Raw genomic sequence first — 57,671 nt, forward strand, 5'->3', positions numbered from 1 at the left:
GGAACTCGGCATCCTGCCTCGTCTGTTTTTATCGGGCTCCGCCCTCGGCATCGGTGATGCTCGCTGCGCTCGGCGCTACCCTCATCCTTCGGTCGCTTCCATCACCTCTGTCAACCGTCGGCTCCGCATCGCTACCGCTCGCTCCGGTCGGCGCGAAACGACCCGCTCATTCTGCTCAAGCGTCCAACTCTTTTCGACCAGTCTTGAAGCCTGGAACTTGAAACCCGGAACTGTGCTCCCGCTTCCCTGTCGTTTTGCTTCGACTGACATCCTGTCCCCGCCGGGTTTCAATCGACGGGCATCCTACCCGCCGTGCCTAACGGCGTTCTTTTGTGCTTGAAGTTGCGCGGTCCGGCATCGTGCCGAAGACATCGGCGGGCGTCCGCCCCGCCAACAACTGTGAAGCAACGAACCGTCCGTTGCGGCGGAAGCTGACTCGGCTGTGTGGTCGCGTGTATTGCCCGCCGCTTTCACCAGCCGCCGGTTTACTTTGAGGCCGCACGCAAATCCTCGTTTCGGAAATAGACAAAGAGTCTTTGCGAGGCCTGCCCCCCTTGATCCGTTCCTCAAGAAAGACTTGATAACCATGGAATTGCAAACGCTAAGATTGCGGCAATGACGAACCACAGGAAAAGTCGCCCCATCCACCGATCGAAGTTGCTATTCTGCACTGTTACGACCGCGCCGAATTTGACGAGCATCATCCCTGTAAGCCCAAGGAACGCTAATAACGCAACGGCAGCGACAAATGCTGTCACCCAAGTCAACACGACAGGTTTCCTATATGATTGGTGAATTCCAATAATCTTCGCCTTGGTTAGCGTAATACAAAAAGTGTCCACAGCTGAACGCAGTGAAGATATTGCATTTCTCGTTTAAGATTACGTAAAGGCCTGTTTTGTATTTGTAGTTCTTTCCGCAACGGGGAATGCAAAGGAAAGTTTGGCCGAATGGACCAGGATAGCGCGTACATGTCACGACACGAGTGAAACTAATGTCATACGACGGCTCTTCCGGCTCCGGTTCCGAAGGCTTCTTTGGCTTTGGTGGAATTGTTGGATTAATACCACCATGCCCGCCTATGTACTTGCCTGTCGGATCAACAAAAGTGAGCGGCATATTCCCAACATAACGGTATAAATTCACGCCGTCTCGATACCCAATCGGATCTCTGGAGCAGAACCGGCCAGCAATCGAGTCGTACATGCGGGCGCGATAGTGGTAGAGATCAAGGACGTCGTCGTACTCGCGACAGGTGTACGTGCAGCGATTGTCCTCGGCAGTCTTCGTACGTGCAGTTCCGCTACCGTCGAACACCGACAACCCACCATACGCATCATAAGCGTAACGTTCCTTGATCGTTCCACTTGAATCAGTCAGTGCGTTGACACTGTACTGTTGGGTGCGATGGTAGTAGCGCAGTCCGCCGGTGCCGTCGCGGACGACTGGTTCGTCGATGTAGCTGGCGTAGACGTACGTGTAAGTTGGGCTCGTTGCCGCCGTGCCAGAGGTGTAGTCGGCGATCGTCTGCTGACCGTTTTGAACGAAGATGGTGTCGGTCGTGCCGTCGTCGCGCGCGACGCGGCGACCAAGAGCGTCCCACTCGTAAAACACATCGTCAGTGCTGTCGTTGTCGACATCGGCCGATGAAAGCCGGTTGTCGAAGTCCCAGGTGAGATTCAAGGGATCGCTGCCGGGACGGAGAACCGCCGGGATTACCGTCATGTTCCCCTTGACGTCATGATTGACGCTCTGGCTGGCGGCGCTGAGGAGTTCGTGGGCGTCGCCGTGGACGCGCGGCTGAATACTGGAGTACTCGGTGAACTCATCCCAGTCGCCGACGAGCGACAGATCCCAGGATTGATCGAGGTTCGTGTCATCGCGCTCCCAATTGACCAGACGATCTTCATCGTCATAGTCACTGCCGCCGACGTCGAACCCGTAACCGCTCATCGTCCCCGTGATCCCCTCGCTCGTCTTGTTCTTGTTGTCGTCCCAGGCATAGCTGAGGTTGCCGACCGCTAAACCAGTATAACTGATGCTTGAAAGCGTGTTGTCTTGGCAACGTAGCGTCCTCGATAGCCGTCGTTGTCGCCCGAATCAGTATGCGATGGAGAGATCCCTCTCTTGCGTTTGCTAGTTGCGCAAATGCCGTCTCTCCCTGAGGGAGAGAATCTGAGTTGGCTGCCAAATCGCTCGATAATACAATCGACGTCGCAAACCGCGAACGGGAGCGGCGAAAGCCTGGACACCAACACTGATGTCCGGGCACCATTGTAGTGGGCTGATGAATTAGAATTGGAAGTACACGAATGGTGTGAACCCGCGTGGTGCGTACAGCAACAGGCACCAGACCAGCACGGTCGTGGCGATCGGGGTGTACCAGCGGTCGGCACGCAATCGCATCGCGATTCTTAATCGCGTGGTCCAGGCGGCGTGTTCTAAGATCATGATCGTGATCGCGGTCATCGCCAGCGGCGGGTACCAGGCGATTCCCGGAGACTGAAACAACAGTTGCCCGATGACCGTTGTGAACTGATCCAGCGAAGCACTGCGAAACAGCACCCATCCGAATAGCACGACCAACAAAGTTGACAGCCGCCCCAGCCAAACGACTTTGCGCAACTCGATCCGCTTGCGGAGTTCCCGTTCGCAAACCAGTGCCGCGCCGTGCCACAGCCCCCACAGCACGAACGTCCACGCCGCCCCATGCCACAATCCGCCCAATCCCATCGTGGTGATCAGATTGATGTTCGTGCGAAAGGAGCTGCAGCGGCTGCCGCCGAGCGGAATGTACAGGTAGTCGCGCAACCAGCGCGAAAGCGTCATGTGCCAACGGTGCCAAAAATCGGCCACGCTGGTCGCAAGGTAGGGGTGCCGAAAGTTCTTTGGAAAACGATACCCCAACATCTTGGCCACCCCGATCGCGATGTCGGTGTAGCCGGAAAAGTCATAGTAGATCTGCCCGGCGTACCCGATCACGGCCAGCCACATGGTCAGACCGCCATACAATTGCGGGGCGGCGAACACGACGTCGACCACTTCGCCCAATCGGTCCGCCAAGAGTACCTTTTTGACCAGGCCGCACAGCGCGAGTTGAAACCCGCTGTAAAAACGTCGCCCCGACCACTCCGGCCGCTGTGAAAGCTGCGGCAACAACTCCGAGGCGCGAACGATCGGACCGGCGACCAACTGTGGAAAAAACGCGACATACAATGCAAAGTCCAACAGGGAATTCGAAGGCCGGATCTTCCCGCGATAGACGTCGATCGTGTAGCTGAGCGTTTGGAATGTATAGAACGAAATCCCGACCGGCAGAATGATGTTCAGCGTCCCGGGGTGCAACTGCCACGATTCGAACAGGGCCGCGGCGGAGTCGATGAAGAAGTTGAAGTATTTGAAGAACCCCAGGACGCCCAGGTTGACGCACAAGCTGACCAGCAACCAGGCGCGTTTCGCCCTTCGACCCGATGCCCGCACGATCCGCTCGGCCACGAAATAGTCGACCGCCGTCGACAGCAACAGCAAACCGCAGAAACGGTAGTCCCAGTAGGAATAGAAATAGTAGCTGGCGGCGAGCAGAATCAGGTTGCGCGTCACCCGCGTGCGACAACGCCAAACCGCCAACAGGATCAATCCCAAGAACAGCAGAAACTCGATTTGCGTGAACTGCATCGTTGTCAGTCCTTCGCCTCGTCGAGCGACAAACTTCCATCCGATGGGGTGATCCGATCGCGGACGTCTAACAAACGTTCCGCAATGATTCGATTTCCGCTGGCGTTGTAGTGCCCGACACCGAACTGACCGTTGTGGAACCCGCGTGGCCACTCGCCTTCGATCGCGGCGGACTTCATCGCCGGCCGCCCGTCGATCACGTGAAAACCGTGATCGGCACAATGGCGTTGAAATCGTTCAAACAACCGCTGGTCGGGATCGTTCCAGCGAACCTGACCATCGGTGATTGCGGGGATCATCGGCGCGTAGACGAAGATGCAGGGCTGGTCGCAGCCTTGCCGCAGCCGCTGCAGCTGCAACGCGAGCAGCTTGGACTGGGACTCGATGCGGACATTTGATTGATCGACCGGACCGGAGACGTTTCCAGCCCGAACGGCATCCACCGGACCGGGACGGAATCGGAGTCGTCGTCGTGTCGTTCCATCGCCGCGGGTAATGATGTTGCGCACCGTTTGGATGACAAAGGCCGGCAAGGTGGCGCTGATTGTCGAAAACGTCGTCGAAATCGACTCTGGGGACTCATCGATTTCGATGCACCAATCCGACCACTCGACGATCAAGAAGACGTGGGCATCGATCCGACCGCGGGTTTCGGTGTTCTCGGCCAGCGCGGCGATTTGAGGGATCCAGTCGTTGCAGTCGTCGCCGCTTCTCGCAAAGGGATAGATCTGGATCTGATCGGATGAAAGGCGCGACAGCTGGGCAGCGATCTTGTCGTGATCGTCCACGCAAACGCCTTCGGCTTGCGAATCGCCCCACAACGTCAGTCGGATCGCGGATCGATCCTCGGCCGGAAACGATGTTTTCCCTGGCATGCCCATCGGACCGATCCGCGTCGTCGCGTACCCTTCACTTCGCCAGCGATAGTGCGCTCCCGGCTGCAGCACGGCGACTCCGCGCACCGGATCGTTGGTGCGTGGCACGTAGCTGCGAACAAACAACGGGGACGTGACGCCGACGAGCGCCGTGCCGATCAGAACTCCGGTGATCCAACGACGAAACATCAATGCACCGGGAAACGCGGTGCCGAACTGACGGTCCGGGTGAGATCTGTCGACAGGGAAGGCGAGGTTGTGAGCATCGTTGCAGGAATTGACGTGAGCGAGTTGGCCGATGGAACGGTATAGGATAGCCACAGCGGTTGGGTGACGCAGGTCCGGTGCAGGCATCCCATGCCAGCGGGAAGTGTGAGCGAGCGGCACGAGGGGGTTACCCCGCGGCAAGCGCCTGCCACTCGCTGACGCGTCGTGCTGGCATCCCATGCCAGCGGGAAGTGTGAGCGAGCGGCGCGAGGGGTTGACGCCGCGTCCGGCGCCTGCCACTCGCTGACGCGTCGTGCTGGCATCCCATGCCAGCGGGAAGGGTGAGCGAGCGGCGCGAGGGGTTGACGCCGCGTCCGGCGCCTGCCACTCGCTCACGCGTCGTGCTGGCAGTGCCCATGCCAGCGGGAAGTGTGAGCGAGCGGCACGAGGGGGTTACCCCGCGGCAAGCGCCTGCCACTCGCTTACGCGTCGTGCTGGCATTGCAACACCCTCACTGCGGTCCGAAAATCTCTCGGGCGGCGAGTGCATCTTGGTGCTGTAACAAATACGCCGTCCTGGAATCCGGGTCGACACACAATTCGCGGAGCGTCGATTCGCCCAGGCTGGCTAAACCGCGGTAACGATGATGTCGATGCCGGATCTGTTTCTCATCCAGGACGCTGCGGATACGTTGCAGATGATCTTCGCTGTAGGCATGCAGTGTGTCGGCATAACCCTGGGCTCGGATTTCGAACAACGGCGACTTGATCAGCGAGACGCGATGGGCGTCCAACAGTGGTCGCAGGTACGTGTCAAAGAACAACAACATCAACGCGCCGCAGTGAATCCCGTCGGCGTCCGGGTCGAACAGAAACAGGACACGATCGTAACGCATCTCCGCCAGGTCTTCGGCGTGCCATCCGGCGCCCAACGCCTGGATCAGGGCAGCGTACCACTGGTTCTTGCGCACCGCGGCATCGGACGCCTTGGTCGCGTTCATCGGTTTGCCTTGCATCGGCAAGACGGCTTGGAATCGGGCATCGCGAACGCGGGCGACGGACTTGGACGCCGAATCGCCTTCGACGATAAACAGTTCGCGGTACGGCCGGTCGATCCCCAGGGCACCGCTTTGGGCCGGGCGTGGGGTCGGTGAGCAATCGATCAGCTTGGTTTTTTGGGTGATGAATGTCATGTCGCCCTTTATCCCGGTCCCGATCGACACGTTTGGTCCTAGCGGAAAGCGATCAATCGATCAAGCGTTTGCCAAGCCCCTGGTAGGCGTCGATGCGTCGGTCACGCAGGAACGGCCAGTGCGTCCGCACGACATCGATTTCATCCAGGTTACAGTCGACGCAGAGCACCTGTTCGTCCGAATCACCGCCCTGCGCGACCACGTCGCCGCGGGGTGATACCACAAACGAAGATCCCCAGAACTCGACTTGACCTTCTTTGCCGACCCGATTGGGGGCACCCAGCCACAGTCCGTTGGCGATCGCGTGGGCTCGCATCGAGGTCTGCCAGGCATCCAACTGGCCCGCCCCGAACTCTTCCTTTTCACCATCGATCCAGCCGATCGCGGTGGGATAAAACAGGATTTCTGCGCCGGCCAGGGCGAACAATCGTGCCGCCTCGGGGAACCATTGGTCCCAGCAAACGCCCACGCCCAGCTTGGCATAGCGGGTTTGGATGGTGCGAAATCCCAGGTCACCCGGCGTGAAGTAGAACTTTTCGTAATACAGTGGATCGTCCGGGATGTGCATCTTGCGATACGTGCCGGCGATGCTGCCGTCCCAATCGATCACGACCGCGGTGTTGTGATAAACGCCGGCGGCACGCTTTTCAAAAATCGGCGCCACGATCACCATTTCGTGCCGTTTGGCGAGCGCCTGCATCCGCCGAACCGACGGCCCTTCCAGGGTTTCGGCGAAGTCAAAATTGCAGTGGTCCTCTTCCTGGCAGGGGTAGGGGGTTGCAAAAAGCTCTTGAAGGCAGACGATCTGAACGGATTCGGAAGCCGCTTCGTCGATCCGTTTTTCCACTTCGTCCAGCATTTGGTCCAGAGAGCCGGCGTACGACATTTGCAACAGTCCGATTCGTACGCTTCGACGGGGCACGCTTTCGTTCATTTCAGATCGGGGAAGAGGTATTGCTTTGAAGATTGTCTTCGTTTCGGGAACCGGCACGGAAGTCGGAAAGACTTACGTCGCACAGCAACTTGCGGTTGCCAGACGGGACGCCGGGCTTCGCGTAGGAGTTTACAAACCGGTTGCCAGTGGTTGTATCCGGCAAGGGGGCAATTCGGAAGCGAATTCCACCACGGTGGGCGACGAACTGGTTTCCGCGGACGCCATCGCCCTGTGGGAAGCGGCCGGATGCCCGTTGGATCTGGATGCGGTTTGCCCGCAGCGATTCGAGGCGGCGGTGGCACCGGACGAAGCGGCCAGGCGGTCCGGGCAACAGGTGGACGTGTCGCAGCTGGCGCGCGGCGTGGACCGCTGGCGCGGTCACTGTGACACGTTGATCATCGAAGGCGCCGGGGGGCTGTTGAGTCCACTTGCCGAGGACCTGTTGAACATCGATCTATTTCGCATGTTCCCCGATGCAGAACTCTACCTCGTCGCGGCGAATCGACTGGGCGTGATCCATGAAGTCCTGGCGACCTGCCGTGCGGCGGCCTTTTCACAGGTCACCGTCGACCGACTGTACCTTTCCGCGAGCGGCCCAACGGCGGATGATTCCGGCCACAGCAACGCCGCCCAAATCCGTCACTGGTTGCCGGAGTTGGACGTGTGCGAGCTGAGTTGGGGACAGAGGTGGGCAGAGGATAGGGATTAAACGAGGCTAAAAGATTTGGGGGGTAAAAAAATGGTGAATTCCCCGTCCCATCGACGGAGCAAATCTTCCTACCTCCAAAATCTTCCTACCGGTTCAGCCGCCGAGACGCTCAGGAACGGAGGCGCGAGTCAGGAGGGAGATGACAGAATGATGCAGGGCAGAATGATGCAGGGCAGAATGATAGGGTGCGCGACGGCAGCCGCTCGGCGGCTGACCCTGCCCAGCACGCAAAGGGGTCCAGCACGCAACCGAACAACGGGGATGAATCGATCGAGTTAGCGCAGCCGCCCCCCCGAGTCACCAAGACCGTGGTTTCCTAGACATCGGAAACATTGGTCCGCCGGCGCACGACGCGTTTGCGCTGAAAGTGCGGTGGCGGGACGACCGGGTGCGGTGCCGTCGGAGGCACGTCTTCGGTCGGCGCTGGTGTGGGCATCGGTTCCATTTCGACTCTCGAACGAGCCGCGCCGTCCATGTCGCCCAAGTACTCTTCGCGGACCTTGGGGTGTTGCTTGACTTCCTCCGGCGTGCCGTCGATCAACACTTGACCTTGGTAGATGACGTAACAGCGGTCGACCGTTCCCAGAATCTCGCGGGCCGCGTGGTCGGTGATCAACACGCTGATTCCTGAATCACGCAGTTGCGTGATCACGCCTTGGATCGACTGGACCGTCACCGGGTCGATGCCCGCGAACGGTTCGTCCAGCATGACGATCTTGGGATCGGAAACCAGACAACGGGCGATCTCCAATCGCCGCCGCTCCCCCCCACTGAGCCCCGCGGCGCGGCTTTTGCGAATGTGCGTTATATTGAACTCTTCCAGCAATTCGTTGGTTCGCTCTTTGCGCTGCTTTCGATCCATCCCCAACAGTTCCAGCAACGCGGAGATGTTCTGTTCGACGGTCAGCTTCTTGAACACACTGGGTTCCTGAGGCAGGTAGCCCATGTGTCCATCTCGGGCGCGACGAAACATCGGCCAATCGGTGACGTCGCGTCCGTCCAAGTAGACACGCCCGCGATCGGGCTGGATCATGCCACAGATCATCCGAAAACTGGTCGACTTGCCGGCCCCGTTGGGCCCCAACAGTCCGACGATTTCCGCTTTGCCGACGTGCAGATTCACCCCGTCAACGACACGTCGCCGGCCGTAGGTTTTTTGCAGATCGGTCGCTTCCAGAACGGTCGTCGCTTCGTCGTGATCGGAACGCATCGAACTTGAAATCCATTTCGAGAAAGATTGAGAGCCCGTGACCGCTAACGGATGAACCGGAAGCGGTCAAAATTAGGCGTGAAGGGGACCGGGGAGTTCCAGGGGTGTGGCCAGAAGACCATCAGCGCCTTGCCGACCAACAGATCACGCGGGACATACGATGCATCGGCGAACATGTAGGCTTGGTCGCGGAATCGGTCCGGCAGCCGATTCCCCAGCTTGGTCCCGGCCCAGCAGCGCGCGTCCAGACTTTCCGGGCTGTTATCGCCCATCGGAAAGAACTGGTCCTCCGCCAATGGGAAGGTGACTTTGCGGCGGGTTTGCCAGCCCGGAAATTGCTCCCACAGATCTGGCCGTGCCATCACCGCTTGGATGTCGCGGAAACTGACGTTCTGTTGTGCAAGTTGAAACAGCTGGTTCATGTCATAGTCGAAAATACCGAACGAGCTGTTGTCGGTGGCGACGTAGTACTTGTCGCGGTCGATCTTCACACGATCAATCGTTGCCGCTCCGCCGCGCACGGCGATTCCGACCGGGCCGGCGTCGAGCGGATGGACGCCGTTTCGGTAGCGTGGATAGGCGTCTTCCATGCTGCGAAACTGGCGGGCGTCGAACGTCGTCGGGCCGTCAAATTCGACCAGCGAATCGTCGATCCACAGCAGCAACTGGTCGTCACAATTGCTGTACCGCACCGAGAACGAATCGCCGGCGCGGGCGGCGGTTGATCCGGTGACCGTCGCGCTCGTTTTTCCGTCAGGTCCGGAAAACTCCAACGCTTGTTCGCCGTCGACGATCGAAAGCGTCGCGTTGCCGTTTTCCAGGTCGATCCGGCATTGGTACTGGATCCCCGCTTCGACCAATTCCAGCGTCAGTTCCTTACACTCGCTGGCCACGGTCACGTCGGATTCGATGATCAAGTCGCCGACCCAATGCAGTCCGTCGTCAGCCAAGTCGCGTTCGCCGAATCGGGCGTCACCGCGAAACTGAGACAACGGACCGCCGGACTGGTAATCCGGATTGAAGGTCGTCGATCCGGACCACCGTCCGTTGGAAGGCGTCTTTTCATAGACGTCGCGGCTGGGAACGGTGATGTAACAGTCATAGCTGTAGAAATCGGTGATCAGCCGACTGCTGTAGGGATCGACGCTGCCCAACGTGCCTCCGTTGGCGGCGCTGTCCCACTGGGCTTGGGTCGGCCAGCGATGGAAATACCGCAGCCAATGCGTCTTTGATGCGTCACCCGGTTCGACTTTGGCCACCAAGCCTTCGTTGCTGCGTTCGATTGCCCATGAATCGGTCGGCGGTGCCGACGTGTTTTCGCGCCACGGTTGGATCCGGCTGGGGTAGTTTGATTTGATCAGCAAATCCGGTTGCTGGTCGGAGTCGTAAACGTGATGCCGCATCGCCAACAGTTTGTCGGCCGGTTTGCGGAGCATCTGTTCGCCGACCGGTTGCCCGGTTGGGGCGGCGTAGACGTCGCCGTGCATGACGCTGATCGTTTCGTTGGGCAGTCCGACCAGCCGTTTGATGTAGTTTTGTTTCGGGTTCCCCGGGAATTTGAACACGATCACGTCCCAGCGTTCGGGTTCGCTGAGCGTGTAGGCGAACTTGCTGACCAGAATGCGGTCGCCGTTGAAGGTGGTCGCGTTGCTGTCGTCGGCCAGATCCAGGTTGTTTACGAAGCGACAGTTGGGGCAAATGCCGGCGACAACCGTGTCGTCTTGGTAGGGGCCGCGTCGCTCCTTGCTGGCGCCGATTTGAAAGCGATGATCGCACTGCTGACAATCGATATCTTTGTGGGCCCCCATCAGCGTCGGAGCCATTGAACCGGTCGGGATCACAAAGGCTTCGGCGACAAAGGCCCGAAACAGCAATGCCAGCACGAAGGCGACGACGAATGCTTCGACCGTTTCACGGTGCGCGGACGTGCGAATCGAATCGCCGAAGCGTTGTTCGGGGGTTCGATCGTCTGCCTGCGACTCACCTTTCGAGCCGGTCGTTTTGCCGACCTTGCCGGGATCGCTTGTTTTCTTCGAATTTCGCGTCATTCGTCGCTGCGTGTCAGGATTGCTGTGTGTCGGGATGGATAGGAAAACATGAACGAACGGCCTTGGCCGACCCTCCCCTCGCTGCGCTCGACGCTCCCTTCCAGGCAGGGTGCCTCGGGTGTGTTTCTTGCAGTTGCTCGGTAGGGGGCGGTCAACGGGAGGATATTAGCCGGTTTGTCGCCCGCTGGGAACTTCGATTGCACGTGGCGATTCTTGGCCACCGCCGGGGACACCCCGCTGAAAACCTCACCACCTGTCTGATTGAGTCAATTTTCCTACCTCCAAAATCTTCCTGCCATTTCCCCTGACGCGGCGTCTGGCCGCTTGGATGGGAAATCTGGCCACAGATGGCAGAATGGAGGGGTGGCAGAATGATGCGGGGCAGAATGATGGAATGCCCGTCGGCTGGCGGCAAATCGGCCGTCGGCTCATAAAGTAGGTGCCATTGGGCTGACGTTACAACGCTCGCCCCTGTGCGGCATAGATCGGGGACCCACCTTCTGGCGACGGTGGCTACATTCACAACGGTGATTTACGGCGTTTCTTCGACAAAGTGAGGTTGTCCGACCCGACATCCGAGCTGCACTTTTGGGGCGAAACCGATAGAATAGCGACGGTCCAACGATCGTGAGTCTCCTCGCCGGGTTAGTCGAACAGATGCAGTATTTTTCGCGAAACGATTCCCGCCGAGGCCGCTTGTTGGTCGCCGCGTTGATTGTCTTCTGGGTGGCCTGCCTTGGTTCCATCGCGTCTCTCGGGGCTGCCGATGGGGCTGGCGGCGACACGGGGGGCAAGAAATCGACCGACCAGTTGATTCAGGAGTTGATCGAGAAACTTGGCAGCGACAGTTACGCCACCCGGATCCGGGCCCGGAATCAGCTGAAAATGTACGGGTTGGAAGCGTTCGACGCCCTGCGTGAGGCGCAAAACCACGACGACAGCGAGATTCTGTCGGCGGCCCGCTATCTGATCAGCAGCCTGCAAGTCAGCTGGTCGAAGGATTCGGATCCGAAGGAGGTCCAAGAGATCCTGAGCGAATATGGTGCTCAGAACGAAGCCGACCGGCTGGGACGCATCGAATTGCTGGGGCGATTGCGGGATCAGATGGGCGTCGAGCCGCTGGCCCGATTGGCTCGTTTCGATCCCAGCATCCCGCTCAGCCGCCGCGCCGCGATGTTGGTGCTGAAACAACCACTCAGTCGTGAAAAAGCCAACCGACGCCGATTGGCCGAACGCATCGAATCGGTGATCGGTGAAAACGACCGCGATCCGTCCCAGTGGCTGCTGGCCTATGCGGCTGATTTGCGTGCGGGAAGTTACTCGCCCGAGCGTTGGTCGGAACTCGTGCGTCAGCAGCGAATGCAGGTCGATTCGGGAGTCAGCCCGGATGTGACCTCTGCCTCGGTGATGGAAATGATTCGTGTGCTGGCCACGCGGGCGCTGTCCGAAGATGCGCGCGAGTCGGCTTTGGCGCTGGTGATGGAACACATCGACTTGATCGCTCCGGCGACGCGGGACCTGTCCGAACATGCCGGATGGTCCATCCGCCAGGGACTGTTCCCGATCGTGGTGACGCTGTACGAAAGGCATCAGCACACCTTCCGCGAAAACGCCGAACTGCTGTACTCGGCCGCCCAAGCCTATGACGAGATCGGGCAAAGCGAACTCGCCCAGGAACTTGCCTCCGAGGCGTTGCAGATCAATCCGTTGCCGGAGATTGCCGCCAGCGATTCGGCCGAGCCGGGCGACGAGGAGAAGCCGAAAGCGGTCGAAAACGCGATCACCGACCACCAACTGCAGGAAATCGCCTACGCCCACTACCAGGTCGCGCTGCTGTTACGTTCGCGAGGTCGATTCGAATGGGCCGAGCGAGAGAATCGCGAAGTCATCAAGCACTGCGACATCGAATCGATCGTCGGCGTCAGCGCACGTCAGGAACTGGCACGAATGTTCAGCGAACAACTGCGACACGACGATGCCGCCACCGTGTTGTTTCCGATCGCCGATCGGGCCCAAAAAGATCGCCTGTACCAATCGCGGATGGGTCGCTGGCAAATCAGTCTCAGCCGAATTCGAAGCCTGTATGAATACGAGTCCGGACTGGCGTTATTGGAAAAGGGCGGCGAGGATCGGACGACTTTAAACGAGGTCAAAAGCAAGCTTCAACTGGCCTATCGGTTCGACAATGACAACATCGACATCCTGATCCGCATGTATCGTCTGGATGATCCCGGCGACCCGGACTGGAAACAGTCGGTGACCAAACAGATTGTCCAGAACCGTGACGCATTGAAACAACGGATCGCACGGATCGAGTCCCGCAAGAAGATCATCGATCCGAAAGACTACAAGGCAGAATTGGGCGACGCGTACAATCAATACGCCTGGTTGGTCTCCAACACCGAAGGCGACTATCAAAGGGCGTTGAAGTGCAGCCTGGATTCGCTGGAGTTTCTCGATGCGGATGACATCCCCTATCGCGCCGCCCGACTGGATACCTGTGCCCGTTGTTACTTTGCCCTCGGCCGGGTCGAAGAAGCGGTGGCGACACAGCAGCAAGCGATCAAGTTGGATCCGTTTTCACCGCCGATGCTGCGACAATTGGAAGAGTTCCAAGCGGCGCTGTGAGCGTCAGGAATCGAGCGGGATCAATCGAGTCACGCCCCCCGCGCCAAACTGAGCAGTTCGTCGCGTTTCCTCAAACGCGCTTCTTTCTCGGGTTCGATGACCTGATCTTGCGGCGCGACGATTTTTTCCAGCGTTGCGATGGCGTGGTCGTTCCGCTTAAGAATGCGCAACTGAATCTGGGCCAGACGCAGACAGGCGTCGTCGGCCATCGAGCCACGTTTTTCGATCAAGATCGCCAGCGGGCGAATCGCGTCGACCCACCGCTGGCTGGAGCACAACTGAGTGGCATAACGCATCAACGTTGACTCGGCCAACCCCGCTCCGATCTTCAATGCGTCCAGCCGCAAAAAAGCCTGCCCGGCCGCGTGCAGATTGTTCGAATCCAAGCTTTGGCGGAGCACGTAGGCCAATCGGTTGAACTCCGGATGCGTCTGGCATTTCTGGGCCACGCGTTCGGGTGTCACTTCGGTCGACTTGCGTTTCTTGCGCCGCGCTTTCTTTTTCGGCGCGACCGCCGTGGATGAGGTACGCGATGAAGTTTTGACTGGCGTGGTTGCAGGTTTTCGTTTGCGAGAGGCCAGCCCGATCCACTGGCTTTTGGATACATCACCACCGGTCACCTGCAACGCCTTTTCGACCGGGTTCTCGATCTCGTCGTGCTTGTCCTGGTCGCGCCGGCGTTGCTTTTCGCCGTAAAGCAACGGGTACTCCTGAAGCCAATCATTGCGCGAAATCACGTCCCAACCTTCGCAATCGACCTGGTCGGTCCGCAGGTAGTAAATCCCGATCGGCAACCCCATCAACGCTCCGATCACGTGTCCCATCGCGCCCGACATCGCAAACCCGCTGAACACAACAGACAACACGTCCATGCCGATAAAGAAGACGCAGATCGTCATGATGCGGGCTTCGGCATGGCCGACGAACAGAAAGAACCAATAGAAGAAACTGATCTCGTTTTCCGGTGCCCAAACCAGTGCGATCACCATCAGGGTCGAAATCACCCCCGAGGCGCCCGCCGCCGCTTCCTGGCCGCCCATCAAGAACATCGGCACCTGAGCCACCGCGCCGATCAACAAACAGGACACGAGATAGATCGCCAAGAAACGGGCGTTGCCGACCTTGCCTTCGACCACCAACCCGAAGCAGAACAGGAAGAACATGTTGCCCAGCAGGTGGAACGGGTCAAAATGCATGAAGTTGCCCGTTAACCACTGCAGCGGATTGATCTGGTTGAACTGAATCAACAACCAATCGATCTGCTCCGGTTCCAAGTTCCCGATCATCACCTGGAACGTGGTCGCAAAGAAGATCACCACGTTGGTGACGATGATCCCGCCGGTCACCCATGGCAGGTGATACAGAGGCGCGTCAGTGCTGTAGGGAATGATCATGCAAACGACTCAACAAAATCGGTCCGCCCAGACACCCGGATGGTCAACCAGGCCGGGGCAAATCATACACCAAGCTACGGTCGCGAGTTCCCCGTCGAGGAGTGAGATGTTTTGGTCAACCGATTCTTGACGCTCCCTGGGCGACATCGATTTTGTCGCTGCACGATTTCGCAAGCGACATGGTTTCTCTCCCTTTGGGAGAGACGGCGTTTGCCCAGCAAGCAAACGCCCGAGAGGGACCGCGCGGTGCGAAAGTCTTGGCGGCTCTTCCCCTCATGGGTACCGGCGAAACGGCGAAGCTGCGCCGCCGATTCGCATTTTGCGATTGCCAGCACCCTAAATGTACCGGGTTGCTGATGATTCCCCAGCGGGGCCGCAACCCCCTTAATCACCGCTTTAGCGTGATTTCGATTGGCATTGCGGGCAAAGATCAGTATCATTTAGACCGCTCGTGTGACGCATGTGCACACATGAAGCATCGATTATCGGGGCGATCGATCGGCTGGTGAGCCGCGAGAGTGCGGTCCTGTGGGACCGTTTTCGCGAAATCAGCTGGCGAGGGATCGAACTCGCATCCGAGTCGGGGCAGCTCGGATGCGGGGCCCTCTCTCATCGCCTTCTCGATAGCCATCCCGTCGAGCATCAACGGTCGTAGATCGGAGGCTCCCCGACCGGTCGATTGACAATCCCGAAGTGCGCCGATGGTGCTAGCGAAGGGCGATGCTGGGCCGGCGGCTCACTCGATCAACAGGCCCGCGGCTAGCGCCGGCGGCTCATTGAATCGACCGCCCGCAAGCGAGTGGATCAACGCAGCTCCGCGGCCAGTTTTTCGCGAAAGATCTTGCTGTTGTGCCGGATGTCGACCGGCAGCGGTTTGTCCCGGATGATCACTTCTTGGATCGTTCGCGTGTTCGGGTTTCTGGCGGCCAGGTCTAACAGTTGCTCGACCAGACGTTGCGATTGTTGGTTGGTCTTTGGCCAGAATTCTCGCAGCGGTTCGATCAAGATGACGGGCGTTTGGTTGCCCGGCTGGCCGCGACCGACCAGGGCCGATCGATAAACATGTTCGTGGGCGTTGAAGATCGCTTCGCAGGGGACGGTGAACCAGGTTCGATTTCCGTTTCGAACACGGTGTGCCTTTCGACCGCAGAACCAAAAGCGATCTTTCGAGTCCAGGTAGCCGACGTCACCCATGCGATGCCACACGGTGTCTCCGTCAGCGACTTTGTGCATCGCGTTCTGGTCGCTGCGGACGACATACTTTCGCGTCACCATGGGGCCGGTGACCATCAACTCGCCGATCTTTCCATGGGGCAATTCGGTCACCTGATCGATCGTTTCGATCGGGCCGTCATCGATTTCAATGACTTTCCAGCGGACGTCCTGGAATCGGGTGCCGACACAAACGCCCTTACCCTTGATTGCCGCCGGTCCGGTTTCCGCGATCACTTCGCGCGATTCGATCGACGCGATCGGCAGCGCTTCGGTGGCTCCGTAGGGCGTAAAGATCTCTCCGTCCTCGGCGATCAACCCACGCAGCTTTGCCATCGTCGACGCGGGCACGGGAGCGCCGGCGGAAAGCACGCGCCGCAACGTCGGAAACGGTTGCTTGACGTCATTGGATTCGCACCAGCGGACGACGGTGTTCCAAAGCGCGGGCGACCCGAAAGCCTGATCGACTTCCCATTGCCGGGCCGCCTCGATCAATCGTTGCGGATCGACATCGGCGGGCCGCGTGGGATCCATGTCGGGAATGATCGTGGTGACGCCCATCACGGCATCGAACAAACCAAACAGAGGGAAACAGGCCAAGTCACGCGAGCCACGATGGATGTCATAGCGTTCTCGGATCCGGTCGATTTGAGCGTGAAAGGTACCGTGGCTGTATAAGACACCCTTGGGCGGGCCGGTGCTGCCGGTCGTGAAAATGATCGCCGCGGGGTCGGGGCGATTGATCGTCGGCAGCGGCGTGGCCTTTCGCGACGATGTCTTCTCCTCAACCGCCGCCTCGGCACCAAGCTGGATGATTTGGTCCAGGGTTTTCCCGCCCCAGAAATAGCGTCGTCCGAGAGTGACGTTCCAGGTCGCGGTCGGGAAACGATGCCGCAGCAGGGTCCGGATCGCCTGAGCTTTGGGGATTCCGACGAACCCGTCCGGCCGTGCGTCGGAGAGGCATTTGACCAGGTGTTTGCGTCCGATGCCCGGGTCGATCAACACGACGATCACGCCGGCTTTTAGAAGGGCGAACACCAATTCAATGAATTGCGCGCCGAACGGGACGAGCATCGCCAATCGCATGCCGGGTCGGATTCCCCAGGCCACCAACCCGCGCGCGATTCTGTCGGTCCGCTCGTCCAGATTTTGAAACGTCGTCAGGGCGTAGCTGCGGTTTCCGTCTTCGGCGGGCGGCCCGTTGGGCTGGGCGATGGCGATCGCGCCGGGCGCCAACGACGCGATCACGCGAAGCCGCGAAGCGACGTTTCCGTCTCGAACTTCGCTGCTCATGATGTCAACCTCTCGGATTCGGTCTCCAAAGCCTCGATCACAGAATCGGCGATCGAGTGGTCGATCACGTTCTGGGCACCTTTCCAACCCGGAATCGCATTGACCTCCAAAAACAGCGGTGGGCCGTGTTCGTTGTCGATCAGATCGACCGAGGCGAACACCAGTCCGAACCGTTGGGTGATTTGCCGGGCCGTCGCTTCCAGCGTCGCATCGACTTCGAATCGCTGGCACGTCGCTCCGGCAGAAACATTCGACCGGAACGATCGCTCGTTGGATCGTCGCAGGCCGTAAACCCGCCGGCCGACGACCAACACTCGCGTGTCGCGGCCGCCTGGGGAAATGAACGTCTGAAGTTGCAGCACGGCGTCCAATTGTTCGAGCGTGGAAAAACTGTACCAAGCGAGTTGGGCATCGCGGATCCGCATCACGCCGCGTCCTTCCCCGCCGAACAGTGGCTTGACGACGCAGTCGCCGCCAAGTTCTTCGAACGCCTGCATGGCCTCGCGACGTGATTGTACGACACGCGTCGGCGGCGTCGGGTAACCGGCAGCAGCCAACTTTGCCAAACTCGCAAATTTGTCGATCGACCACTCCAGCGCTCGCGGGGGATTGACGATCGCCGTCCGGTGCGGTGTCAGCTGGTCAGAAATCGCATGCAGCATCGCCAAGCGGAACGTGATCTTCTCCATCGAACCGGCCGGCATCGTCCGCGTCAGGATCGCGTCATAGTCGAGCATTCGTCCCGCATCACAGCAAAGCGACAGTGGTGATCCAGGATTCGCCACGCCGGCGGCCATCGATTCATACGATGCGATGTCTAAGTGGTGGCCGCGCCGCCGCGCCGCCGCCCGAATCTGATCGGCATGCCACCCGGTATCCGGCCCCAACATCAACAGTCGGCGTCGGGCGCTGGACGCCGCGGTCATGTGCCGAACGACTCGCGCAAGATGTCCGTGACGATTCGACCGGCGGTGAAGGTGCGTCCCGAGCGGAGGTTGTGCAGCGTCACCACCGCGGGACTGAACAGCGACGGGTCCACGGCATAAAAGTCGTGGTTGTAATCGGCAAAGATTGTTTGAAAGGGGCGACCATGATCGGGCGACGCCGAGCTGGGGATCCTGTCCACGATCGCTTCGATCGCTTCATCGGGACAATCCACCCACAACGACACGTTCGCACCGTACAGCATTGCGTCATTGGTTCGTCCGATCCCGCCGATCGAGTCGCCCGATTTTGCCGGCGGCGGCAAGGGAGCCGCCCCGGTCGCGGAAATCACGCGGCGGACGTCAAATTCTAAGTCGTCCAGTTTGTGCATCGCGGTTTCGACGCTGCGGGCAACAATCTGAATCGATCCGGCGATCGAGGTGCTCGGTGCAACGGCAACGGTCACCGATTTTGCCGGCACCCCGCAGTCGGCCGCAATGGATTCAATCGCCGATGCCGTCGGCAACTTGTCGGATTCCAAGACGCCGCAGGCTGCGTCGGTGCGGCTATCGGAAAGATCCTGTTCGATCAACATCGCTTCTTTCCCACGCAGCAACCGCATCGGACCGCTGCCCATGGCAAAGTAGTCGTCGGATTGGACGGGCCAACCGGCGTACTGGCATCCCAGACAACCCAGTCGCGGGAAATCGGTTTCGACAAACACGGCATTGGCGACGGCGTATCGAGTCGCGTCGCAGGGCACGATCGAAACTCGCCCCAATCCGCCCATGCAAGCACGCGCCAACAACAAACCGGCCCGAATGGATCCCGGAGTAGCCACGCCGAAATCCAAGACGGTCGATTCGGCGATCCTGTGCCCCAGGACTCGCGACTGTGGGTCACCTGGCAGGCTGGACCAGAGTTCGGCGGCGGCTCGGTTCGGCGAGTGATCCATGGGCAGAGACAGTGATCGATGAGGAGGGATCGATGAGGGGTGCAGGAGTGACGCAATCCGGTACAACGCAACGTTGTTGTGCACGAAACTGTCGAGCGTGCTGACCCAATGTAGCTACCTTCGCCAGAAGGTGGATCCCCGTCACTTTCCACGCTCTGGCGAGCGTCGAACCGTCATCGTGCCAATGCGACGTCAAAGTGCCGCTGTCCGGCTGGTTTGCAGCGTCGTCCGGTACAGGATCCTTGTCGACCGAATGGAACCTGTCGAGAGGGGGGGACGGCGAAATCCGGATCCGGCGAAAGACCGCTCGCAGAGAATCCGTCCCAGATGGCGCGCATTGTGGTGCTAGCCGGAATGACAAATCAGGTCCGATCGGTCATCCTGTAGGGCGAGGAAGTTGCCCGTCTGTCCGATCCATCTCATTGCGTTGTTTGCGGCTTGTCATGTCTTTGGAACTCATTTACTACCCCCACCCCACGCTTCGCTACGTCAGCAAGCCGATCAAACGCGTCGACGCCGAACTTCGGAAAATCGCCGACGAAATGCTGGAACTGATGTACCAGGCCAAGGGCGTCGGGCTGGCCGCCAATCAGGTCGATCTGCCGCTGCGGATGTTCGTCGCCAATCCCAGCGGCGAAAAAGGCAGCGGCGAAGAATTCGTGATTTTGAACCCCGAAGTCAGCCGCCCCAAGGGCAATGAAGTCGGCGAGGAAGGCTGCCTCAGTTTGCCGGGGTTGACCGGAGACGTCGTGCGTCCCAAATCGATCCGCATCAGCGCGTTCGATATCAAGGGGAACCCAATCGAAACGACGCTGGAAGGATTCTTGGCGCGAATTTTTCTGCATGAAATCGACCACCTGGACGGGACGTTGTTTTTTGACCGGATGGGCGAGCACGCGGCCCAAGATCTGGAAGCCGGAATTGACGAACTGGAAACCGACTTTCGATCCAAACAGGCGACCGGGTCGGTGCCGCCGGATCAAGAATTGATCGCACGATTGGCCGAGTGGACGAAGAAGTATTGCTGAGACCGAGTCGCCGAAGGCCACCAGTTTATTTCAAGAGAGCATCACCTTGCGTATCATCACCATGGGGACCGGTCCGTTTGCCGTTCCCTCGTTCGAAGCCATCCGGCAATCCGATCACACGCTGGTGTCGGTCGTCACCAAACCCGAACCGCCGGTCAGAAGCCGCAAAGGCCCGCCGCCGGCGCCGGTGCGTACCTGGGCCGCCGAGCACGATCTGCCGATTCTGGATCCTGCCAATATCAACGACGGCGACGCGATCGAACAGCTTCGGTCACTCCGTCCAGACCTGCTGGTCGTTTGCGACTACGGCCAGATTCTGAAACCCGACGCGTTGGCCGCCGCCAAACTGGGCGGAATCAACTTGCACGGGTCACTGCTGCCGGCCTATCGCGGCGCCGCACCGGTCCAACGAGCCCTCCTGAGCGGTGACGCCGAAACCGGGGTCAGCGTGATTCACATGACGCCCAAACTGGACGGCGGCCCCATCCTGGCAACCAGCCGCACCGCGATCTCCGACGACGAAACCGCCGGGCAACTCGAACAACGACTCTCGCTGCTGGGCGTCGATCTGGTGCTCGGCTGCATCGACGACCTGTCACGCTGGGACGGCGAGTCGACGATGGGCGAAATCCAGGACCCGGCGCTGGCCACCAAGGCGCCTCGGTTGAGCAAACAGGAAGCTCAAATCGATTGGCGACGCGGTCGACGCGAGATCGATTGTCACGTCCGCGGCATGCAACCCTGGCCCGTCGCCTTCAGCACCATCCAGGTCCGCGAGAACAAACCCCCGCTGCGTTTGACCGTCCTGTCGGTGACCGCGGTCGACGAGGACATCGATGGGCTGCAGCCCGGGCAAATCAGCGGCGGCAAACAGCTGGTCGTGGCGACCGGCGGCGGTGCCTTGCGGATCGATTCGCTGTGCCCGGCCGGCAAACGCGAAATGAGCGGTGAAGAATTCCAGCGTGGCTACCAACTGCAACGCGGAGCCCAATTTCAGTCGCCCCAAGCATGACGCCACGGCACGGCCTGTTGATTGAATCAGCCGTAGGGTGCGAGCCCAATCGCGCCTGCTTTATGAGCCGACGGCTCCGTTTGTGATCGGAAGTTACGCCAAGATTTCTTCGACCACCCGCGCCGGTTTGACACCGGTCAACTTTTGGTCCAACCCTTGAAACGGGAACACCATCTTGCGGTGATCGATGCCCAACAAATGTTGCAGCGTCGCGTGGAAGTCACGCAAATGCACCGGTGACTCGGCGATCTGGTATCCCAGTTCGTCGGTCGCTCCGTAGGTCATTCCCGGCTGAATGCCACCGCCGGCCATCCACAGGGTGAAGGCGTTGGGATTGTGGTCGCGTCCATGAAATCGAGTTTTCTGGCCACCGCGATTTTCCGCCATCGACGTCCGACCGAATTCACCGCTCCAGATGACCAAGGTGTCTTCCAACATGCCACGGCGTTCCAGATCTCTCAACAGCGCCGTCATCGGCCGGTCGACTTGTTCGCACTTTCGGCTCAACCCTTTGCCCAGCGATTCGCCTTCGTTGGTTCCGTGCGAATCCCAGCCCCAATCAAACAATTGGATGAATCGCACGCCGCGCTCGGCCAGCCGGCGGGCCAGCAAACAATTGTTGGCGAATGATTCTTTGCCCGGTTCGGTACCGTATTCCTCGTGCGTCTGCTTGGTTTCCTGGCTGATGTCCATCGCGTCGGGCACGGCGGTCTGCATGCGGAACGCCAGCTCGTATTGCTTCATCCGCGTCAACGTTTCGGGATCACCGAACGTTTCGTAGTTCATCTGGTTCAACCGATCCAGCGTGTCGAGTGCCATCCGCCGTTGATCGCGTGAGACACCTTGGGGGTTGGAGACGTTCAGGACGGGATCGCCTTTGGAACGGCATTGCACGCCTTGATAGACCGAGGGCAGAAATCCGCTGCTCCACAGCGCCTTTCCCACACGCGGTTGGCGGCCGCCGGAAAGCAGCACGATGAAACCCGGCAAGTCTTCGTTGTCTGACCCCAGCCCCCAGGTCACCCAGGAACCGATCGACGGGTATCCGACGCGAGCTTGGCCGCAATGGACCATCAGCTGTGCCGGTCCGTGATTGAACTGATCGGTCTGCATCGATTTGACGAAGCAAACCTTGTCGACGACTTTGGAGAAGTGGGGCAGCCGGTCGGACACCCAAGCCCCACAGTCGCCGTGTTGCCCGAACGGGTAACGCGGCCCCAGCATTTTGGGCGTTCCCTGGATGAACGCGAACTGGCTGCCTTCGAGATACTCGGCCGGGCAATCCTTGCCGTCGACCTTCTCCAGGGCCGGTTTGTGGTCAAACAATTCCAACTGGCTGGGCGCACCGATCATGTGCAAAAAGATCACACGTTTGGCCTTGGCGGTAATCGGGGTTCCGCCAATCGACGTCGCCCCGGCGGTCTGACTGGCCAGCCAGGCGGCGCCCAACCCGGTCGCCGATTGCTTTAGGAAATGCCGTCGTGTTTCAAATTCCAGCGTCCGCCGGGCGGCTTCGCTGACCAATCGTTGTTCCATGCCACTCATTTCGTCAGCACCTCATCCAAATTCAGCAAGACACTCGCGACCGTCGTCATCGCGGCGTGAACATCGGGTTTCTCTCCATCCTCCAGTTTTAGCACCGAATGATACAGTTCACTGATCGCGTCGGCTTCCGCGTCCTCGGGGACACGACAGGTCGCCAGTCGGAACCCGTATCGCAACTGTGCCTGGATATCATCACCAGCCGCGATCATCCGATCGGCAAACGCTTCGGCCGCTTCGACGAACGTCGCATCGTTCAGGGTCATCAGCGCCTGGATTGGCGTGTTGGACGGCAGGCGTCGCACCGAGCAGAATTCCCGCGAGGGCGCATCGAAGGACGCCATCATCGGATACGGGATGGTCCGTTTGGTGTACGTGTAAATCGTACGCCGATAGCGATCCGGATGATCCTTACCCACGGTCGCCCATTTGTCGCCGCCTTGGAAGGGTTTCCAAACGCCTTCGGGCAGCGGTGGATGCACCGGCGGACCGAACCGTTTTTCACTCAACAACCCGGCGATGAACAACGCCTGGTCCCGAATCGTCTCGGCGGGCAATCGATCGCGCGGCCCGCGACTGAGCCATTGCCCCGACGGATCGGCCTGCAGACGCTGGGGATCGGCCTGGCCGCTCTGGCGGTAGGTCGCGCTGAGCACCAGTTCGCGCAACAGCGTTTTGACGCTCCAACCCATCTCGGTTCGAAAACGCACCGCCAGATCATCGAGCAACTCGGGGTGCGTCGGCGGGGCTCCCGCGATCCCGAAATCCTCTTGTGTTTCGACGATCCCGGTCCCGAACAACTGTGCCCAGAACCGGTTGACGGCGACCCGCGCGGTGAGCGGATTTTCGGGGCTGACCAGCCAGCGGGCCATGTCCAGCCGGGTGAGCGAGGATTCGGATTCAGCCGCGGACGCTTCCCCAGAGGACGGTGCCAGAAACTTCGGGATCGCCGGGTCCACGGGATCGGTTTTCGTCATCTGATTGCCGCGATCAAACACGCGTGATGGACGAGCAAAATCCGGATAGCGTTCAAGAAGAATCGGCGTGCTGATCGATCGAATCTTGGACCGTTGCCCGCGCAGTTCAGCGATCTGGTCACGTGCCGCGACGCGCGCCGGGTCGGTCAACCAATCGGTGAATCCGGCCGAATTGCTGAGCGAGATTCGACCGCGGTGGGCAATCAATGGGAACGCGCCAAGTTCGACATCATTGAAAACGATCTCCACGTCCAGGCGGTCACCTGGTTGAACAGCAACCGGGGGATCGGCCAGAAACGCGGCGGTTCGCGGGTGATGGATTCGCGAATAGGGGCCGAACCCACGGGACGATTTGGCGTTCAAACTTTCGTCGGGGTCCAGCAACGGATCGGGTTCGTCGGAAATCACCTTTTGAAATTCAATCGCCGTTTCCGTTCCATCGGTGGCGACCAATTTGGCGGTCAGGTGCGACACGATGAATCCCCACTCCGAATCGATCAACGCTTGCTGTTGGTCTTTGGGGAACCCGGTGAACCGCAATGCGGAGATTTGATCGATCGAATCGTCGATCCGGGCGTTGATGTGGACCCGGGTTTTGGTCTGAACCGTTCCTGTCGTTTGGTACTCCTCGGTGCCATCGACCGTCTCGGCCACCACGCGGGTGTTGTTGTTGGTCGACAACTGCAAGTCGGAAATCGGTTTCCAATTTTGATCGTCTTTGATCAACTCGCGCGCGAGTTGCCATTCGGCCCGCCACAACGCATCGGCCTGTTGATCCAACTGGAACGCCAGGTCGTATTGATCGGGGTCGGCGGGAACCGCCAAGGTTGGCAGATCGTTGCCCAGATCACTGTCGGCGGTGTTATTGAAGAACGCCAGAAATTCGTAGTACTCCTTGTGTTCAATCGGATCGTAGGGGTGCGAGTGACACTGGACGCATCCGAACGAGAGGCCTTGCCAGGCTTGCCAAGTGGTGTTGACGCGGTCCATCACCGCTTCGGTGCGGAAGGTCTCGTCGTCGGTGCCGCCTTCTTCGTTGGTTTGCGTCGTGCGGTGGCACGCGGTGGCCAGCAGATCATCGAGCGTTCGGTCGGGCAGCAAATCGCCGGCCAACTGCCGCACCGTGAACGCGTCGTAGGGCATGTCATCGTTGAAAGCCCGAATCACCCAATCACGAAATTGCCAAATCGTTCGGCGACCATCGAGCCCTAGGCCGCGCGAATCGGCATAGCGAATCACGTCCAACCAAACGCTGGCCCAGCGTTCGCCGAAGGCAGGCGACGCCAACAGGTCCTCGGTGGCGGCCCGGTAGGCATCTTCACCGTCGCGACGGACCAAGGCCAAGAAACCGTCGACTTGGTCGGGGGTGGGAGGCAATCCGGTCAGATCCAACGAGGCTCTTCGCAGCCATTTTTCCGGTGCCGCTTCGACCTGGGGCGACAATCCGTGCTGGTTCATTTTTTCCAGCACGAAGCGATCGGTTCGCGTCCGCGACCAGTCATCGGTTTCGCTTTCGGGCAGCTCGCCGAGTTCGGGAACGACGTACGCCCAGTGTTTTCCCCACTCGCCACCGCCGTCGATCCAGCGTTTCAGCACATCGATCTCAGCCTCGTTGAGCGCCCGTCCATGCTCGATCGGCGGCATGTGCTCGTCGTCATCGACGGGAAGCAACACCCGTTCAAGCAAATAGGAATCCTCCCAGCTTCCCGGGTCGATCAGATCCAAGACGCTGTCGCTGTAGACGAAACTCAGCCCCCCGGCTTGCTTGACGCCGCCGTGGCAGGCCACACAGTGTTGGTTGAAAATCGGTCGGACGTCGCGGTTGAAATCAACCGGCGGGACCGCGTTATCGCCGGCGTGGGCCTGTAGCCCCAACCCCAGCCAACAGCAAAGCATTATTGATAGAAAACGAATCACGTCGCTCCATTCATGTGAGTAACCAATGAACCCCTAAATGAACCATCGATTCTAACCGATCGCACCAAGATTTCCTGCGCCTTCCTTCCCCAAAAGCGATCTGCTCTTTGGAAGAGGGGCGGGGTGAGGGGCCGTCCACCTAATCAGATCCCAGGGCGCTGGCCCCCATGCCTAGCTGGACAGCGCCACTTTGAATCAGAAACACCAGGATTTGCGGGTTCGAGTTGATCGTACTCGTACTCAGACGTTTCGCCGGTACTCGTACTCCTACTCGATCCGCAAGTTTCCCACGAGCTATCGAGTAGGAGTACGAGTACCACTTTGTTGAGTACGAGGACGACTGGCGTGAAACTCATCCCATCTACCACGGTGTTTCCAGAATTTTTTGAGCAAGTCGCCGCAAAGTGGCGCTGTCCAGCTAGGCCCCCACAAATGTGGTCGTGGGGTTTTTGGATATCACCGTCCTGGAAGGGAGGGTCGAGCGCAGCGAGGGGCGTAGGCACCAAGTTAAGGACTTCACCCTCCCTGCCAGGGAGGGTGAAGTCGTAAACGCCTATTAAATCAGAGGTTAAAAACCGCACGACCTCGGGATGGGAAAGCGTTTTCCGGCCGCCCGCAGCCTATCCCCGACGATAATTCGTTTCGAGCGCTTTGGCTTCAACGCCGTCGGGGGTGACGTTGCAGGCGACGATCGCCAATTCATCAGCGGCGACCTTCTGGAAACGAGTCCCCCCCCATCGTGGCGCATCCTTGGCAACATCATAGTGGCCGAAAACTTCAAACCCGCCCTCGATCGCCTCACCTTGGGAAAACATGAAGGCATCTCCCATGTGAAAACTGTCGATCCAAGCGATTTGAAATGCCTGGGTGACCCCGTTGCGACAGATCAATTCTTCCCCGCGGCGCGGCTTTCCTTGCATCGCTCCCTGATAGGTGTGGCGCAAAAACGCCCCACCCAGGACGGGTTGAAACTCACCGACCACCTTCGATTCGTCTGCCAGCTCATCGGGCTCAAACCAGGTTCGGCAGGTGCCGTTCCAACTACCCGCAAGCCACCGAAACCACTCCGCTTTTTCAATCTCACTCATGGATTCATCCGATCAGTTCGTCGATGATGTTACCGTCGCGATTGACTTGAACGGGACGCCCATCGGCGGTGTTCAGTTCGGTGTCGCCGTCGATTCCGATCATGCGGTAGATCGTCCGGACCAAATCCGCCGGGCTGATCGGCCGCTCGGCCGGGCGTTCGCCGTGTGCATCGCTGCTGCCGATCACTTGCCCGCCGACCGTGCCCCCGCCGGCCAAGGCGACGCTGAATGCTCCCGGCCAGTGATCGCGTCCGCCGCGCGGATTCAATTTTGGGGTCCGTCCGAATTCCCCCATCACGATCACCAGAGTGGAATCCAGCAGTCCGCGATCGGACAGGTCACTCAACAAGGCGGAATAGGCTTGATCGAGTTTCGGGATCTTTCCCGCCGTCCCGCCGGTAAAGCCTTCCTTGAGCCGCAAGTAGATGTCTTCGTGGGTGTCCCAGCCACGGTCGGTCACGGTCACGAACTTCGCCCCGGCTTCGACCAGGCGTCGGGCCATCAGGCAGCCGTGTCCGATCAGATGTCGCCCATAGCGGTTGCGATCCGCCTGGGATTCTTGCTGCAAATCAAACGCCGCCCGCGCCGCAGGGGATTGCACCAAGCGGAACGCCTGATCGAATGCCGAATCGGTTGTCCCCGTTTGGGCCAACTGATCTTCGGTCTGCCGCGTGAGTTCGTCGACCGCATTTCGAAACTGACGCCGCCGAATCAATCGCGAATCGGTCATGCCGTCGGCCAGGTGTAAATCCTTGACCCGAAAATCAGGACGCGAGGGATCCCCTTGAACGATGAAGGGCATGGTCGAATCGGGCAGGTAGCCGCTGCCGATCATGGCGTTCGGTTTGGCGATCGCAACGTTGGTCGGAATCGCCACGCTCTCCGATGACAAGTACTTCTGCACCGATGGCATGCCGGGATACGTCAGCGCCCGAGTCGGTTTGTAACCGGTCAGCAAATAGTGGCTGGCGAAATTATGTTCCCCCAACGGCGATGTCACCGACCGCACCAGCGCGACCTTGTCCATCAGCTGTGCCGTCCGCGGCAATTGCTCGCAGATCTCGATGCCGCCGACGTTGGTGGCGATCGGTGAAAACGGCCCGCGGATCTCCGTCGGCGCATTCGGTTTGAGATCAAACAGGTCCAGATGGCTGGGGCCGCCGTCGAGCCAAATTAAAATGCACGATTGGGCCGTGGCGGACCGGTCGACTCGCTTGGCCGAGTGCGTTTCGGCCACGGCCTGCCGGGCCGACCACCAATCGCTGACACCGATCCCCAGCGCCGATAGACCGCCGACATGCAACCATTGGCGGCGGTCCAGTTCATGCACTCTTCGGCGGTTTAGAAGTTTGTTCATCGGATGAAACTCGAGGCATGGTCGCGCTAGTGGTTGGTCAGAAACGTCTCACTGGTCAACAAGGCCCAGAAGAGATCGGCAAAGAACGCGTGCCGCGTTTCGGCATCACGCCAGCGGCCGTCGGCTTCGGTTACGGATCGCACCTGGTTGGACCAGAACGCGTTTTCTGACTCCGTCGGCGGGCGGGACAACGTGTGCTTGTAAAGTGTTTCAATCAGTTTGAAGTCGTCGCGTTCGCGCTGCAACCATTTTTTCAAGCTGCCCTGATCGGAGTCCAGACGCCGATTGAGCAGGTCGCCGTTGAGAAAATGCAGCACCTGAGCCAGCGATCCCGAACCCAGCGGAGCGGTTTCACAAGCCGCTTCACGATCGCATCGGCCGAGGATGTCCAAGGTTTCCGACGCGATTCGATTGTCGGTCAACCCAATGGCATCAAATTGGCCAGCGGTGCCGTGATGGAGGTCCACCCCAGTCACATCGGCGATTTGATTGGCCACCACTTCGGCTTCCAGTCCGCGGGTGATGAAATGCGAATAGTAGACTGAGTCCGAGGCGTTTTCGGGAAGCGTTCGCGAGGTTCGTCCATAGGCATCACTCTGACAGATCAGACGGATGACCGCGCGGAATCGAAATTGATGCTCGGCAAAATGATGTGCCAGTGCATCCAACAATTCGGAGTGGCTGGCGGGGTTGGTTGCCCGGATGTCGTCGACCGGATCGATCAGTCCGCGGCCCATCAATTGGGCCCAGATGCGATTGACGGCCGCACGGGCAAAGTAGTCGTTGGACGGATCGGTCACCCAGCGGGCAAATTCGATCCGCCCGTCCTGACCGTCGTCAAGGTCACGCGTCCCGGGGATGCGGGGAACGGCGGGCTGTCCGGTCAGCGGATGAGTGACTTCACCACGCTGGGACGTGCGGACAATCCGCCCGCGATCCAGTTTCGCAAAGATGGCGGCCAGCCCGTGATAGTCATCTTGGGTCCACCGGTCCAGCGGATGATCATGGCAATTGGCACAGCGCAGCCGCACGCCCATCATCACCCGAGTCGCCAATTCTGCTAACGCATCCGGGCCGTTGCCGCTGCGCAGAAAATTGACGCTGCCGTCGACATATCCATCGCCGTTGGCGGTCAACATCGCCAACGCCGATTCGTTCCACGGTCGGTCCTGACGAAACGCTTCGATCAACCACTCGTGATAGGCCTTGCTGCCCTCGGCCTGCAACGACTTGCTGTCGATCCCCAACAGGTTGGCCCACTTGAGCGCCCAGTAGGCCGCGTACTGATCCGTTTCCAGCAATCGGTCGATCAGTCGACTGCGTTTGTCGATGGAGCGATCGGACACAAACGCGTCCAGTTGCTCGACCGGGGGAAGCCGACCGGTGATGTCCAACCAAACACGCCGCGCGAATTCTTGATCGTCGGCGCGGGGCGAAGCAGGAAGACGCAACTGTCGCAATTTCTGATCGATGAATCGATCCACCAGAGTCCCCCGGTTCCCGTCGGCCGACTCCGACGGCGTCTCAATCTTCTTGCTCCCCAATTCCTTGGTCCCCAGTGGTACGCCCAAACCGATGGCATGGACCCGGTTCAGGTAGCGGGCGATCACCAGATGCTCGCCGCGTCGATGAACGGTCAATCGATTCGCCTGGCGGTCGATGGACACCGATTCGGAATCGTCACACGAGAGCGACGTCACCGAGGTCACATCTTGCTGTGATCCATCGTCGAACGACGCGACCACCGAGACGCGGACCGAGTCACCGACGTCTTGAAGCAACACATTCGTTGGGGTCACGCGAAGGGCCGTCAGTCGCCGACGCTGCAGACGCTGGCCGCCTTGGGCGATCCACGTCCTGAGCACCGCATAGGCCGATGACGTGTCATCGAAACGCTCTCCACCACCATGTTCGATCGATTCAGTCGCCTTGCGCAGCAAAACGCTTTGCGCCGGAGAGTACAAATTGACGCGGCGCCCCTCCAGTTCCTGGACGATCGCGACGTGGTCATCGGCCGGCCGGGATCCGAACAGCGACAACTTGAACCCGCCGCGCCCGATCGCGGCACCATGGCAGGCACCGGCGTTGCACCCGAACCGCGTCAGGACCGGAACAACCTGCGTGTCGAAATCGATCGTCTGATGATTCGCCGCATCGGCTGTCTTTCCCTCTGACGAAACGGCATCCGCGGCGCGCCCCATCGCCCCCTGGGCGGCAACCGCGATCGCCGACATCAAAATCCACCGCAATCGTCTCATTTCCAACTCCAGAGGTAGTCTCATTTCAGCACACGGCCTCGATGGTATCGGATCTGATTTCCGTGATCTGCTGGGTTGGGGGTCGAGCTCACGCGATCGGTCCAAGGGCAAACGGATTCATGGGTGATGGGGACAGGCCGTACGCCATCGGCATTGGTTTGACCCGACAGATTGTTCACCGAGGGGACATCGGTCGGATCGGCGCGGGGGGCGTTCCGTGCTACTTTGGATCGGTCTGTCGGTCCTAACGATTCTAGCGGGGTTTAGAGCGATGAAGCGATTATTGAGCAAAATGTTGATCGCGTCGGTTTCGATCATGGCCTTGGTCGGATGCAATAGCAGCGCGCCGTCGACATCCGTGGAAACGCGATCGGAGCAGGAAATCCAACAAGAAATGGAGAACTACGAAGCGGAAATGGACGTCCCCGACGCGGGGGAGTGACGATCGAATTCTGGATGACATCGCGGCGCCCTCTCGGTGCTCCCGGCGCTCATTCCCCGCAGGATCGACCGCTAAAACCGCCACATTTTCTTGACCTTATCCGGCATCGCTCTTATCCTGAACATCAGTCTCCCTGCTTTGGGGGGGCCTTTTCTTCTGTTCATTCATGATCGTTTCTCCGAGGTTTTTTATGTCAAAACCACGCATGTATCAGCGAGGTTTTACCCTCGTTGAATTGCTGGTGGTGATCGCAATCATTGGGATTCTTGTGGGGCTCCTCCTTCCCGCCGTCCAGGCTGCTCGTGAAGCCGCACGTCGGATGTCGTGCAGTAACAATTTCAAGCAAATCGGCTTGGCGATTCACAATTATCACAGTGCATTCAAGCAGCTGCCCAACACGATGACGGGAACGTCAAAAACGTGGACGGGGGCCAACACCACGTACAACAGCAATCGGTTGTACCTGAGCTATCTGGTTTCCATTCTGCCGCAGATGGAACAGCAGGGGCTGTGGGACAAGATCTCCCACTCGAGCCGCGAATCGACGTCCAGTGGCGGGGCCATGCCCAGTCAGGTGACCAACGGCCGCTGGGCGCCGATGGGACCTTGTCCCTGGGTGACCCAGTACCCGCCGTGGGCGACAGAGATACCGACCTATCGTTGCCCGAGTGATCCGGCCGAACACGTCAGCCTGGGCAAAGCGAACTACGCCGCATCGCTGGGCGATTCATTTGACTATGCGTGGTGGGGTGGCAAGAACGAAAACGGTTACTTTAACAACGGCAACGGCGCGGGCGATCAGTTCGACGAGACTTGGATGGTGACGCGGGCACAAGCAGCCAACCGAGGTTTTTTCTGGCCGCGGGTGCAAACCCGTTTCCGCGACACGCTGGATGGGCTTTCCAACACAATCGCCGCCGGTGAGATCTGTGTCTCGCGGGGGCTGCGTGAAGTGAAATCGGACTACGTGCGACAGATCACCAGCATGACGCCGACCAATTCGCATTTCGCAACGCCGATCAACTGCAAAGAAGGCGCCCATATCGATCCGGAGCGTCCCACGTCTTATTCCCAAAGCGCCACCATCAGCGGTTCGTTCAATGCCGGTCGCGGCGCTCGTTGGGGCGATGGCCGCCCGGCCTACACCGCTTTCCAAACCATTTTGCCGCCCAACTCCGCCAGTTGTGCGCGAAGCAACTCGGACAACACGTACAGCATCTTCACCGCGGGAAGTCATCACCAAGGTGGGGCGCACATCCTGATGGGTGACGGGGCCGTCATCTTCATGACCGACAGCGTCGATACGGGGGATCTGTCCCAAGACACGGTGGTGCGGGACGGCGGCATGAACCTTGCCGGGTCCTCCAGCCCGTACGGTTTGTGGGGAGCGTTGGGCACGAGGGGGAACTCTGAAACGATCACCGAACAACTCAATCAGTAGCTGTCGTCCGGCATCTCTGATACTCTAAATCAACCTGACCTCGCCTCTTTCAAGGGGTGAGGTTTTTTCTTTGCTTCGGGCGCCCCGCCGCAGGATAATCGTGGACAACAACAAATCGCCTTCGCAACCCATGCCCGCCGGGACCGAACCTTCGCCAACGCGCCCCGCCATCAGCCTCCGGCGAAAGATCGGGCTCAGCCTCTTCGTCGTGGCTCTGTTCTTTTTGGTCGCCGAAGGGATGTTGCGTCTCGCAGGGTATCGTGCCGCGTCGGACGTCCAGCGGATGACGTTCACCTTTCCGATCGACGAGTACAACACGAACTCGCCGCAGCCGTTTTTAAAACGCGACCCGACGTTGTTTTGGCGTCCCCGCCCGGGCGTCCTCGGACACAATTCGGTCGGTTTCTACGGGCCCGAGTTTTCGCCGGAGAAACCGGAGGGCATGTTCCGAATCGTTTGCCTGGGTGACTCCTGCACGCACTTCGGCCCGATCACCTACTGTGACATTCTGCGAAATTACTTGGACAAGGTCGCTCCGGGACGGTTCGAGGTGATCAATGCCGGTGTCATCGGGTACACGTCCTTTCAAGGAAAGCAATTGCTGGAAACCGAAGTGATCGGCTGGAATCCGGATCTGGTCACCGTCTATTTCGGCTGGAATGACCACTGGCTGGCGCGGGGGTATCAGGACAAGGACCAGCAAGCGGCTCAGTCGCCACTGGGAGGTGGCCTGGGCGATGGCCTGACGGACATGCGGCTGTTTCAATTGATTCAAAGTCTGATCCCACGCCCGACCGCCGGAACGGATTCGGCGATGCGCGTCGAACCGGACGACTACCGCGCCAACCTGCGCGCGATCGCAGCGACCTGTGACGCAAACAAGATTCAATGTTGGTATTTGACGGCGCCCCACGCGTTCGATCTGGGCGTGCCACCGTACTTGATCGAGTCGGGCGAAGCGAAGAATTTGGACGACTTGTTGCAGACTCACCGCAACTACAACCAAATCGTCCGCGACGTGGCCGCATCACAGGGCGATCCGCTGGTCGACTTGGAACGGGAGCTCGATTCGATGAGCAAACCGGAATTATTCCTCGAGGACCACATCCATTTGTCCCGGCAAGGCCGGTTGTTGGTCGCCAATCGTTTGGCCGAGGAACTGCGAAACGCGGGGCTTTTGCAGGTCCAGACGGGCGAGTAGGGCACAACAGGTTGGAAGCCTGTCCCACGCACTGTCAATCGCGGGGGACTTCGATGCCTCGGATCATGGCCAATAATTCTTCGTCGACATCTCGGCCTTCGATCTCCGCTTCGGCGCTCAATTGGACGCGGTGACGCAAAGCGGGGATTGCCACTTCGACGACGTCATCGGGGATCGCATAGTCGCGACCGCCGAATCCGGCCAAGGTGCGGGCACATTGCATCAAGGCCAGCCCCGCACGTGGCGAGGCACCGATGTGGAACGCCGGCCAGGTGCGTGTCGCGCGGACGATTTTGTTGATGTAGTCCACCAAGGCGTCTTCGACGTTGACCGTTCCACAAAGCTGGATCAATTGACGCACCGTTTCCGGATCGGTGATCGTTCGCACCTCGTTTTCCAGACGTTCGTTCAGGTTGACCTGTTTGCTGTGCAGTTTCAGGATTTCCGCTTCTTGCAACTCGCTCGGATAATCGACCTTCAATTTAAACATGAACCGGTCCAGCTGGGCTTCGGGCAAATTGTACGTGCCTTCGCTCTCCAACGGGTTCTGGGTCGCCATCACCAAAAACGGTTGCGGCACGGTGTGGCTGGTGCCGTCGATCGTGACGCGGTATTCCTGCATGATCTCCAGCAGGGCGGCGTGTGTCTTGGCGGGCGAGCGGTTGATTTCGTCGGCCAACAACAGCTGTGTGAACACCGGGCCGGGACGGAATCGGAATTCGCTCTTTTGCATGTCAAACACCGGCGCGCCGGTGATGTCCGACGGCATCAGGTCGGCGGTGAATTGGATGCGTCCGAAATCGCAGCCCAGCGCCCGACCGAGGGTGCGGACGAACAGGGTCTTTCCCAGCCCCGGGACGGATTCGATCAGCACATGGCCACCGGAAAATAATGCGGTCAGCGTTCCCAGGACCAATTCGTCCTGTCCGACATAGAGCTTGGCGACTTCATCGGAGACGGCTTGGTAGAGCCGCTGGACGGGTTCGAATCGCGGGCTCTTTCCCGGTGACGCCGTCGTCGACTCGCTCGGCGGGGCAGGTGCCGGTGCGCCGCTGGCCGAAGCTTGAACGCTCGCGCCATCAAGGCGCGTGCCATGGGCGGCCGACGGGGTGGCGGCAGGTGATCCGGGTTGTGGGTTTCCAGCAGTCGGGTCAGTCAACGGTCAGCCTCGCTCAGGTGGTTTGGAATCGTCTTGGGGGCGTTCAGTAGATTCTTGGCGCGAACCCGCCGTGTCAACCGCCGTCGCGCTCTTGGGCAGGGTGTGCCGTTGGCGATTTCCGCGTGTTGATTCTATCTTGCTCGCGGTCGTCCCGGGGCGACGCGGTGCCCCTCGCTTACGCGTTCGGGCTAGCATCATCGATTTGATTCGGCGCATCGGTTGCTTTGACGGGCGGTTTCGGAGTTGGCACGTGCAAGTGGAGCGCCGGATCGGTCGGGTGAACCGGGTCGTCGATCACCCAGGGCCCCGACGTTTCGTCGCGGACGTGCTTCATGTAGTCGCTGATCTTGCGTCGGGCGAACGTTTCGCCGCCGCGACGCCGCATCAGCGTCGCCACGGCGCTCAAATGATCGCCGAAATGTGTCAGCACGCCACGGTCGACGTGACGCGGACGACCAAAGATCGGCAGTAACATCAAACAGATCACGAACCCCAGGATCGCGATGTGAAAGGTGACGAAGCTGAGCGGAAACTCGGTGAAGAACTCCGCACCGGAGGCCCGTGGGATCTCGCCGCTTCGGTCGCTGATCGGTAACGAATAGGGTGCCGATGCAAATCCCACCTGCGGCTGCGGCCCCTCCGCGATCAGCCGGCCGCCAGAATCCACTCGCCGGGACGGAATCATCAGTGCGATCGAGCTGCGGATCAGCCCCCGGGCGAGTGCCTGGTGGTGCGGTTGTGTCAGGGCGTAGTTGGTCAACATCGATCCGCCGGCGACCACCAAGATCTGTGACTCCGGCCAGGCGTCGCTGGTGATCCGGGCCAACACGGTGTCGCCGTCTTCGGACGCCAACAACGATTCAAACTTCGTTTTGGCCGACGTGGTGCTGACGGACTGCCCCTGCGGCCAGTACACGGCACCGGGACCGGCCGGTTCCAAAATCGGGGATCCCTGCTGCGTCTTGTCTTTACGGTCATACCGCTGCAAAACCCACTCGACGCGGCGCGGCGTGTCGCTGTTGACCACCTCGGTCCAGCGATCACTGCCGGCCGGGTCACTGCCGGCTGCTTCGCCCAGCCTGATTCGGGTTCGCTGGACTTTGGGTTGAATCGACAACCAGCCGTTGGACGGCAACGTGGTTCGGGCCAGTTGCCACTGGTGCTCTTGAATCAGTTTTTCGGCGTACTTCCGGCGGTACTCCAGTCGCTGTGGTGGCGAAGCGAGGGGGCGGGCGTCGCGGTAAAACTCCGCTTCGCTGCCGCTATCGGGAACCACATAGATCAGCGTCTTTTGTCGCGACCGCAGCCATTGTTCCATCCAACGCGTCGTCCTGGATTCGATGCCCGTCGGGTGCGAGGGCGTCCAAACGATCACGGACGTCCGCCGCGCCCGATCGGTCAGGCGATGTAAATCACGCGTGGCGAAGCCGGCATCGGAAAAGGCGTTCCGCAGCGATGTGAAACCGTTGATACTTCGCCGGGCTAAGTATCCTTTGCTGGGGCCATAGCTGGTTCCCAGACCGCCATCACAGCCGACAAGCAAGAACAGCAACAGGACCGGGACAATGATGCGTTTCATTTGCCCGCTCCATAGGTCTGGGTGGCCGATTCCAGCATCTCGTTTTGCCGCCACAGTTGCTCGAACACGCCGGCAGGAATCTCGTGACGCCCGAAGTAGGATTGTTCAAACGCATCGGCAGTTGCCCGCAACCACGCCGCAATCGCCTCGTGGTGGCCGCGCGTCTCGCGCACATACCGACCGTTCGTCTTTCCCCGGCTCAGTCGCAACAGTCCGTTACGATCGAGCAACAACAGCTGATGGCCGAGCAACAGAATGATCGCCTGGTCGAAGCGCCCTTCGCTCATCAATCGTTCACACTCGTTGCGCAGGTTCACATCGGTGCGGCGAAGTTCGGGCGGCAGGTGTTTGATTCGCTCGAGTGTGTGTTCGTCGGGCAACGCTTTTGAATCGGACGGACTGGTCGATGACGTGCGATCTTGCATCCGCAATTCGGCCCGCGACACCGCGTACACGGTCAAACCGACCATTCCCATCACGATCACAGCCAGCATCATCCAACCGAACAGATTACTCCAGCTGAACGATGTGCCCAGCAACCCGCCGGTCGTGGCGCCCGGGTTGGCGGCGGTGTTATTCGACGCCGCCGTCTGTTTGATCTTTTTCGGCTTGGGCAACCAGCGGCTTTCTCGATGAATCGAGTCGTCTTGGCGGACCTTCAATTCGATCGGCACCAATTGTTTTGATTCGGCATCATACCAGGGCGTCGTGTCCAACGACTGCGACACACCGGCCGGATCTTCCGACGCATTCGGTCGATCGGGCGATTGCGAAACGCCCCGACTCGCACAGAGGGTCGCAACCATGGCGAGGGCGACCATGTGCAGCCACAAATTCGCCGGACGAGGCCACGCTGAGGTCACGATGCTCGCTGCGTTTGACAGGAGATTCACGATGCTCCTCCGACGGTTGTCGCGGCCGCTTCGCTGGACGGGGGCACCGAAATCGATTTCGAAGGTGTCGGTGTCGCTGATTTCGAAATGCCGGTTTCTTCGCCGAACTGACGCATCGCTTCGGCGCGAACCGCCAACTCGACATCCCAGCCTTCGAGTCGAATGCGGGTATCCAGGTAGGCAATCATGCGGACCACCACGCTCAGCCCCCCGACGGTCCAAAGCGCCAGCGGGTACAGCACCAACAACGTCACCAAGCCGAAATTCCAATAGCCGGTGACGATCCCGCGGACCCACACCAGGCTGTAGAACAGGCCGGCGAAAATGACGGTCAGCGTCAACGCGGCGGCGAACCAGCGGCTGCCGACGTCGCTGCCGGCGGGACGATGCAAGGCACGGGCGCGTCGCGAGAGCGTGATTTCGTTGGCGTTCTTGCTGCGCAGCGGACACATCTCCAACAGAATCATTTCCGGCAAAAACGGTCGACCGGCGCGCACCGCCAACGCGACGACAAACAGGATGATCGGCAAGGTGACGTCAAAGACGTTGTCATAGGGTTGGAACAGACGGAGCGCGACCAGGATCATCGCGGGGATCGCCAGGCGACGAATCCCCAGGCAATAAAACCAACGCCAAAATTGTTGCCGAGCGATTTTCAGCGCGCTCTTCCAACTCGGTTTGTGTTCGAACACGGCCTGCCCCAGATAGATCGTCGTGACCACTCCGGCAGCCGGGGTCTGGAGAAACACCAACAACGCCATCCACGTCGCATAACGACTCAGTTCCCAAATCGCTTCGGAATCATCCAGACCGTATTGAGCCTCGGTCAGCGGGATCCAAGACAGCAACAACGCGTTGGCGACCATCCAGGGCCAAGCGCCCAGCAGAAACCCGACCAACAGCAGCGTCGGGTAGCGATGCAACAGCACCAAGGCCAGATCGCCGATCTCGGCCAGGGTTCGGACGCGGACGGCCACATGGGTTTGATCAAGCTGCATCGTCGTCGACTCCGTCAATCGGGCGGCGGGAATCGACCAGATCCGCATAGCGGGCGGTTCGGACCAAGGACCCGCCGTCGCTTTCGTTGCGGGGGAATCCGAGCACGACGAAGTACAGGGTGATCAGACCGCTGGACAGGATCGACCAGGCCACCTTGATCAGGTACGGGGCACCGCTGGGCGACAAGAAGCCTTCGGTGAAAGCTGCCAGAACAAACATCGCCGCGCTGGCGGCCATCACCGGCACGGCGTCGCGTCCGGCCCGGCGGACCGAGTCCACACGAGACAGACCGCGGGTGTAAAACAGCCCCATGCCCAAACGCAAACCGGCCCCGGCCGACAACGCGATCGCCGTCAATTCAAAGGGGCCGTGCGCGGTCACGAATTCGAAAAAATGGTCCGCTCCCTCCACCCCGTCGCGTGACATGTAACCAAACGTCGCGCCCAAAACGATCGCGTTGTAGGCGAGCGTGACCAAACAGGGGACCAACAGAATCCCATAGGCGAAACACTGCAGCCCGATGCCCGTGTTGTGGCGAATGTAAAACGCCGCCCGCGCCGTGTATTCTTCTGGATTGACGGCCAACGGTTCTTTGAAGGATTCCGAAGTGGCTTCGAGCATTTTGGAACCGCAAATGCGTTCGGCGAAACCGGGAAACTGTTCCTCCGCGGCACCCATCACCATCGCCAAGGCGAACAGGCCAAAGAAAACCAGGCTGGCCACCCGCACACAGCCGTCATTGAAAATCCGTTGCGGTGCTTCCCGGAACAAAATCTGAACCCAACCGCCCGGTGTGGGACTGTGCGTGCGATACAACTGGTTGTGCGCGCGGGCCACCAGACGGTGCAGGTAGGTGACGGTGTTGGGAGGCAACTGGTAGGCGTCGGCGAGTGCCAGATCGGCGCACGCCGCTCGGTACAGCGATGAAAACCGCGCCACACCCGCCGCCCCACGATGTTTGGGGCTGACCGAATCGGTGCTGCCGCGCACTTCCATCGCTTCGCACAGCCGTTCCAGTTCCGTCCAATCGACGCGGCGTTTCTCCAGCAGTTTCGCGACGTTCATTGGTCATCCCCCGGCATCTTGCGCGGCGGTGCGGGGCTTTCGCCCGCCGGCGTCTCGGCACGGGACGGTTCGCCGCCGGGTTGGATCGACGCCCGCTCGGACGCCTGCCGCCAATCCCCCAACGGAGCCTGTGCCGGTTGACGATTTACCGGCTGGGCCGGTTGACGCTGGGCTGGTTGACGCTGGGCCGGCTTGCCGAGCTCCTCCAACACGACGCTTTGCAGTGGTTCGCCCAGCCCCGACGGTTTGCCGGCGTCTTTGGCCAGTGGACTGTAACCGGCCAGCGGCCCCAGATCGGCCGGTTCGGTCGTCGAATCGGCCAAAAAGGTTTTGTAGTAGAGCGCGTACAGCAACAGGTCCGGGTCGATGTCCCTGCGGAATTCAAACCGATCGATCAGCGGATCGGAAAGGTTGCGGGCAACTTCGCGGCGCCGCGGCGGGGTCAAGAAATGTCGACGTTCGACATAGGTTGCCAGCGTTCGGGCCATCTTTCTGGTGATCAGGTAGTCCCCGGGAACGTAAGACGCCAGCGCGGGGACCCGTGCGTCGTCCACCTTGGCGATCGGCAATTGCCATTTGCGTTCATCGACCACCACCATCGTTCCCGCCGCCAAATCCCCCAATCGCTGCATCCGCCGGGTCATCATCATGCTGACCAACCCGATGATCCCCGTCGGGATGAAATAGACCGGCGGGATGTCGGGATCCCACGTGTTGATCGCGGCGACCGGGGCCAAATCCGCGACGCGCAACAAGTTGCGTAGCAAGGCGCTGCGTGGCGAGACGGGACGCCCGTCAACTTCGATCACGCGAATCCCACAAAACCACTTTCCGATCGTGCGGCCGTTGAAATACGCCTCCAAAATCGTCCCGTAAAACCAATTGATCACGAAGATCAAAATCACGATGAAGGCAAACGTCAGCGGCCCGTAGAAGGTCGACAACACGGTCAACATGCCGCCGAGCAACAGCAGCGTGAACCCGACCGTCAAAATCACCCCCCAGCGGACCGCCAGATCGATCAGGTACGCCGGCAGACGACGGAACGGACCGGCCAATTGATATTCAAAGGCGATGTTCTCCGGCGTGACCACGGCGATGGTCGTGTCGAGCGGTTGGACGGCGGCCATGCAAACGAAAAAGAGGCGAAAACGGTCATCCCGGAACAGGTCCAATTATCACCCCGTAGGCCCACACCACGCAACCGGCGGGGGATTTAAGTTTCAGGTTTCAGGTTTCGCGATTGAAGTTTCAGACATTTCTAAAGCCCCCAACCATGTTTTGGCACACATGGATTTTCTCTTGCCTGGCAGTTCATTTTCACCGCCAATTTTTCTGCCCCCCATTTTTCCGTCCCTCCCAACTCCCAACTCCCAACTCCCAACTCCCAACTCCCAACTCCCAACTCCCAACTCCCAACTCCCAACTGACCTGAAACTTTCTCGCCGCAACATGCGTGATTCTGGCTCTGCTACACTCACGCCCCATGAAAGAAAACGAAACCATTTCCCCTCCCACCTCACTGGGGCGGATTCTGCTGGCGGTCGGGCCGGGGCTGATCGTCGCGGGATCGATCGTCGGTAGCGGTGAATTGATCGCCACGACCAAGACGGGGGCCGAAGCCGGATTCAGTCTGTTGTGGCTGATCGTGATCGGCTGCGTCATCAAGGTGTTCGCCCAAATCGAATTCGGACGCTACGCATTGATCAGCGGAAAGACGACGTTGGTGGCGCTCGATGAGGTTCCGGGGCCGCGGATCAAGGGGCGTGGGAATTGGTTGGTGTGGTATTGGTTGGTCATGTGGCTGGCCAGCATTTCCCAACTGGGAGGCATCGTCGGCGGTGTCGGTCAGGCGCTGTCGATCAGTGCGCCGTTGACGCAGCAAGGCGTGGCGTACAACCAGGCGGCCGACGCCGAACAACTGGCGCGTTTCGATGCCTTTCGCCAAGCACATCGCCAAGGCGAGAATGAGTCCGAAGTGACCACGTCGAATACGTGGGGCACCTACGACGCCACGTATCGCTCGGAAGTTCCCGGCGAGCGTTCGCATCCCCATGACACCGCGATCTGGGCCGTCATCATCTCGCTGATCACCAGCGTGATTCTGGTCGTCGGCCGGTACAGCTTGATTCAATCCTTCTCCACCGCGTTGGTGGCATCGTTCACGTTGCTGGTCATCGTGAACGTGTATTGGTTACAAAGCGAGGCCGAGTTTGCGTTCAGTGCCAAAGAATTTCTGTCCGGGTTGATGTTTTCGTTTCCGGACAAGACGGCGGAGATCAGTCCGATTCGAACGGCACTGGCGACCTTTGGCATCATCGGTGTGGGAGCTGCCGAATTGATCACGTACCCGTATTGGTGTTTGGAAAAGGGGTACGGCAAATTCACCGGGGCGAATGACGGTTCGCCGCAGTGGAAACAGCGGGCCGCCGGATGGATGCGGGTGATGCACGTCGATGCATGGGGCGCGATGTTGATCTATACCTTTGCCACCGTCGCGTTCTATCTGTTGGGCGCCTCGGTGCTACACCGCATCGGATTGAATCCCGAAAAGGGCGACATGGTGCGGACGCTGGCGGTGATGTTTCAACCGGTGTTTTCCGAATGGGCCGCGACGGTGTTTTTGTTCGGCGCATTGGCGGTGCTGTATTCGACGTTTTTCGTCGCCAACGCGTCCCACGCGCGGACATTTTCCGACGCCTTGCGGGTGATCGGCGTGATCGCGCACGACCAGCAGACCCGGGACCGTTGGATTCGGATTTTGAGCGGTGTGTTTCCGATCCTGTGTGTGATCATCTTCATCGCCTTCCCCGCTCCGGCACAGCTGGTTTTGATCAGCGGGATCACCCAGGGGATCATGTTACCGATGCTGGCCGCCGCGGCACTGTTCTTCCGCTACAAGCGATCGGTCGAGGGCTTGGAACCGGGCAAGACGTGGGATCTTTTCTTATGGCTGTCCGCCGCGGCGATGCTGGTCACGGGGGCCTGGACGTTCTACGCCCAATTCACCTGACGCGGTCACTGCCGCAGCATGTCGCGCGGTTTTTAACCTCCGATTTAACAGACCGTTGCGACTTAATCCACTCTCTGGGAGTGTCGCGGAGGAATTTACGCTCACTGCGGCTCGCGTTGGCTTGACCGCCCTCGAATCAGCGTCCCGACACGGCTGGCCGTTTAATCATCCAGGAAGACGTAGTCCGGTCGCACCGATTTGTACCATTCCCGCCACTTGCGTTGGGCGTTGCGGATCTCGGCATTGGTCGGCTCGTCCGGCATGCCAAAGCCTTCGAATTTCCGGCTGATAAAACGCAACCCATCGCGGGCGTACGCGCGGACAGCATGATCGGGATCGCTGAGTGCAAAGATCAGGGCCGGCACGACGCGATGTTCGTCGCTCATGCCGAGCATTTTTGCCGACACACGACGCGCCTGCCACGACCTGCTGCCGCGGACGAGACGTTCGAGCCGTTCGAGTTGCGCCGTGCGTTCCACCGGGTCGGTGGGAAGTTCGGCGTTGTCGACCATCGCTTTGCCGTCCAATTCATCGGCGTTGTCACTTTCGAGCAGTTGCAGCATGTTGGCCACCGATTGGGCGGCCACCGGCGAAACCGCTTGGCCGTTCTGCATCTTCGCATCGCTGACGTTTTCGCCGAATCCATAGCCGCCGATCGCCGACGCGCTGGCACCAGCACCGAGTGATTTCTTGGTGCTGCGGATCAGGAACAGAATCGCAAAACAGGTGTTGGCCGGGGCATAAATGTGCTGAGTTTCCCCCCAGCCACCCTCGGGGGTTTGCGACCGTTTCAGTTCCCCGACGATGCGATTGTACCAATCCGGTTCCGACTCGATCGGCACCCCCTGGGCGATGTCCAAGAAACTCTGATAACGCTCGGTCGTATAGCAGGTGTAGTAGTAATAGCGGTGATTGACGTGATCGGGGGTCGGGTTCGCCCGGAGCCAATTTTCCATCCGGCCGATCGCGTTGAAAACGGCGTCTTTCTTAATCCGCGCGTTGGTTTTTCTCCGCTCGGCGTTTTCGTCATCTTTGAACAGCTTGATGGCTTTGGGCAGGCCGATGATTCCCGCGTCTTGGGTCGTCTTGCTGGACCCCCACATCCCGATCGTGTCTCCGGCGATCAACAGCGTCGCACCTCCGGCGAGCGACATGCCCTCGGTGATCCGCTCTTGCTTTGTCAAACCTCCGCCGGACGGAACGACCCCCTGATAGGGCCAAGCCCCACGGATATCCTGGACCCGAAAAAACCAGTCCATCGATTTCTGCAGACGGTTGTAGTCGACCTTGTAGCCGAGCCGATCGAGCGTCCAAAGTGCGAGCACCACATATTGGGTTTGCGACGTGTCCCCCTTCTTTTCCTGGGGATAGGTGTAGGATCCGTCGGCCTCCTGGACCTCGTCGAAGTAGCGCAGAATCGTTGCGAGCTCGTTGCGATACTGCTGCGGGTCGACCTCGGCAAACAGCAGTGCGGACACCGCCGCGTGATAGTTCGACTTGAACTCTTGCTGGCGTGAAAAGACGCTGACAAATTTTTTCGCCTCTGCCAGCCCTCTCTGCACCACCGGATTGGTCGGATCCGGAGCCGCCTTCATCATCGTGTACGCGGCAAGTACCTGTTCGCCTTCGTCGTGGATCTCGGCCGATTCGAGGAATTGGATCCCTCGGGCGACCATTTGTTGCACCATCGGATCCTCGGGCTTGATGGCATGTGCGACCGGGCTGACGGCGAACTGCCAGAGAGAGGCGAAAAAGCCTCCGAGGAGGACCAAATGGATCTGTCGCTGCATCAGAAAAACCATGCGAAAGTCGAAGAAGAGGCTGGCGCTGGACGGGCGAGAGCGTTTCGGATTTCAATTCCCGAAGTATAGCACAAAGGCTGAAAATCAACGAAGGGTTCCGGCCGCCCGCCGAGAATCATCGATCCCCCTTGGGGAAGAGACGGCGTCTTGCGCTTCAATCGAACGCCTCGGAGGGCAATTGCTGCAAAATTCGGTTCTTCCGGGAAATTCGTGGCAAATTGCTCAGGACCGAGTATCCGAAAGCTGCCACCAAGTTCTCGGACGACCCCAAAATTCTTGGCGGCCTGTTGATTGAGTCAGCCGATCGGCGCTAGCCGCGGTTCCGCCGCCAAAAACCGGCACCGGCGGCCGTCGGCTGATCGATAGATTGTTCCTTTCGAAAAAATCAACAGGCCGTTGACGAATTCCGCGCCGATCAGATCCGTCCGTTATCCGCGATGCTGCGGTCATTCAGGGTAGTTCAGCAGCCGCAACCCTGTCTCGAAACGCGCGGTCAACAGCGTGATCTGTTCGGCCGACAATTCGTCCCGGTAGGCCCCGCTGACCCCTCGGCGTACAAACCGTTTTTCCGCCGGCCAAAGCTTGCTGTCCCAGCCGAGTCGACGCTCGCGATCCTGCATTTTTTTGACCTGCGTGGCTTCGGCAATCGACTGGATTTCATCGCCAGAGAGGTCCAATCGCAGAAATGACGCGACCCGCTGCAGTTGCGAGGCGCAGTCCGTTTTCAGATCTTCGTAGCGTACCGTCAGGATTTCCGCCTGATAGGGATTCTCGTGCCATTTCAGCACATGGTCTTGCCAGTCGCCCCACGGCAATTCAATTCGCCCGGCAACCATCTGGTCCAAATCGGCCGGATGGCCGAGTGCCTCGTTGAAGCTGCGGTAGGAACAAAGAACATCGCGACCGTCGCGGACGATGTTCAGCACACGCTTGTATTGGGGTTGCGGTAACGCGTGAGTCTTGAAGCACGTGGTCGGCAGAAAACGCTTGTAAAAGGCCTTGGAGTGAATGTCCGGGACGAGCTCCTGCACCAAGGCGTCGGGGGTGCGACCGGGATCGAAACGGTACAACATGGCCGCGACCATCAGCTGCATCCAGGTGTTTCCCGACTTCGGATAGCCGGCGATAAACACGTCGGATTCCTCGAACCGATTTGTCGCAATGAACGACGCCGCGTGTCGGGCCAACGCGTCTCGTTCCGCCGTCAGCGAATCAATTTCAGCCCGCAGCACTCTTCTTGCGATTCGTTTTAAGATGGTTTCGTCTCCCATTGAAAACAGGGTTGCAAGACTCCCGACCGCTTCGTCCGCTGAGTCTCTTCAAGCTCGCTCTCATGAATCCTGAATTTCACCAATGCGGTTCGGTTGAACAGGTTTTCGACATGCGGAATTCCCGCGTTGATCGTCAGGTAGTACCAACCGGGACTGAGCAGGCGTCCGGGGATCCTGCACGTGCTGCGGTAGCAACCCGGTGACCTGGGGCCGCGATTGTCCGGGGAATCCGAATCGTACGCTTCCACGACGACCGGTCCTTCTCCGGAAACGATCAAGAACCCCACCCGCATCGGTGGCAACGGCTTACCGATGGTGTATTGAATCGTGACCTCAAACGCCGCATCGGGGGAAATCACGTCGGACGGGTCGGTCGCCGCGAACGACGGACGCCCCGGACTGGTGACGCTGACACGTTCGATCGCAAACGCCGCGTTGGTCTGGTCAGTGGACTGCCAGTGGGATCCGGTCTGGGCTCCCGCATTGAGTTCAAAGTAGTCACGAATGGTGTCCGCGATCGGCGCGATGCCGACCACCTGGCCGCGATCCAACAAGACGCCTTGGCGACACAGCGATTGAACGGATCCCATGTTGTGGCTGACGAACAGGACGGTTTTCCCCTGATCCGCCGAAACCTCTCGCATTCGGCCGATGCAGCGGTTTTGAAACTCCGCGTCCCCGACGGCAAGGACTTCATCGACGACCAAAATCTCGCAATCCAGGTGTGCCGCGACGGCAAAGCCCAAGCGGACCGTCATCCCGCTGCTGTAACGTTTGACCGGCGTGTCGATGTACTTCGCACAACCGCTGAAATCGATGATCTGATCAAGTCGCTGTTTGATTTCGTGACGCCGCATGCCCAACAGCGCGCCGTTTAAAAAAATGTTCTCGCGACCGGTCAATTCCGGTTGAAACCCGGTTCCGACCTCCAACAAACTTGCCACGCGGCCCTTCGTTTTGATTCGCCCCGCCGTCGGCGCGGTGATCTTTGACAACAGTTTCAGCAACGTCGACTTGCCGGCTCCGTTTCGTCCCACGATGCCGAGGATCTCGCCCATCGGGACGTCGAAATCGATGTCTTTGAGCGCCCAAACGTAGTCGTCCCGCCGCTTTTTCACCGCACCGCGTTTCCCCGTTGACGCGTCGGCCGAGCGGGCTTGGGAAACTCCCGCGGGCTGCTCGCGATCGTTGATCGTTCCGACGGTTGCAAACGGATCGGGCTTGCCGAGAAGACGTGCCGCCAGACGCTGCAGGTCGTGTGAGAGCGTTCCGGTACCGACCTGACCGAGTCGGTAACGTTTGGAAACGGATTCAAATCGGATCGCAACGGACACTAGACCGAGTCCATAAAGGTTCGCTCCACGCGATTGAAAATCACCGTCGAGACAAGGAATGCGACGGCCGCAAAGATGACCGAATAAGCCACACCGCCGACCGAGACGGTTCCCGTGCCCAGGAATCCCAAACGCGTCAGCTCGAACAGCGGCGCCAGCGGGTTCCAGGCAAGCACCGCGGCGATCCCCGGCGGGATCTGCGACGCCGGATAAATCACCGGGGTCGCATACATCAGCAATTGCACACCGAACTGCAGCAAGAAGATCAGGTCCCGATACTTGGTCGTCAACGCCGAAAATGACATCCCAAACGCCAGCCCCAACGTCGCCATCACCAAAACGCTTAACGGCAACAGCAGGGCCCAGCGGTTCGGCGTCACCACACCGCCGGCGACGTAGTAGGCGAGCATCGCCAAAAACAGCCCGAATTGAATCGCGAATCGAATCAGGTTGGACGTCACGATCGACAACGGGATCAACAACCGCGGAAAATATACCTTGCCGAACAAGCTGGCGTTGTCTCGAAACACCGTGGCGGTCTTATTGAAGCATTCGGAAAAATAATTCCACAACACGACCCCCGACATGTAGAACAAGACCTGCGGCAAGCCATCGGAGGAAAGCTTGGCGATCGTTCCGAACACCAACACGTAAACCAGAGTGGTGAAGATCGGCTGGATGAAAAACCAAAGCGGTCCCAGGATGGTCTGTTTGTAAAACGAGACGATGTCCCGATAGGTAAACAGATACAGCAGGTCGCGGTAGGTCCAGACTTCACCCAAACGCAAGCTGAACACGGCTGAATTCGGCTCAAGAATCTGGTCCCAATCCTCGCAATTCAACTCGGTTTCACTTTCGGTTGCCATCACGCCCGTTTTGTATTTCAGGTTTGAAACACGATCCAGTTTCAGCGGCTGACGTGACAGCGACCGAGTTCATACGCCGCGCCCCCCGTGGATCATTCGGCCCCCCGTCGCGATCGGTAAAGGACTGCCTGCTCGTAATTCTGTACTTGTTCGGCGACGGTGAATTGACCGTACATCCGCCGATGTGCGGCCCTGCCCATAGTTTCTCGCAAGCAGGCGTCTGCCGCAAGACGCTCCAACGCGGCCTGCCATTGCGTTCGCTCGTTGACAAGAAATCCCTCGCGCCCGTCGTCGATCAAGGTCCGATTGAATCCGACATCCGTCGCTACCGTCGGCAACCCGCTGGCCATGTACTGCACCATCTTGGCATTGCATTTGAACGTCGACCATCGGTCGCCCTCGGGCAACGGCATGATCCCGACATCAAGCTGCCTCAGTTGTAACGCGACGTCGCTTCGATCGATATCCATCCACACCAGCAGATCCTTGTGCTGCGTGTTCAGACTGCCGTGAGCCTGACGCGATGTAATGATATGCAGCCTCAGCGGGATTTGTTCGGCCAGATTCTCCATCACAGGCAGAATCTCCTCCAGCAAGCGAACGTTGCCCGCAGAACCGACCCAGCCGATTCGGAGGGTTCCCGGATCATCCGTGACCGGTCGAGCCGTCGCTCGGCCTTCCGCGGCCCATTTCGACACGTATTGACGCTCATCCACACAGGTCGGAACGATCGTGATCGACCGGTTGTGCGGACGAATCCAATCGGCGATTGCCTGGTTTCCGGCGATCACGTGATCGCACTGCGCCGCGATCTTGCTGATTTTTTCGGGGAATAGCAGGAAGACGGCGTCGTCAATGTCATAAACCAATCGCTTGGCGACCCCGCGAAGTTCGCTCTCCAGAACGTCGTCGTCCGAATGCACCGCGCCCGTTTCCAGCACGACACTGTCGAACGAGCCCTGCGCGATCCGCCGTATTTGCCACCGTCGGATCGCGTACTTCAGCCTCTGGCTGACTCTCCACCCCAGTGCCGGAAGGTGGCCGTAGCGGTTCGGAATGCTCGGATAGCGACGGACACGATGGCCACGTTCTTCCAATCGGTCGAACATCGGCGTGCGGAAAATCACCGAGGGCACTCCCGTACCACCATTGAAGTATGCGATCCGAGCTCGGTCACTCATCGAGCACCATCCCGCCAAAGCGATTCATACGTGCCCAGAAGCGTCGCCGCGGCGCGATCCCAAGAGAAGCGTTGTAAATTCTTTCGCGCCTGGAACTGTTGTTCTTTCCGCGACATTGCGATCGCCTGTCGGACGGCATCGACAAATGCGTTCGGATCATTCGGGCGATGAAACAATGCGGCGTCCCCGGCCACCTCGTGAAAAACATCGGTGTCGCACAGCACGGGGATCGCACCATGGGCTTGCGCTTCCAGAACCGGCAACCCGAACCCCTCGTCAAGACTTGGAAAAACGAAACACGCTGCCCTGCGGTAGCACTCGCTCAGCCGATCGTCATCAACCGGCCCCAGCGAGACGACCTTTTCATCAACGCCATAGGATCGGATGTAAGCTCGTTCCTCCGCGTCCAACGGTGCGCCGACGACGACCAGCGGCAGATCATCGGGCCACTGTGGTGTGGCCAGCGCGCGAACCACCATCGGGAAATTCTTGTACAGATTCCGCCCGCCGACAAACAGACAGTAACGCGGCGGAAGTGCCCGACCGCCGGTGCTGGATCGCACCGGATTGAGATCGTCCGTCGAACTCCGATCGTCCGAGGGCGACGACCGCAGTTGTCCGCCGTGGTCGGCTGCCAGGTGCATCACCGTCACGTGCCCGGCCATCTCTGGAAAGTAACGCACCAAGCGATCGGCGGCCGCATGAGAAATCGTCAACACGTGATCGCACTGTGCCACGCACCGCCGTTTCATTTCCCGTTGAACGGCAAAGTCTCCCATCCAGTAGAAGTCCTCGGAAATCATGTCATAGACGGTCGCCAACCGCTTCGCACGGTCTGGGCCGGTCGCCTTGCCACGTGGATCCAAGGAAAAAAACGTGGGGTGCCAAATGTGATTCGGAAATTTCGATCGCAGACGACTGTGGAGCACCGGACGCACGAGACGCCAGGCAACCTGCCGCCGCGAGACCAATTCCGGACCGCGAGAAAACCGCTGCAACGCGACCCCACCGGGGATGTCCAACTGTGGCGCGTTGTCGACCAACACCGTGTAGTCAACCTCGCCAGCGGTTCGCGACATCACCTCATAGAAAAGCCGCCAGACGCCGATCCGCCCACGGCCCTCGAACACGGTCCCATCGATCAACACTTCGGGTTTAGCCATCGGCGGTTTGGTTGTGTTGAGACAGCTGCCGTGCCCGATCGCGGCGACCCACTGAATCGGCCAATCGCTCCAAGGCCCGTTGGTAATCCGCTTGGCGAAGCGCGTCTCCGGCCTGCAACGCCGATGCCCGTCGTGCCGCTGCGTCGGGACAAAGTGTTGAAGACAACCGGTTGAGGATGCGTCGGATTCGTCCCGGACCGCGAAACGGGTTTCGACCCAATGGCTCGTGCGTCATCAAGTGGTTCGCCGCGCTATCGGAATACAGTGACACGCCGAAACGATCGGCGACGTATTGCAACGCAGGTTGGGTGTAAAACGAAATGTGTTGCCCCGTCTCGGGCAAAAAGTACCACCACTGATCGGCAGATTTCGGTGGCGGATCGGGAACCAGGACCGTCGAAAACAGCAGCGACTTTCCCAAACCGAGCAGCTGGTCGAAGGTCCCCAGCGGGTCTTCCAGATGCTCAAACACTTCCCAAGCAGTGACGCAATCGAATGACTGCTGCCGCTCGATTTCCTGCCGGTCGATGTTCGCCAAGTCGACTTCAAACCCTTTGGCGAAAAGACATTCGCAATAGGCGTCCGTATGGCAGAACGGGAAGCCTCGGTCACGCATCAGACGCGTGAACACCCCGTAGCCGCCGGCATAGTCCAGTAAACGCTGGCCGTCGGGACAGATTTGAGGCAATAAATCGCAAGCTAAATCAACCTTATCCGCGTTCCGCTGCAATAACCCGATGTCCAGATCTGCGATTACCTGACGGTAGGCTTCGTCCAGCCAGTACGGCTGCTCGGTTTGGATGAACCCGGTCTGATCGCAGCGATGGTAAACGACATCGTATCGCCCCAAAATCTTCGCCGTGAACAACCTTGAACAGGGACCGCCAGTCAATCGACTTTTCACCGTGGTCACTTCTTCGATTTAAGCTCCGCCGCCTCGGCTTCGAGTTGCGAAATCTGGTCCTCCAGCTCTTTCAATTCGTTCAAGTCATCGGCTTGCTGCCGCGATCCGGCTAACTGTTGTCGCAAACTGGTCAGCTTTTTATTGATGACGTCCAGTCGTTTTTTCTGCTTCTTGTCCACGAGGATCCTGTTCTTTCAAACCAAGGGCGAATACGTCACACGGCCGCGATCGATCGATCGCGAGCCGATTCCACAATAGAACTTGACGACGCCCCCAATCGCAAGGGTTCTAGAACCCGATTCCGATCGAGATCCCGCTGCGGCCATAGCCGTAACCCGGATAACCGCCAAAGCGGACGCCGGGCCCGATGTAACCGCGATAACCGGGGGGGTAACCAAAGCCCGGCCGGTAGCCATAACCCGGCCGGTAAGACGAATATGGCCGATAGCCGCGGGAAACGTAGGGGGAGACCGGACCGCGATAAACGCCGCTGTAGACAGGTGGGACGGCAATCGGCGCGCGATACGCATACCCCGATCGGACCGGCGAACGACGGTAGTAACAGTCACCGGCCTGACTGGTCGAACCGGATACGGCCAAACCGCCGACGCTGACCGCGGCGGCGAGAAGTAGTTTGTTGATCATGGAAATGATTCCTTTTTAAAGGGAGGGTATCGGGTTGACGGCCCGCTGTGAAACGTTCGAAAACGAGCTTCATTCGATTCATGTGAACTGTCTGCACACCGCGGGCCAAACTCGCCAGAACGAGCGTTGTTGGTGTCTAGCCTTGAGGCGATTCCGGTCGCTGCTTCGCAGCGAGGAGCGACCGCCCGGAATGGGCCGTCGTAGGTGAATAGGCCGTCGTACGTGAAGCGGCGTACGTCAAGCAGTTGCGATGAACCGGTCACCGTATCAGATCGACGGCGCGCGGGCGTCTCATTTCCAGCCCTTGGCCTGCCCCTCGGCGTAGATCTGGGCGACGTCTTCCTCGGTGATTCCGTGCGTCAACGCCATGTGCGTGACCTCGCGGTCGACGACCGCCCCGAGCGTTTTGTTGAGCGTCTGGCCGGCGACCCCGCTCTTGGGGATCTTCTTGGCCTTGCCGAACGAAGACGCGATCATCTGCGAGTAGTCGCGATAGATTTTTTGCCGCGTCGATTCGGGCAGATCGACCTCACGATACTCCGTCTCGCCGGGTGTCTCATCCAGCTTCAGGTCTTCGACGACCTGGGCTTGGCTCCGCATCGGAACCTCCGGCTTTTCGGGTTCGTCGGCCGAACCACCGGAGAAGACGACCAACAGAATCAGACCGACCACGGCCAGCCCGGCGACGCCACCGACGACCAACCATTGTCCGATCCTGTCGCCGGCATCCGAATCGTCCTTATCGGTCACGTCGGGATTGTTTGGACGCGTCGGTTGGGGATGAGACGCTTGCGACGCGGCGGCGGAGATTGAAAAAACGCCACCGCAGGTCGGGCATCGCGTCGAAGCCATCGATGCGGGAACGTTGATCGCCGCGTTGCATTGTGGGCACTGGACACGTTTGATCGACATCGAAGACTCGTCATCAGGAAGGGAGGAAAAGTGGCGGCACGCCCTACAGTTCTTTCCGATGCTGCATCCATTGCCGTTGCAGGTCCATCACGATGCGACGGATGATCGGCGGCGGGTCCACGTGTTCGCCTTTGAAAGTTTCGGGGAAGAACAGTCCAAACCCGTTCGGTTCGATCCGCCGCACGACCGCGTCGAGTTCGATCTCTGACTTGTTCATCGACAAACGAGCGCGCAGCTCGTCGTCGATGTCCAGGGCGATCGAACGGTCTTTGGGGACTTCGACGAACACGCCGGTCATGCTGATGTTGGTCGGTTTGGACACACAACGGTTCTTGCCCGAGATCAAGGTGACCGACAGGCCACTTTCGTCGATGATTGGAACGCGAAACGATTCTCGGCGGTTTTCCTCTTCCGATTTCGCTTCTTTTTCCTCCGGCGGGGCGAGCGCCTGAACGAAATCGACCAGCGGTTTGACGGTCGCGGGGTCGAGCGTGACCGATTTTTGCGGTTCGTCGCCACTGGAGATCTTCAGGGTGTCGCCGTCGTAGAAAATCTCGAGGTCGCGTAGTGTGATTTCTGCCATCAGGATTCCTGGGCGTCCTTTGCTATCTCGTACAAGCGTCGAATTTCGTCCAAATCGACTTCGACGGGGGGAAATTGTGGATCCATCTCTTCAAGCGTCTTGGCGACGATGGAAGAGACGGCGGCGTCGCGAAACCATTTGTGATCGGCCGGGATCACGTACCAAGGGGCCCGTTTGGTGCTGCAGTGTTCGAAGACATCCTCATAGGCCCGCCGGACGTCGTTCCATTCTTTTCGGGATTCGTAGTCGCCGGGATTGAGTTTCCAGTGTTTGGAAGGATTTTCCAGCCGTTTGCGAAACCGTTCCAGTTGTTCTGCGGGGCTGATGTGAAGGTAGAACTTGAGGATGCGAGTGCCGTTTGCCGCCAGGTTTCGTTCGAAGTCGTTGATGATTTCGAATCGCGGGCGCCAAACCGACTCGGGAACCAGCTGTCGCACGCGGACCACCAGCACGTCTTCGTAGTGGGATCGGTTGAAGATCGACACCTTGCCTTTGGCCGGCGTGCACTGGTGAATCCGCCACAGAAAATCGTGTGACCGCTCCAGACTGCTGGGAACCTTGAACGGGTACGTGCGGCAGCCCTGCGGATTCATTTTTCCAAGCACCTTGCGGATCACGCCGTCTTTGCCTGCCGCGTCGGGTGCCTGCAGGATGATCAGCAGCGACTGCTTGGCTTCGACAAACAATCGGTACTGCAGATTCTGAATCGTCGCGATGTTCTTTTCGGTCGCAGCAACGGCATCGGCTTTGTCGCTAAACGGGCCCTTGGTTTTCGTCACCCGTTTCTTTAACGAAACCGACTCCGATGGCTTGATGCGAAATTCGTTTTCAAAATCCATTCAGCATTTGGGTGTCTTGTGGAGCGTCTGCAGAAAATACGCTTTTTCGCGATTTCCTTCAATCATTCTACCCGGCACGCTTCTCGCTCGTCTCACGGAATAGCCCGGCAATCACGTCTTCCAACGGCGGATCCTCCACCGCCACGTCTTCGATCGGGTGATCGGCCAAGCAGTGGGAAAGCACCGCCGGGACGTCGGCCCGGGGAACTTTCAGCTGAACTTTAGGCCAGGTTTCCGACAGCACCTCACCCAGCGCTCGCAAATCCGGTTGATGCTCTTCGGCGAATTGCAGCGTGATGATTTTGTAGCCGGAGAACTTGTCGATGATTCCCGAAAGCGAGCCGTCATATTCGATTCTGCCCCGCGCGATCACGACCACGCGTTTGCACAGCGCCGCGACGTCCTTCATGTAGTGGCTGGTCAACAGGATCGTGATCTTGCGTTTTTCCTGGTAATAACGCAGGAATTGCTGGATATTGTGCTGGGCGATGACGTCCAGCCCGATCGTCGGTTCGTCCAAGAACAGGACGTCGGGGCTGTGCAGCAACGCCGCGATCAATTCCATTTTCATCCGCTCGCCTAACGACAATTCCCGGACGGGCTGGCTGAGCAGCGAGCCGACTTCCAGCAGATCGGTCAGTTCGTCCATCGTGACGCGAAACTGGTCCTCCGGCACACCATAAATCTGCTGTTGAAGCCGATACGATTCCTGGGCCGGCAAATCCCACCACAGCTGGTTTTTTTGCCCCATCACCAGCGCAAACCGCCGGCGATAGGCGTTTTTTCGCTGCCAGGGAACATAGCCCATCACCGTGGCGTCGCCGCTGGTCGGATCGATCACGCCGGAGAGCAACTTGAGCGTCGTCGTTTTCCCCGCCCCGTTGGGGCCCAAAAACGCCACAAATTCACCGGCCTGGACATCCAGATCGATTCCCCGAACCGCGTGGACCTCCTGATAGTCTCGATGAAACAGCCCCTTGAAACTCTCCTTCAGCCCTTCCCCCTTGCGATACACGCGGTAGGACTTGGTCAGATTTCGGACTTCGATGATCGACATGGCACGGGGCGGACGCTGGAGAAAGGTGACTGGCGGCGGTATTGTAGTGACGCGCTGCAATTGCCACGAGAAGGGATCCACCGGCCGAGACTCATCAACGATCAAGACCCATGACTTCCACACCGGCCGAACTGCCAAATCTGCGTATCGGGTTGGGATACGATTCACATCGACTCGGCAGCGGCGGTCCGTTGCGGATCGGCGGTATCGACCTGCCCGCCGAAGTGCATGCGATCGGACACAGCGACGCCGACGTGCTGTTGCACGCGATCACCGACGCCTTGCTGGGCGCCATTTGCGGCGGGGACATCGGACGCCTGTTCCCCGACACTGCGGCGGAAAATGCCGGCCGCGACAGCCGCGATTTCCTGCTCGCGGCCCTGGACAAAATCAACCAACGCGGGATGGGGATCGTCAATCTGGACTGCGTGATCCTGGCAGAACGCCCCAAAATGGCGGCCCACATCGACGCCATGCGCGAGCACATCGCCGCCATGCTGGGGATCGATCCCACCCAAGTCGGCATCAAAGCCAAGACCGGTGAAGGGGTCGGCGAAATCGGCACGGGGCAATCGATCGCCACCCGCGTCGTTGTGTTGCTGGCGGGAATCTCAGCAGCCGGTTGATCCCTGGGTACGTCGTTTGTACTAGGCTCTGTCCCTAAACCCGTAGCGGAAGCCGCCAAGGCTTTCGTCTCGCAGCAGTCCACACGGGAAAAGCCGAAAGTCTTGGCGACTTCCGCTACGAATAAATCCGTCACTTCGACAATCAATGTTCCGTGGAATCCGTCTTGGGCGGATCATTGCACGACGTCCATTCTAGGTCGTCGCGGAGAGATCAGCGGCGGACTTTGCGGACCAGCCGCATTTCGTTGGGGCCGATGAACATCAACAACAGCGCGCCGATCGCCGCGTAGCGGTCAAATACGTCTTCGTGGAATTCGTCTTCGCCCGGCCAGGGATAGGAATAGACGATCGAAAAGTCGTCCAATTCCAATCCCCAGGCGTCATAGGCCGATTGGCCGCCATGGCCCAGCGACGGCAGCGTCGGATCCAGTGACAGCTGCGGTGCTCCGGCAGGCAGGAAATTGCCGTCGAACAAGTCCACGGTGGCCGGCCAAGTCCGGATCGTCTTTCGGGCTTGCCCGATCAAGTCGGCGTGGGCTTCGATCGCGTGGGCGTTCCATTTCAGTTCATCGGCCAGACAGGCGACCGCGGCGAAACCGCATCCCCACTCCAGGAACCGGCTGCCGATCTGGGTTTGGTGCCGGTTGATCCACTCAAGCGTCTGGTAGACCAGTTCGTAATCGGCGGCGACAAACTGTTCGGCCCGATGTTGATCCCAGCAATCCTGAAACGCTTCGATCCGGGCGCGCATCGAAGAGAGCTTGGCCGCGATCGACGGCGGGATCGGCTGTGTGTTGACTTGGGATGGAATCGGAATCGGTTGTAGCATGACTGTCTATTGACGCGATCGAACTTACGAAACGGCTTGCCCGGGGCCGCCGGTGATCAAGGCACCGTCGCCGACGGTGGGATTCAAGGGGGGCGCCGGTGGCGAGTCGCCTTGTCGCGTGTCATCAAATCGGTTTCGTATCGCCATAAACATTGTCTTGATCTGCAAGAATGCATCAACAACATCGGGATCAAAGTGGCTGCCGCGCCCGTCGACGATGATCGCTTCGGCTTTTTCGTGGCTGTAAGCGTCCTTGTAGACCCGGTTGGTCGTCAACGCGTCGTAGACATCGGCCAGGGCAACGATTCGCGCCGACAGCGGAATCTGGTCACCGGCCAGTCCGTCGGGATAACCGCTGCCGTCGTATTTTTCGTGATGCGAAAGTGCGATGTCATAGGCCATCTTCAAGAACGATGCTTCGGGACTTCGCTGAATCGCCCCGCGCAGTGTTTCGGCGCCGATCCGCGGATGTTCCTTGATCGCCAGAAACTCTTCGTCGGTCAGTTTTCCAGGTTTCAGCAGCACCGCATCGGGCACACCGACTTTGCCGATGTCGTGCAGCGGGCTGGTTTGGTAGATCAACTGAATGTACTGGGGCGTGATCGTTTCGGCAAACCTGGGATTGCGGGTCAGTTGTTCGGCCAGACAACGCGAATAACACTGGACGCGTTCGATGTGGTGCCCGGTTTCCGGGTCGCGGCTTTCGGCCAGCTTGGCCAAAGAGAAAATCAACGCTTCACGGGTTTCCAGTTGCAGCACCCTTCGTCCGACGTTGACGCGTGCGATCAATTCGCTGGGGTGAAACGGCTTGCTGACGAAATCGTCGGCCCCGGCGACCAGGCCTTCGACGCGTTGGTCGACCGAATCCATTGAGGTCAGCAGGATCAGGTACACGTAGCCGCCGAAATCACCACTGCGAATCTGGCAACACAGATCGATCCCATTCAGCTCCGGCATCTGCCAATCGCTGATCACCAATCGCGTATGGCCTTCCTTCAGCCGATCGAGCGCGCCGCGCCCGTCTTCGGCGGTGATCACGTCAAATCCGCTTTGCTGCAGCGTCGAACAGATCATCTGCCGAACGATCGGATCGTCATCGACGACCAAAATGGCATCTTTCATGATTCCGCCTCGGTCAGTTTTTCGTCAATCCAGTCGAGACAACGCTCGATTTCCGATTCCAGTTGATTCAGTGTCATCGACAGTTCGTTTGGATCTGTCTGATCGGGGGTTGTCACACCCGCTTCGATCACGCCGGCCAACGTGGCGATCGGGTTGGCCGACATGGTTGCCGCGACACCTTTAAGACGATGTGACGCGGCCCGGGCACGCGGGAAATCGCCGCTGCGAATCGCATCACAAAGGCCGTCGAACTGCTGTGGCAATTGCTGTTTGAACATGCGAGCGACCTGATAGGACGTGGATTCGCTTT

The 57,671-nt window shown here is 59.5% G+C and carries 47 protein-coding genes (1 of these 47 running past the window's edge); 9 read left to right on the plus strand and 38 right to left on the minus strand.

The window, feature by feature from the left end; all coding sequences use genetic code 11:
* Positions 1-780 precede the first annotated feature (780 nt).
* The 5 genes from H1B37_RS24025 to H1B37_RS24045 all read right to left on the minus strand — a co-directional run bounded on the left by H1B37_RS24025 (position 781) and on the right by H1B37_RS24045 (position 6,871).
* Positions 781-1,953 (minus strand): RHS repeat-associated core domain-containing protein, encoded by a 1,173-nt coding sequence (locus H1B37_RS24025; protein ID WP_182869636.1) that lies wholly within the window; start codon positions 1,951-1,953, stop codon positions 781-783.
* A gap of 339 nt (positions 1,954-2,292) precedes the next feature.
* Entirely contained in the window at positions 2,293-3,675 is a 1,383-nt protein-coding gene (locus H1B37_RS24030) for an MBOAT family O-acyltransferase (RefSeq protein WP_182869639.1), read from the minus strand.
* A gap of 5 nt (positions 3,676-3,680) precedes the next feature.
* The gene (locus H1B37_RS24035; RefSeq protein ID WP_182869641.1) at positions 3,681-4,739 is read right to left on the minus strand and encodes a hypothetical protein; all 1,059 of its coding nucleotides are present in this window, start codon (positions 4,737-4,739) and stop codon (positions 3,681-3,683) included.
* Between the two features lie 529 nt (positions 4,740-5,268).
* The gene (locus tag H1B37_RS24040) at positions 5,269-5,949 is read right to left on the minus strand and encodes a toprim domain-containing protein (RefSeq protein WP_182869644.1); all 681 of its coding nucleotides are present in this window, start codon (positions 5,947-5,949) and stop codon (positions 5,269-5,271) included.
* A 52-nt stretch (positions 5,950-6,001) separates the two neighbouring features.
* Entirely contained in the window at positions 6,002-6,871 is an 870-nt protein-coding gene (locus H1B37_RS24045; RefSeq protein WP_353620910.1) for a carbon-nitrogen hydrolase, read from the minus strand.
* 37 nt (positions 6,872-6,908) lie between these two features.
* Here H1B37_RS24045 and bioD point away from each other — a divergent pair, with 37 nt between their 5' ends.
* Positions 6,909-7,592 (plus strand): dethiobiotin synthase, encoded by a 684-nt coding sequence (bioD, locus tag H1B37_RS24050; protein ID WP_182869650.1) that lies wholly within the window; start codon positions 6,909-6,911, stop codon positions 7,590-7,592.
* 316 nt (positions 7,593-7,908) lie between these two features.
* Here bioD and lptB read toward each other — a convergent pair whose 3' ends face one another.
* The gene (gene lptB, locus H1B37_RS24055) at positions 7,909-8,802 is read right to left on the minus strand and encodes an LPS export ABC transporter ATP-binding protein (protein ID WP_182869652.1); all 894 of its coding nucleotides are present in this window, start codon (positions 8,800-8,802) and stop codon (positions 7,909-7,911) included.
* 44 nt (positions 8,803-8,846) lie between these two features.
* Complete coding sequence (gene lepB, locus H1B37_RS24060) at positions 8,847-10,850, minus strand: signal peptidase I (protein WP_182869654.1); 2,004 nt, start codon at positions 10,848-10,850, stop codon at positions 8,847-8,849.
* A 627-nt stretch (positions 10,851-11,477) separates the two neighbouring features.
* On the opposite strand from lepB, the gene H1B37_RS34525 reads away from it, so the two are divergent.
* Complete coding sequence (locus H1B37_RS34525; RefSeq protein WP_182869656.1) at positions 11,478-13,478, plus strand: tetratricopeptide repeat protein; 2,001 nt, start codon at positions 11,478-11,480, stop codon at positions 13,476-13,478.
* A 29-nt stretch (positions 13,479-13,507) separates the two neighbouring features.
* Here the strand turns inward: H1B37_RS34525 and H1B37_RS24070 are convergent, their stop codons facing one another.
* From H1B37_RS24070 to mch, 4 genes are all read right to left on the minus strand, one after another.
* Positions 13,508-14,872: a rhomboid family intramembrane serine protease gene (locus tag H1B37_RS24070; protein ID WP_182869658.1), complete on the minus strand. Its 1,365-nt coding sequence runs from the start codon at positions 14,870-14,872 to the stop codon at positions 13,508-13,510.
* A gap of 804 nt (positions 14,873-15,676) precedes the next feature.
* Entirely contained in the window at positions 15,677-17,377 is a 1,701-nt protein-coding gene (locus H1B37_RS24075) for a fatty acid CoA ligase family protein (protein WP_182869660.1), read from the minus strand.
* Complete coding sequence (locus H1B37_RS24080; protein WP_182869662.1) at positions 17,374-18,303, minus strand: ATP-grasp domain-containing protein; 930 nt, start codon at positions 18,301-18,303, stop codon at positions 17,374-17,376. Before H1B37_RS24080 ends, H1B37_RS24075 begins: the two co-directional genes overlap by 4 nt.
* Positions 18,300-19,256 carry a methenyltetrahydromethanopterin cyclohydrolase gene (gene mch, locus H1B37_RS24085; protein ID WP_182869664.1) on the minus strand — a complete coding sequence of 319 codons (957 nt, stop codon included), beginning with the start codon at positions 19,254-19,256 and terminating at the stop codon, positions 18,300-18,302. Before mch ends, H1B37_RS24080 begins: the two co-directional genes overlap by 4 nt.
* A 443-nt stretch (positions 19,257-19,699) precedes the next feature.
* Here mch and def point away from each other — a divergent pair, with 443 nt between their 5' ends.
* Together def and fmt are read left to right on the plus strand one after the other, a co-directional pair.
* Positions 19,700-20,284 carry a peptide deformylase gene (gene def / locus H1B37_RS24090; RefSeq protein WP_182869666.1) on the plus strand — a complete coding sequence of 195 codons (585 nt, stop codon included), beginning with the start codon at positions 19,700-19,702 and terminating at the stop codon, positions 20,282-20,284.
* A gap of 46 nt (positions 20,285-20,330) precedes the next feature.
* Positions 20,331-21,296, plus strand: coding sequence for a methionyl-tRNA formyltransferase (fmt, locus tag H1B37_RS24095; RefSeq protein WP_286178112.1), 966 nt, complete (start codon positions 20,331-20,333; stop codon positions 21,294-21,296).
* Positions 21,297-21,389: 93 nt separating this feature from the next.
* Here the strand turns inward: fmt and H1B37_RS24100 are convergent, their stop codons facing one another.
* From H1B37_RS24100 to H1B37_RS24120, 5 genes are all read right to left on the minus strand, one after another.
* A complete protein-coding gene (locus H1B37_RS24100) occupies positions 21,390-22,832 on the minus strand; it encodes a DUF1501 domain-containing protein (RefSeq protein WP_182869668.1) in 1,443 nt (480 codons plus the stop codon).
* A 5-nt stretch (positions 22,833-22,837) separates the two neighbouring features.
* Complete coding sequence (locus tag H1B37_RS24105; RefSeq protein ID WP_182869670.1) at positions 22,838-25,732, minus strand: DUF1553 domain-containing protein; 2,895 nt, start codon at positions 25,730-25,732, stop codon at positions 22,838-22,840.
* A 620-nt stretch (positions 25,733-26,352) separates the two neighbouring features.
* Entirely contained in the window at positions 26,353-26,820 is a 468-nt protein-coding gene (locus H1B37_RS24110; RefSeq protein ID WP_182869672.1) for a DUF1579 family protein, read from the minus strand.
* A 4-nt stretch (positions 26,821-26,824) separates the two neighbouring features.
* Positions 26,825-28,177: a DUF1501 domain-containing protein gene (locus H1B37_RS24115; protein WP_182869673.1), complete on the minus strand. Its 1,353-nt coding sequence runs from the start codon at positions 28,175-28,177 to the stop codon at positions 26,825-26,827.
* 26 nt (positions 28,178-28,203) lie between these two features.
* Complete coding sequence (locus tag H1B37_RS24120; protein ID WP_182869675.1) at positions 28,204-30,435, minus strand: DUF1549 domain-containing protein; 2,232 nt, start codon at positions 30,433-30,435, stop codon at positions 28,204-28,206.
* A gap of 271 nt (positions 30,436-30,706) precedes the next feature.
* On the opposite strand from H1B37_RS24120, the gene H1B37_RS24125 reads away from it, so the two are divergent.
* From H1B37_RS24125 to H1B37_RS24135, 3 genes are all read left to right on the plus strand, one after another.
* Positions 30,707-30,877: a hypothetical protein gene (locus H1B37_RS24125; protein WP_182869677.1), complete on the plus strand. Its 171-nt coding sequence runs from the start codon at positions 30,707-30,709 to the stop codon at positions 30,875-30,877.
* Between the two features lie 190 nt (positions 30,878-31,067).
* Positions 31,068-32,318: a DUF1559 domain-containing protein gene (locus H1B37_RS24130; protein WP_182869679.1), complete on the plus strand. Its 1,251-nt coding sequence runs from the start codon at positions 31,068-31,070 to the stop codon at positions 32,316-32,318.
* A gap of 100 nt (positions 32,319-32,418) precedes the next feature.
* Entirely contained in the window at positions 32,419-33,519 is a 1,101-nt protein-coding gene (locus H1B37_RS24135; RefSeq protein WP_182869681.1) for an SGNH/GDSL hydrolase family protein, read from the plus strand.
* Between the two features lie 34 nt (positions 33,520-33,553).
* Here H1B37_RS24135 and H1B37_RS24140 read toward each other — a convergent pair whose 3' ends face one another.
* From H1B37_RS24140 to H1B37_RS24165, 6 genes are all read right to left on the minus strand, one after another.
* Positions 33,554-34,678 carry an AAA family ATPase gene (locus tag H1B37_RS24140; RefSeq protein ID WP_182869683.1) on the minus strand — a complete coding sequence of 375 codons (1,125 nt, stop codon included), beginning with the start codon at positions 34,676-34,678 and terminating at the stop codon, positions 33,554-33,556.
* Positions 34,679-34,853: 175 nt separating this feature from the next.
* Positions 34,854-36,257 (minus strand): hypothetical protein, encoded by a 1,404-nt coding sequence (locus tag H1B37_RS24145; protein WP_182869685.1) that lies wholly within the window; start codon positions 36,255-36,257, stop codon positions 34,854-34,856.
* A complete protein-coding gene (locus H1B37_RS24150; RefSeq protein WP_182869687.1) occupies positions 36,254-37,150 on the minus strand; it encodes a DUF4129 domain-containing protein in 897 nt (298 codons plus the stop codon). The genes H1B37_RS24145 and H1B37_RS24150 overlap by 4 nt, the downstream gene beginning before the upstream one ends.
* Positions 37,147-38,148, minus strand: a complete 1,002-nt coding sequence (locus H1B37_RS24155; protein WP_182869689.1) for a hypothetical protein — start codon at positions 38,146-38,148, stop codon at positions 37,147-37,149. The genes H1B37_RS24150 and H1B37_RS24155 overlap by 4 nt, the downstream gene beginning before the upstream one ends.
* On the minus strand, positions 38,138-39,214 hold the full coding sequence (locus H1B37_RS24160; protein WP_182869691.1) for a stage II sporulation protein M: 1,077 nt from the start codon (positions 39,212-39,214) through the stop codon (positions 38,138-38,140). The genes H1B37_RS24155 and H1B37_RS24160 overlap by 11 nt, the downstream gene beginning before the upstream one ends.
* Entirely contained in the window at positions 39,211-40,344 is a 1,134-nt protein-coding gene (locus tag H1B37_RS24165; protein ID WP_182869693.1) for an RDD family protein, read from the minus strand. Before H1B37_RS24165 ends, H1B37_RS24160 begins: the two co-directional genes overlap by 4 nt.
* Positions 40,345-40,700: 356 nt before the next feature.
* Here H1B37_RS24165 and H1B37_RS24170 point away from each other — a divergent pair, with 356 nt between their 5' ends.
* Positions 40,701-42,227, plus strand: a complete 1,527-nt coding sequence (locus H1B37_RS24170; protein ID WP_182869694.1) for an Nramp family divalent metal transporter — start codon at positions 40,701-40,703, stop codon at positions 42,225-42,227.
* Positions 42,228-42,388: 161 nt separating this feature from the next.
* Here the strand turns inward: H1B37_RS24170 and H1B37_RS24175 are convergent, their stop codons facing one another.
* The 13 genes from H1B37_RS24175 to H1B37_RS24235 form a co-directional block, all read right to left on the minus strand.
* Complete coding sequence (locus H1B37_RS24175) at positions 42,389-44,029, minus strand: hypothetical protein (protein WP_182869696.1); 1,641 nt, start codon at positions 44,027-44,029, stop codon at positions 42,389-42,391.
* A 446-nt stretch (positions 44,030-44,475) separates the two neighbouring features.
* The gene (locus H1B37_RS24180) at positions 44,476-45,261 is read right to left on the minus strand and encodes a sulfotransferase domain-containing protein (protein ID WP_182869698.1); all 786 of its coding nucleotides are present in this window, start codon (positions 45,259-45,261) and stop codon (positions 44,476-44,478) included.
* Between the two features lie 17 nt (positions 45,262-45,278).
* On the minus strand, positions 45,279-46,634 hold the full coding sequence (locus tag H1B37_RS24185) for an ABC transporter ATP-binding protein (RefSeq protein WP_182869700.1): 1,356 nt from the start codon (positions 46,632-46,634) through the stop codon (positions 45,279-45,281).
* Positions 46,634-47,500 (minus strand): ABC transporter permease, encoded by an 867-nt coding sequence (locus H1B37_RS24190; RefSeq protein WP_182869703.1) that lies wholly within the window; start codon positions 47,498-47,500, stop codon positions 46,634-46,636. The genes H1B37_RS24185 and H1B37_RS24190 overlap by 1 nt, the downstream gene beginning before the upstream one ends.
* Before the next feature lie 92 nt (positions 47,501-47,592).
* Entirely contained in the window at positions 47,593-48,681 is a 1,089-nt protein-coding gene (locus tag H1B37_RS24195) for a glycosyltransferase (protein WP_182869705.1), read from the minus strand.
* Positions 48,678-49,844 (minus strand): glycosyltransferase family 4 protein, encoded by a 1,167-nt coding sequence (locus H1B37_RS24200; protein WP_182869706.1) that lies wholly within the window; start codon positions 49,842-49,844, stop codon positions 48,678-48,680. Before H1B37_RS24200 ends, H1B37_RS24195 begins: the two co-directional genes overlap by 4 nt.
* A complete protein-coding gene (locus H1B37_RS24205; RefSeq protein WP_182869708.1) occupies positions 49,837-50,757 on the minus strand; it encodes a class I SAM-dependent methyltransferase in 921 nt (306 codons plus the stop codon). The genes H1B37_RS24200 and H1B37_RS24205 overlap by 8 nt, the downstream gene beginning before the upstream one ends.
* Entirely contained in the window at positions 50,754-50,927 is a 174-nt protein-coding gene (locus H1B37_RS24210; protein WP_182869710.1) for a hypothetical protein, read from the minus strand. The genes H1B37_RS24205 and H1B37_RS24210 overlap by 4 nt, the downstream gene beginning before the upstream one ends.
* Before the next feature lie 109 nt (positions 50,928-51,036).
* The gene (locus H1B37_RS24215; RefSeq protein WP_182869712.1) at positions 51,037-51,393 is read right to left on the minus strand and encodes a hypothetical protein; all 357 of its coding nucleotides are present in this window, start codon (positions 51,391-51,393) and stop codon (positions 51,037-51,039) included.
* A gap of 291 nt (positions 51,394-51,684) precedes the next feature.
* On the minus strand, positions 51,685-52,305 hold the full coding sequence (locus tag H1B37_RS24220) for a zinc ribbon domain-containing protein (protein ID WP_182869713.1): 621 nt from the start codon (positions 52,303-52,305) through the stop codon (positions 51,685-51,687).
* 43 nt (positions 52,306-52,348) lie between these two features.
* The gene (locus tag H1B37_RS24225) at positions 52,349-52,888 is read right to left on the minus strand and encodes a PilZ domain-containing protein (RefSeq protein WP_182869715.1); all 540 of its coding nucleotides are present in this window, start codon (positions 52,886-52,888) and stop codon (positions 52,349-52,351) included.
* Positions 52,888-53,727, minus strand: coding sequence for a PPK2 family polyphosphate kinase (locus H1B37_RS24230; RefSeq protein ID WP_182869717.1), 840 nt, complete (start codon positions 53,725-53,727; stop codon positions 52,888-52,890). Before H1B37_RS24230 ends, H1B37_RS24225 begins: the two co-directional genes overlap by 1 nt.
* 67 nt (positions 53,728-53,794) lie before the next feature.
* Positions 53,795-54,784, minus strand: a complete 990-nt coding sequence (locus tag H1B37_RS24235; RefSeq protein ID WP_182869719.1) for an ABC transporter ATP-binding protein — start codon at positions 54,782-54,784, stop codon at positions 53,795-53,797.
* 110 nt (positions 54,785-54,894) lie between these two features.
* Between H1B37_RS24235 and ispF the strand changes: the two genes are divergently transcribed.
* Positions 54,895-55,410 carry a 2-C-methyl-D-erythritol 2,4-cyclodiphosphate synthase gene (gene ispF / locus H1B37_RS24240; protein WP_182869720.1) on the plus strand — a complete coding sequence of 172 codons (516 nt, stop codon included), beginning with the start codon at positions 54,895-54,897 and terminating at the stop codon, positions 55,408-55,410.
* Between the two features lie 211 nt (positions 55,411-55,621).
* Here the strand turns inward: ispF and H1B37_RS24245 are convergent, their stop codons facing one another.
* The 3 genes in view from H1B37_RS24245 to amt are tightly spaced (at most 24 nt apart) and all read right to left on the minus strand, a layout consistent with a single transcriptional unit that may run on beyond the window.
* Positions 55,622-56,239 (minus strand): class I SAM-dependent methyltransferase, encoded by a 618-nt coding sequence (locus tag H1B37_RS24245; RefSeq protein ID WP_182869722.1) that lies wholly within the window; start codon positions 56,237-56,239, stop codon positions 55,622-55,624.
* Positions 56,240-56,263: 24 nt separating this feature from the next.
* Positions 56,264-57,361, minus strand: coding sequence for an HD domain-containing phosphohydrolase (locus H1B37_RS24250; protein WP_182869724.1), 1,098 nt, complete (start codon positions 57,359-57,361; stop codon positions 56,264-56,266).
* On the minus strand, positions 57,358-57,671 hold the final stretch of the coding sequence (amt, locus tag H1B37_RS24255) for an ammonium transporter (protein ID WP_182869726.1). It continues 3,460 nt past the right edge of the window; 314 of the gene's 3,774 nt are visible here — the last part of the coding sequence; its start codon lies beyond the right edge, outside the window; its stop codon occupies positions 57,358-57,360. The genes H1B37_RS24250 and amt overlap by 4 nt, the downstream gene beginning before the upstream one ends.

It is taken from the genome of Stieleria mannarensis (genome assembly GCF_014154935.1).
GTDB lineage: Bacteria > Planctomycetota > Planctomycetia > Pirellulales > Pirellulaceae > Stieleria > Stieleria mannarensis.

Excerpts from the sequence above, each read along its gene's own strand:
- H1B37_RS24025 (WP_182869636.1), bottom strand. The coding sequence starts at position 1,953 with ATGAGCGGTTACGGGTTCGACGTCGGCGGCAGTGACTATGACGATGAA.
- H1B37_RS24030 (WP_182869639.1), bottom strand. The coding sequence starts at position 3,675 with ATGCAGTTCACGCAAATCGAGTTTCTGCTGTTCTTGGGATTGATCCTG.
- H1B37_RS24035 (WP_182869641.1), bottom strand. The coding sequence starts at position 4,739 with ATGTTTCGTCGTTGGATCACCGGAGTTCTGATCGGCACGGCGCTCGTC.
- H1B37_RS24040 (WP_182869644.1), bottom strand. The coding sequence starts at position 5,949 with ATGACATTCATCACCCAAAAAACCAAGCTGATCGATTGCTCACCGACC.
- lptB (WP_182869652.1), bottom strand. The coding sequence starts at position 8,802 with ATGCGTTCCGATCACGACGAAGCGACGACCGTTCTGGAAGCGACCGAT.
- lepB (WP_182869654.1), bottom strand. The coding sequence starts at position 10,850 with ATGACGCGAAATTCGAAGAAAACAAGCGATCCCGGCAAGGTCGGCAAA.
- H1B37_RS24070 (WP_182869658.1), bottom strand. The coding sequence starts at position 14,872 with ATGATCATTCCCTACAGCACTGACGCGCCTCTGTATCACCTGCCATGG.
- H1B37_RS24075 (WP_182869660.1), bottom strand. The coding sequence starts at position 17,377 with ATGAGCAGCGAAGTTCGAGACGGAAACGTCGCTTCGCGGCTTCGCGTG.
- H1B37_RS24080 (WP_182869662.1), bottom strand. The coding sequence starts at position 18,303 with ATGACCGCGGCGTCCAGCGCCCGACGCCGACTGTTGATGTTGGGGCCG.
- mch (WP_182869664.1), bottom strand. The coding sequence starts at position 19,256 with ATGGATCACTCGCCGAACCGAGCCGCCGCCGAACTCTGGTCCAGCCTG.
- def (WP_182869666.1), top strand. The coding sequence starts at position 19,700 with ATGTCTTTGGAACTCATTTACTACCCCCACCCCACGCTTCGCTACGTC.
- H1B37_RS24100 (WP_182869668.1), bottom strand. The coding sequence starts at position 22,832 with ATGGAACAACGATTGGTCAGCGAAGCCGCCCGGCGGACGCTGGAATTT.
- H1B37_RS24110 (WP_182869672.1), bottom strand. The coding sequence starts at position 26,820 with ATGAGTGAGATTGAAAAAGCGGAGTGGTTTCGGTGGCTTGCGGGTAGT.
- H1B37_RS24115 (WP_182869673.1), bottom strand. The coding sequence starts at position 28,177 with ATGAACAAACTTCTAAACCGCCGAAGAGTGCATGAACTGGACCGCCGC.
- H1B37_RS24120 (WP_182869675.1), bottom strand. The coding sequence starts at position 30,435 with ATGAGACGATTGCGGTGGATTTTGATGTCGGCGATCGCGGTTGCCGCC.
- H1B37_RS24125 (WP_182869677.1), top strand. The coding sequence starts at position 30,707 with ATGAAGCGATTATTGAGCAAAATGTTGATCGCGTCGGTTTCGATCATG.
- H1B37_RS24130 (WP_182869679.1), top strand. The coding sequence starts at position 31,068 with ATGTCAAAACCACGCATGTATCAGCGAGGTTTTACCCTCGTTGAATTG.
- H1B37_RS24145 (WP_182869685.1), bottom strand. The coding sequence starts at position 36,257 with ATGAAACGCATCATTGTCCCGGTCCTGTTGCTGTTCTTGCTTGTCGGC.
- H1B37_RS24155 (WP_182869689.1), bottom strand. The coding sequence starts at position 38,148 with ATGCAGCTTGATCAAACCCATGTGGCCGTCCGCGTCCGAACCCTGGCC.
- H1B37_RS24160 (WP_182869691.1), bottom strand. The coding sequence starts at position 39,214 with ATGAACGTCGCGAAACTGCTGGAGAAACGCCGCGTCGATTGGACGGAA.
- H1B37_RS24165 (WP_182869693.1), bottom strand. The coding sequence starts at position 40,344 with ATGGCCGCCGTCCAACCGCTCGACACGACCATCGCCGTGGTCACGCCG.
- H1B37_RS24170 (WP_182869694.1), top strand. The coding sequence starts at position 40,701 with ATGAAAGAAAACGAAACCATTTCCCCTCCCACCTCACTGGGGCGGATT.
- H1B37_RS24175 (WP_182869696.1), bottom strand. The coding sequence starts at position 44,029 with ATGGTTTTTCTGATGCAGCGACAGATCCATTTGGTCCTCCTCGGAGGC.
- H1B37_RS24190 (WP_182869703.1), bottom strand. The coding sequence starts at position 47,500 with ATGGCAACCGAAAGTGAAACCGAGTTGAATTGCGAGGATTGGGACCAG.
- H1B37_RS24195 (WP_182869705.1), bottom strand. The coding sequence starts at position 48,681 with ATGAGTGACCGAGCTCGGATCGCATACTTCAATGGTGGTACGGGAGTG.
- H1B37_RS24200 (WP_182869706.1), bottom strand. The coding sequence starts at position 49,844 with ATGGCTAAACCCGAAGTGTTGATCGATGGGACCGTGTTCGAGGGCCGT.
- H1B37_RS24215 (WP_182869712.1), bottom strand. The coding sequence starts at position 51,393 with ATGATCAACAAACTACTTCTCGCCGCCGCGGTCAGCGTCGGCGGTTTG.
- H1B37_RS24220 (WP_182869713.1), bottom strand. The coding sequence starts at position 52,305 with ATGTCGATCAAACGTGTCCAGTGCCCACAATGCAACGCGGCGATCAAC.
- H1B37_RS24225 (WP_182869715.1), bottom strand. The coding sequence starts at position 52,888 with ATGGCAGAAATCACACTACGCGACCTCGAGATTTTCTACGACGGCGAC.
- H1B37_RS24230 (WP_182869717.1), bottom strand. The coding sequence starts at position 53,727 with ATGGATTTTGAAAACGAATTTCGCATCAAGCCATCGGAGTCGGTTTCG.
- H1B37_RS24235 (WP_182869719.1), bottom strand. The coding sequence starts at position 54,784 with ATGTCGATCATCGAAGTCCGAAATCTGACCAAGTCCTACCGCGTGTAT.
- ispF (WP_182869720.1), top strand. The coding sequence starts at position 54,895 with ATGACTTCCACACCGGCCGAACTGCCAAATCTGCGTATCGGGTTGGGA.
- H1B37_RS24245 (WP_182869722.1), bottom strand. The coding sequence starts at position 56,239 with ATGCTACAACCGATTCCGATTCCATCCCAAGTCAACACACAGCCGATC.
- H1B37_RS24250 (WP_182869724.1), bottom strand. The coding sequence starts at position 57,361 with ATGAAAGATGCCATTTTGGTCGTCGATGACGATCCGATCGTTCGGCAG.